Origin of the sequence: Pseudomonas poae RE*1-1-14 (assembly GCF_000336465.1) — a bacterium.
Classification (GTDB): Bacteria; Pseudomonadota; Gammaproteobacteria; order Pseudomonadales; family Pseudomonadaceae; genus Aquipseudomonas; species Aquipseudomonas poae.
On record NC_020209.1, the window covers coordinates 3,784,181 to 3,841,851 of the forward strand.

The 57,671-nt window shown below is 60.3% G+C and carries 41 protein-coding genes, 2 tRNA genes and 3 rRNA genes (2 of these 46 running past the window's edge); 20 read left to right on the forward strand and 26 right to left on the reverse strand.

Annotated elements, in window-relative coordinates; genetic code table 11:
* On the reverse strand, nt 1-176 hold the 5' end (the start) of the coding sequence (mdaB, locus tag H045_RS16535; RefSeq protein WP_003230897.1) for an NADPH:quinone oxidoreductase MdaB. 415 nt of this gene lie to the left of the window's left edge; the window shows 176 of its 591 coding nt (coding positions 1-176); its start codon is at nt 174-176; the stop codon falls past the left edge of the window.
* Between the two features lie 124 nt (nt 177-300).
* Nucleotides 301-1,065 carry a sulfite exporter TauE/SafE family protein gene (locus H045_RS16540; RefSeq protein WP_015372949.1) on the reverse strand — a complete coding sequence of 255 codons (765 nt, stop codon included), beginning with the start codon at nt 1,063-1,065 and terminating at the stop codon, nt 301-303.
* Between the two features lie 159 nt (nt 1,066-1,224).
* Between H045_RS16540 and H045_RS16545 the strand changes: the two genes are divergently transcribed.
* The 3 genes from H045_RS16545 (at nt 1,225) to H045_RS16555 (ending at nt 4,095) form a co-directional block, all read left to right on the forward strand.
* The gene (locus H045_RS16545) at nt 1,225-2,133 is read left to right on the forward strand and encodes a LysR substrate-binding domain-containing protein (RefSeq protein WP_015372950.1); all 909 of its coding nucleotides are present in this window, start codon (nt 1,225-1,227) and stop codon (nt 2,131-2,133) included.
* Between the two features lie 88 nt (nt 2,134-2,221).
* Nucleotides 2,222-3,622, forward strand: coding sequence for an amino acid permease (locus H045_RS16550; protein ID WP_003230903.1), 1,401 nt, complete (start codon nt 2,222-2,224; stop codon nt 3,620-3,622).
* Between the two features lie 128 nt (nt 3,623-3,750).
* Nucleotides 3,751-4,095: a cupin domain-containing protein gene (locus tag H045_RS16555; protein WP_003230905.1), complete on the forward strand. Its 345-nt coding sequence runs from the start codon at nt 3,751-3,753 to the stop codon at nt 4,093-4,095.
* 213 nt (nt 4,096-4,308) lie between these two features.
* Here H045_RS16555 and mmsB read toward each other — a convergent pair whose 3' ends face one another.
* Nucleotides 4,309-5,196, reverse strand: a complete 888-nt coding sequence (gene mmsB, locus H045_RS16560) for a 3-hydroxyisobutyrate dehydrogenase (protein WP_015372951.1) — start codon at nt 5,194-5,196, stop codon at nt 4,309-4,311.
* Nucleotides 5,197-5,211: 15 nt separating this feature from the next.
* Complete coding sequence (locus tag H045_RS16565) at nt 5,212-6,729, reverse strand: CoA-acylating methylmalonate-semialdehyde dehydrogenase (protein ID WP_015372952.1); 1,518 nt, start codon at nt 6,727-6,729, stop codon at nt 5,212-5,214.
* 130 nt (nt 6,730-6,859) lie between these two features.
* On the opposite strand from H045_RS16565, the gene H045_RS16570 reads away from it, so the two are divergent.
* Nucleotides 6,860-7,807, forward strand: coding sequence for a LysR family transcriptional regulator (locus tag H045_RS16570; protein WP_003230911.1), 948 nt, complete (start codon nt 6,860-6,862; stop codon nt 7,805-7,807).
* 102 nt (nt 7,808-7,909) lie between these two features.
* Here the strand turns inward: H045_RS16570 and recD are convergent, their stop codons facing one another.
* From recD to recC, 3 genes are read right to left on the reverse strand one after another with little or no spacing between them, the layout of a single operon-like run.
* Nucleotides 7,910-9,982 carry an exodeoxyribonuclease V subunit alpha gene (gene recD, locus H045_RS16575; protein ID WP_015372953.1) on the reverse strand — a complete coding sequence of 691 codons (2,073 nt, stop codon included), beginning with the start codon at nt 9,980-9,982 and terminating at the stop codon, nt 7,910-7,912.
* Complete coding sequence (gene recB / locus H045_RS16580; RefSeq protein ID WP_015372954.1) at nt 9,979-13,653, reverse strand: exodeoxyribonuclease V subunit beta; 3,675 nt, start codon at nt 13,651-13,653, stop codon at nt 9,979-9,981. The genes recD and recB overlap by 4 nt, the downstream gene beginning before the upstream one ends.
* Complete coding sequence (recC, locus tag H045_RS16585; protein WP_015372955.1) at nt 13,650-17,099, reverse strand: exodeoxyribonuclease V subunit gamma; 3,450 nt, start codon at nt 17,097-17,099, stop codon at nt 13,650-13,652. Before recC ends, recB begins: the two co-directional genes overlap by 4 nt.
* A gap of 213 nt (nt 17,100-17,312) precedes the next feature.
* Between recC and H045_RS16590 the strand changes: the two genes are divergently transcribed.
* Complete coding sequence (locus H045_RS16590; RefSeq protein ID WP_425262181.1) at nt 17,313-20,381, forward strand: autotransporter domain-containing protein; 3,069 nt, start codon at nt 17,313-17,315, stop codon at nt 20,379-20,381.
* 73 nt (nt 20,382-20,454) lie between these two features.
* On the opposite strand, the gene rrf is transcribed toward H045_RS16590, so the two are convergent.
* From rrf to mrcB, 14 genes are all read right to left on the reverse strand, one after another.
* Nucleotides 20,455-20,570: ribosomal RNA gene (gene rrf / locus H045_RS16595) — 5S ribosomal RNA — on the reverse strand.
* A 151-nt stretch (nt 20,571-20,721) separates the two neighbouring features.
* A 23S ribosomal RNA gene (locus tag H045_RS16600) occupies nt 20,722-23,613 on the reverse strand.
* Nucleotides 23,614-23,860: 247 nt separating this feature from the next.
* A tRNA-Ala gene (locus H045_RS16605) sits at nt 23,861-23,936 on the reverse strand.
* Between the two features lie 30 nt (nt 23,937-23,966).
* Nucleotides 23,967-24,043, reverse strand: a tRNA-Ile gene (locus tag H045_RS16610).
* An 82-nt stretch (nt 24,044-24,125) separates the two neighbouring features.
* Nucleotides 24,126-25,662 (reverse strand): 16S ribosomal RNA (locus H045_RS16615).
* Together the 16S, 23S and 5S rRNA genes with 2 tRNA genes alongside form the textbook arrangement of a ribosomal RNA operon.
* 544 nt (nt 25,663-26,206) lie before the next feature.
* Nucleotides 26,207-26,827, reverse strand: a complete 621-nt coding sequence (gene msrQ, locus H045_RS16620; RefSeq protein WP_003234981.1) for a protein-methionine-sulfoxide reductase heme-binding subunit MsrQ — start codon at nt 26,825-26,827, stop codon at nt 26,207-26,209.
* A complete protein-coding gene (msrP, locus tag H045_RS16625) occupies nt 26,827-27,840 on the reverse strand; it encodes a protein-methionine-sulfoxide reductase catalytic subunit MsrP (RefSeq protein ID WP_003234983.1) in 1,014 nt (337 codons plus the stop codon). The genes msrQ and msrP overlap by 1 nt, the downstream gene beginning before the upstream one ends.
* Nucleotides 27,841-27,903: 63 nt before the next feature.
* Nucleotides 27,904-28,761 carry a CDP-diacylglycerol--serine O-phosphatidyltransferase gene (pssA, locus tag H045_RS16630; protein WP_003234985.1) on the reverse strand — a complete coding sequence of 286 codons (858 nt, stop codon included), beginning with the start codon at nt 28,759-28,761 and terminating at the stop codon, nt 27,904-27,906.
* A 143-nt stretch (nt 28,762-28,904) separates the two neighbouring features.
* On the reverse strand, nt 28,905-29,921 hold the full coding sequence (ilvC, locus tag H045_RS16635; protein WP_003234988.1) for a ketol-acid reductoisomerase: 1,017 nt from the start codon (nt 29,919-29,921) through the stop codon (nt 28,905-28,907).
* A 46-nt stretch (nt 29,922-29,967) separates the two neighbouring features.
* Nucleotides 29,968-30,459: an acetolactate synthase small subunit gene (gene ilvN, locus H045_RS16640; protein ID WP_003176102.1), complete on the reverse strand. Its 492-nt coding sequence runs from the start codon at nt 30,457-30,459 to the stop codon at nt 29,968-29,970.
* A 2-nt stretch (nt 30,460-30,461) separates the two neighbouring features.
* Entirely contained in the window at nt 30,462-32,186 is a 1,725-nt protein-coding gene (locus H045_RS16645; RefSeq protein WP_015372957.1) for an acetolactate synthase 3 large subunit, read from the reverse strand.
* A gap of 431 nt (nt 32,187-32,617) precedes the next feature.
* The gene (locus tag H045_RS16650) at nt 32,618-32,947 is read right to left on the reverse strand and encodes a YqcC family protein (RefSeq protein WP_003234990.1); all 330 of its coding nucleotides are present in this window, start codon (nt 32,945-32,947) and stop codon (nt 32,618-32,620) included.
* Nucleotides 32,947-33,681, reverse strand: coding sequence for a tetratricopeptide repeat protein (locus H045_RS16655; protein ID WP_003234991.1), 735 nt, complete (start codon nt 33,679-33,681; stop codon nt 32,947-32,949). The genes H045_RS16650 and H045_RS16655 overlap by 1 nt, the downstream gene beginning before the upstream one ends.
* 17 nt (nt 33,682-33,698) lie before the next feature.
* Complete coding sequence (gene mrcB, locus H045_RS16660) at nt 33,699-36,023, reverse strand: penicillin-binding protein 1B (RefSeq protein WP_003234992.1); 2,325 nt, start codon at nt 36,021-36,023, stop codon at nt 33,699-33,701.
* 119 nt (nt 36,024-36,142) lie between these two features.
* Between mrcB and H045_RS16665 the strand changes: the two genes are divergently transcribed.
* From H045_RS16665 to H045_RS16675, 3 genes are all read left to right on the forward strand, one after another.
* Nucleotides 36,143-37,699, forward strand: coding sequence for a bifunctional aminoglycoside phosphotransferase/ATP-binding protein (locus H045_RS16665; RefSeq protein WP_015372958.1), 1,557 nt, complete (start codon nt 36,143-36,145; stop codon nt 37,697-37,699).
* Between the two features lie 92 nt (nt 37,700-37,791).
* On the forward strand, nt 37,792-38,136 hold the full coding sequence (locus H045_RS16670) for a pentapeptide repeat-containing protein (protein WP_003234994.1): 345 nt from the start codon (nt 37,792-37,794) through the stop codon (nt 38,134-38,136).
* 192 nt (nt 38,137-38,328) lie between these two features.
* Nucleotides 38,329-38,601, forward strand: coding sequence for a TfoX/Sxy family protein (locus tag H045_RS16675; RefSeq protein WP_003234995.1), 273 nt, complete (start codon nt 38,329-38,331; stop codon nt 38,599-38,601).
* Between the two features lie 226 nt (nt 38,602-38,827).
* Here the strand turns inward: H045_RS16675 and H045_RS16680 are convergent, their stop codons facing one another.
* From H045_RS16680 to H045_RS16690, 3 genes are read right to left on the reverse strand one after another with little or no spacing between them, the layout of a single operon-like run.
* Entirely contained in the window at nt 38,828-39,595 is a 768-nt protein-coding gene (locus tag H045_RS16680) for a heme ABC transporter ATP-binding protein (protein ID WP_003234996.1), read from the reverse strand.
* Complete coding sequence (locus H045_RS16685; RefSeq protein ID WP_015372959.1) at nt 39,595-40,632, reverse strand: FecCD family ABC transporter permease; 1,038 nt, start codon at nt 40,630-40,632, stop codon at nt 39,595-39,597. Before H045_RS16685 ends, H045_RS16680 begins: the two co-directional genes overlap by 1 nt.
* Nucleotides 40,629-41,507: a heme/hemin ABC transporter substrate-binding protein gene (locus H045_RS16690; protein WP_003234998.1), complete on the reverse strand. Its 879-nt coding sequence runs from the start codon at nt 41,505-41,507 to the stop codon at nt 40,629-40,631. The genes H045_RS16685 and H045_RS16690 overlap by 4 nt, the downstream gene beginning before the upstream one ends.
* A 156-nt stretch (nt 41,508-41,663) precedes the next feature.
* On the opposite strand from H045_RS16690, the gene H045_RS16695 reads away from it, so the two are divergent.
* A complete protein-coding gene (locus H045_RS16695) occupies nt 41,664-41,981 on the forward strand; it encodes a Rieske (2Fe-2S) protein (RefSeq protein WP_003234999.1) in 318 nt (105 codons plus the stop codon).
* Here H045_RS16695 and sfsA read toward each other — a convergent pair.
* Together sfsA and H045_RS16705 are read right to left on the reverse strand one after the other, a co-directional pair.
* On the reverse strand, nt 41,978-42,691 hold the full coding sequence (sfsA, locus tag H045_RS16700) for a DNA/RNA nuclease SfsA (RefSeq protein WP_003235000.1): 714 nt from the start codon (nt 42,689-42,691) through the stop codon (nt 41,978-41,980). The genes H045_RS16695 and sfsA overlap by 4 nt on opposite strands.
* The gene (locus H045_RS16705) at nt 42,691-43,863 is read right to left on the reverse strand and encodes a pyridoxal phosphate-dependent aminotransferase (RefSeq protein WP_003235001.1); all 1,173 of its coding nucleotides are present in this window, start codon (nt 43,861-43,863) and stop codon (nt 42,691-42,693) included. The genes sfsA and H045_RS16705 overlap by 1 nt, the downstream gene beginning before the upstream one ends.
* Before the next feature lie 318 nt (nt 43,864-44,181).
* On the opposite strand from H045_RS16705, the gene dksA reads away from it, so the two are divergent.
* The 11 genes from dksA to H045_RS16760 all read left to right on the forward strand — a co-directional run.
* Nucleotides 44,182-44,625 carry an RNA polymerase-binding protein DksA gene (dksA, locus tag H045_RS16710; RefSeq protein WP_003235002.1) on the forward strand — a complete coding sequence of 148 codons (444 nt, stop codon included), beginning with the start codon at nt 44,182-44,184 and terminating at the stop codon, nt 44,623-44,625.
* Between the two features lie 82 nt (nt 44,626-44,707).
* A complete protein-coding gene (gluQRS, locus tag H045_RS16715) occupies nt 44,708-45,595 on the forward strand; it encodes a tRNA glutamyl-Q(34) synthetase GluQRS (RefSeq protein WP_015372960.1) in 888 nt (295 codons plus the stop codon).
* A 62-nt stretch (nt 45,596-45,657) separates the two neighbouring features.
* On the forward strand, nt 45,658-45,834 hold the full coding sequence (locus H045_RS24935; protein ID WP_003176118.1) for a hypothetical protein: 177 nt from the start codon (nt 45,658-45,660) through the stop codon (nt 45,832-45,834).
* The gene (locus tag H045_RS16725; protein WP_167325118.1) at nt 45,818-48,772 is read left to right on the forward strand and encodes a sensor histidine kinase; all 2,955 of its coding nucleotides are present in this window, start codon (nt 45,818-45,820) and stop codon (nt 48,770-48,772) included. The genes H045_RS24935 and H045_RS16725 overlap by 17 nt, the downstream gene beginning before the upstream one ends.
* Before the next feature lie 22 nt (nt 48,773-48,794).
* Complete coding sequence (locus tag H045_RS16730) at nt 48,795-50,222, forward strand: sigma-54-dependent transcriptional regulator (RefSeq protein ID WP_003235006.1); 1,428 nt, start codon at nt 48,795-48,797, stop codon at nt 50,220-50,222.
* A 709-nt stretch (nt 50,223-50,931) separates the two neighbouring features.
* Complete coding sequence (locus tag H045_RS16735; protein ID WP_015372961.1) at nt 50,932-52,335, forward strand: polynucleotide adenylyltransferase PcnB; 1,404 nt, start codon at nt 50,932-50,934, stop codon at nt 52,333-52,335.
* 2 nt (nt 52,336-52,337) lie between these two features.
* Nucleotides 52,338-52,823, forward strand: coding sequence for a 2-amino-4-hydroxy-6-hydroxymethyldihydropteridine diphosphokinase (gene folK / locus H045_RS16740; RefSeq protein ID WP_003235009.1), 486 nt, complete (start codon nt 52,338-52,340; stop codon nt 52,821-52,823).
* A gap of 352 nt (nt 52,824-53,175) precedes the next feature.
* Complete coding sequence (panB, locus tag H045_RS16745; RefSeq protein ID WP_015372962.1) at nt 53,176-53,976, forward strand: 3-methyl-2-oxobutanoate hydroxymethyltransferase; 801 nt, start codon at nt 53,176-53,178, stop codon at nt 53,974-53,976.
* Complete coding sequence (gene panC / locus H045_RS16750; RefSeq protein ID WP_003235013.1) at nt 53,973-54,824, forward strand: pantoate--beta-alanine ligase; 852 nt, start codon at nt 53,973-53,975, stop codon at nt 54,822-54,824. The genes panB and panC overlap by 4 nt, the downstream gene beginning before the upstream one ends.
* A 223-nt stretch (nt 54,825-55,047) precedes the next feature.
* The gene (gene pgi / locus H045_RS16755; protein ID WP_003235015.1) at nt 55,048-56,712 is read left to right on the forward strand and encodes a glucose-6-phosphate isomerase; all 1,665 of its coding nucleotides are present in this window, start codon (nt 55,048-55,050) and stop codon (nt 56,710-56,712) included.
* Between the two features lie 93 nt (nt 56,713-56,805).
* Nucleotides 56,806-57,671, forward strand: the 5' portion of a protein-coding gene (locus H045_RS16760; RefSeq protein ID WP_015372963.1) for a class I SAM-dependent rRNA methyltransferase. The gene runs 151 nt beyond the window's last position; the window shows 866 of its 1,017 coding nt (coding positions 1-866); its start codon is at nt 56,806-56,808; the stop codon falls past the right edge of the window.

Below are 57,671 nucleotides of genomic sequence, written 5' to 3' on the forward strand. Positions count from 1 at the left end.
CAGAGGAACTTGGCCACTTCTTCGGCAACGTCATAGCCTTCGTCGATGTGGGTGACCTTGACGTCGAGGCCGCCACGGTCGAGCACGGCCACAGCGGCCTCATGCAGGGTGGCGTTGTAACGGCCATCGGAATGGGCGAATTTTTTACCACCGTTGAGCAAAAGTACTTTTTTCATGGAAGGGGATCCTGAGGGTTATCAATACAGGCCGTCAGGCTATCGCTATCACCCGCCCGGAATAAGCGGCGGCAGAGCAAAATACAGTTGACCGGAACGCACGAATAAACCTCTATTCTTGAATTCAGTCGCTGATCAACAGGTGCGCGCCCAGCAGGGCGATCCCGATGAAGAACACCCGTCTGAACAGCACCGCACTGATGCGCTGGCGCACCGCCTGCCCCAGCCACATCCCCAGCAGCGCGGGCACCAGCGCCAGCGACGAGGCGCTGATTTCGCCAGCGCCCAGGCTGCCGTGCCAGGCCAGTCCTGCGGCCAGCGCCAGGGTCGATACACTGAACGACAGACCCAGGGCCTGCACCAGTTGGTCGCGACTCAGGCCAAGTGCTTGCAGACAAGGCACCGCCGGAATAACGAAGACGCCGGTGGCCGAGGTGATGATGCCGGTGATCAACCCGCACAGCGGCGCCAGCCAGCGCTCGGTACGCGGCGTCATCCTGAACGTGGGCAGGCACAGACCGCTGAGTGCGTAAATCAACAACGCCGCGCCCAGTGCGCGCACCACCCATTGCTCGGCACCCATACCAAGCCACAGCGTGCCCAGCCCGGTGCCGATGAAGATCAGCAGCAGCATCAGCCACAGACGCTTGAGCAGCGCATTCAAATGGCCGCCGAACGCCAGTTGCCAGAGGTTGGTCACCATTGAAGGGATGATCAGCAATGCGGCAGCCTGTGCCGGAAACATAGCCAGACCGAGCAGGCCCATCGCAACGGTGGGCAGGCCGAGGCCGATAATGCCCTTGACCATGCCGGCCAGCAGGAAAGTACCAATCACCAGTGCCGTCAGCGCTGGGCCGAGGTGTTGGTAGAACGCGAGGAAGGTGGTCATGGGGCGATTATGGGGACTTCCGGCAGGATCGAAAATGCGGCATATACTGAGGCTGCCTCTTGTTTTGTGTGAGGCTGAGGGCCTTATCGGGAGCAAGCTTCAAATATGGGAGGGGGCTTGCTCCCAATAGCGTCAGCCCAGTCAACGGATACCCCAGCCATGCACTTTGACCTGATCGACCTGCGCCTCTACCTGCACATTCTCGACACCGGCAACATCACCGCTGGCGCCGCCCGCAGCCATCTGTCCCTGGCCGCCGCCAGTGCACGTATCCGCGCCATGGAAGCTTCGCTGGGCATTGCGTTTCTTGAGCGCGGCCGCCGTGGTGTCACGCCGACGCCCGCCGGCAAAGCCCTGGCCCGCCATGCACGACTGCTCCTGCAACAGGCTGACCACCTGCAACAGGACCTGGCGGCATACGCCAACGGCGTCAAAGGCCAGGTGCGCCTGTTGTGCAACACCACCGCTCTCAGCGAATACCTGCCGGAGCTGCTGGCGGCGTTTCTACGCGAACACCCCAACCTCGATATCGACCTGCAGGAGTTGCCGAGCCTGCGAATCACCCAGGCCCTGCGCCAGGGCACAGCGGACCTGGGCATCATCTCCGACGCGGTCGACACCCATGGCTTGCAAACCCTGCCCTTTCGCGATGACCCGCTGCTGCTGATCATGCCGCTGGATCATCCCTTGGCGGCCGCCCCGGTCAGCTTTATCGACAGCCTGCAATACACCCACGTCGGCCTGGCCACCCATAGCGCGCTGGCGATCTACCTGGAGGAACAGGCACTGCACGCAGGATTTCGTCTGCAAACCCGCATCCGCGCCGATGGCTTCGAGGGGCTGATGCGTATGGTTGCGGGTGGGGCAGGCATCGGGATCGTGCCGCAGGCAGCGCTGGTGCGCGGGCCGTCGCCGTGCGACTTCAAGGCTCAGCCACTGGCGGAAGAGTGGGCCCGTCGTCGGTTGCTGCTGTGTGCACACTCGTTCGAGCAATTGCCGGGTTATGCCAAGGCGCTGTGGGAAGCCTTGAGCAAGCCCCGCCCACATTTTGATCTTCATTCAACTTAAGGTTCTGTAATATCTGCCCCCTCAGCGTCCGGGGATGGGTTTTGTGTGCAACCCATCCTGCGGAACAACAAGTAGAAGGTAATGTTTAATGGCGGATGACACAGTTAACCCGGTGGGCCTCAAGCGTGGTCTGAAGAACCGGCACATTCAACTGATCGCCCTGGGCGGTGCGATTGGTACGGGACTGTTCCTCGGCTCGGCCGGGGTACTCAAGTCGGCGGGGCCGTCGATGATCCTGGGATACGCGATTGCCGGTTTCATCGCGTTCCTGATGATGCGCCAGCTCGGCGAGATGATCGTCGAAGAGCCGGTGGCCGGTTCCTTCAGCCACTTTGCCCATAAATACTGGGGCGGCTACGCGGGCTTTCTGTCGGGCTGGAACTACTGGGTACTCTACGTGCTGGTGGGCATGGCCGAACTGACGGCGGTGGGCAAGTACATCCAGTTCTGGTGGCCGCAGATTCCGACCTGGGTCAGTGCACTGGTGTTCTTCGCCGCCGTGAACCTGATCAACACCCTGAACGTGAAGATCTTCGGTGAGGCCGAGTTCTGGTTCGCGATCATCAAGGTGGTGGCGATCGTCGGCATGATCATGCTCGGCGGCTACCTGCTGCTCAGCGGCGGCGGCGGCCCGCAGGCGTCGGTCAGCAACCTGTGGAGCCACGGCGGGTTCTTCCCCAACGGCGGCATGGGGCTGTTGATGGCCATGGCGTTCATCCTGTTCTCGTTCGGTGGCCTGGAGCTGGTGGGCATCACCGCCGCCGAAGCCAGCGAGCCGCGCAAGGTGATCCCCAAGGCGATCAACCAGGTGGTCTACCGCATTCTGATTTTCTACGTGGGCGCGCTGACCGTGCTGTTATCGCTTTACCCGTGGGACCAATTGCTGCAGACCCTCGGTGCCTCCGGCGACGCCTACAGCGGCAGCCCGTTTGTGCAGATCTTCTCGCTGATCGGCAACGACACCGCCGCGCATATCCTCAACTTCGTGGTGCTGACCGCGGCGCTGTCGGTGTACAACAGCGGCGTGTACTGCAACAGCCGCATGCTGTTCGGCCTGGCCGAGCAGGGCGATGCGCCCAAGGCGCTGATGAAGCTCAACAAGCAGGGCGTGCCGTTGCGAGCACTGGCGGTTTCGGCGCTGGTGACGCTGCTCTGCGTGGTGGTCAACTACGTGGCCCCCAAGAGCGCGCTGGAACTGCTGTTTGCACTGGCGGTTGCCTCGCTGATGATCAACTGGGCGCTGATCAGCATCACCCACATCAAGTTCCGCAAGGCCATGGGCGAGCAAGGCGTGACGCCGTCGTTCAAGACCTTCTGGTTCCCGTTCAGCAACTACCTGTGCCTGGCGTTCATGGTGATGATCATCAGCGTGATGCTGGCGATTCCGGGAATTCGCGAGTCGGTGTACGCGATGCCGGTGTGGGTGGGGATCATCTACCTGGCCTATCGGTTTCGGACAAGAAACGCAAACGCTGCGCCAGCACACTGATTGATGTGGGAAGGGGCATCCCTTCCCACACCTCATGCGCTTACAGACATCCTGATGTCGAGTTCAGACCACTGACGCAACGCCCGAGGCCTTAGGGTGCATCCTCCATTCCCTGCCTCGGAGTCATCATGTCCAAGCCCATCACCGTACTGCGCGACACCCATCCCCTGCCGGTCCTGGACGCGTGCAAATGGGAGAAGCTTGAAGGCGACCCTCACACCGTCAACCTCAACGCCTACACCAGCGAAGACGGCAGCAAGATCATGGGCACCTGGATCTGCACGCCGGGCAAGTGGTACGTGGAGTACGTGAAGTGGGAATACTGCCATTTCCAGGAAGGCTATTGCGTGATCACGCCTGAGGGCATGGAGCCGATCCATTTGCGCGCCGGGGATATCTTTGTGGTGGAACCCGGAATGAAGGGCACGTGGGAAGTGGTGGAGACGGTGCGCAAGTATTTTGTGTTTGCCTGACGCGCGTTGTGGTTGTGACGAGCGGGCTTGCACAATGCCGTTCAGCTAAGCGCAGATTCCCTGTGGCGAGCAGGCTTGTCCTGCGTTGGGCTGCGCAGCAGCCCCAAAACCAGGCGCTGAGCCGTATCAGGTACACCGCGTTTTGCTGGATTTGGGGCGCTTCGCACCCCAACGCGGGGCAAGCCCGCTCTCCACAGAAGCACAAAAGCCCTGTTATTTGGGCTTGCGATAGCTGTTGATGATCGCCGAAAAGTCCTTGCCCCCTTCCCCACGCTGGCTCATCGATTGATACAACTGCTGGGCCACCGCGCCGAGGATCACGGGTTGCCTGGCCTGGCGCGCCGCTTCGGTGGCCAGGCCCAAGTCCTTGAGCATCAGGTCGGCGCCGAAGCCGCCGGTGTAACCGCGCGATGACGGCGCGGTTTCTATCACGCCCGGCCATGGGTTGTAGGTGTCCGAACTCCAGCAGCGCCCGGTGGAGCTGTTGATGATGCCGGCCAGCACCTGGGTGTCGATGCCAAGGGCGTCGCCCAGGGCCATGGCTTCGCTGACACCCACCATGCTGATGCCCAGCAACAGGTTATTGCAGATCTTGGCGATTTGCCCGGTGCCCACCTCACCGCAATGCACAATGTTGCGCCCCATCTGCGCCAGCACCGGTTGCAGGGTGGCAAACAGCTGCGGCGTGGCGCCCACCATAAAGGTGAGCGTCCCGGCCTGCGCCCCACCCGTGCCGCCGGACACGGGTGCATCCGCCATCACCACACCGTGTTCAGCGGCAGCCGCCGCCACGTCACGCGCGGTCTGCGGGTCGATGGTGCTGCAATCCACCGCCGGCACGCCTTGGCCGATACCGGCGAGTACGCCGTCCTCATTGAGCCACACGCTGCGCACATGGGCGGCGGCCGGGAGCATGGTGATTACCAGTTCGGCGCCTTGGGCGGCGGCGCGCGGCGAGTCGCTGACGGTGCCGCCCAATTCGGCGAGCTCCTTGAGCACGGCCTGGTTCAGGTCGAACAGGTTCAGCGCGTGGCCGGCCTTGATCAGGTTGCGGGCCATGGGTGCGCCCATGTTGCCCAGTCCGATAAATGCAATGTTCATGATCGTCTCCCCCACTCAGCGCAGGTTAATGGTGGTGTTGACGCCATCATTGACCGTGTCGTCGTCGAACCAGCGGCTGGTGACGGTTTTGGTCTGGGTGTAGAACTGCACCACTTGCTTGCCGTAGGGACCGAGGTCGCCCAGCTTGGAGCCGCGCGAGCCGGTAAAGCTGAAGAACGGCACCGGCACCGGAATCGGAATGTTGATGCCGACCTGGCCCACGTCGATTTCGCTCTGGAACTTGCGCGCCGCCGCGCCGCTCTGGGTGAACAGGCCGGTGCCGTTGCCGAAGGGGTTGGCGTTGACCAGCGTGATGGCCTCGTCCAGCGTGGCGACTTCCAGCACCACCAGCACCGGGCCGAAAATTTCCTGGGTGTAAATCTGCATGTCCGTGGTCACGCCCGAGAACAGGGTCGGCCCGACGAAGTTGCCTTGCTCGAAGCCCGGCACCTTGATATCGCGGCCATCCAGCTCCAACGTGGCGCCTTCCTTCACGCCGCTTTCGATCAACGCCAGGATGCGCGCCTTGGCCCGCTTGGAGATCACCGGGCCGACATCCGTGCCCGCTTCACTGCCGGCATTCACCTTGAGTTTCTGCGCCAGCGCCTTGAGGTCCGGCAGCCATTGCTTGGCCGCGCCCACCAGCACCACCACCGAGGTGGCCATGCAGCGTTGGCCCGCCGCGCCGAAACCGGCACCCACCAAGGCGTTGAGGGTGTGTTCACGGTTGGCATCCGGCAGCACCACCGCGTGGTTTTTTGCGCCCATCATCGACTGCACGCGCTTGCCGTGTTTGCCAGCCAAGTCGTAGACGTGGGTGCCGACGGCGGTCGAGCCGACGAAGGACACGGCCTTGATGTGTTCATGGGTGCACAGCGCATCCACCACGTCCTTGCCACCGTGCACCACGTTGAGCACGCCGGCCGGCACACCGGCTTCCAGCGCCAGCTCCACCAGCAGCATCGTGGACAGCGGGTCCTGCTCGGACGGTTTGAGCACGAAGGTATTCCCGCAGGCGATGGCCATCGGAAACATCCACAGCGGAATCATTGCGGGGAAGTTGAACGGCGTGATGCCGGCGCACACGCCGATGGGCTGGCGCAGGGTGTAGGTGTCGACACCGCCGGCAACGTTTTCAGCGAACTCGCCCATTTGCAGGGTGCCGATGGAACAGGCGTGCTCGACCACTTCCAGCCCCCGGAAAATATCGCCTTCGGCGTCAGCGATGGTTTTGCCCTGCTCGGCACTGAGGACAGCGGCGATGCGCCTGGACTGTTCGCGGATCAGGGCTTGCAGCTTGAGCATGATGCGCATGCGCGCGCCAATCGGGGTCAGTTTCCAGGTCTGAAAAGCGCGATGAGCAGCGTCGATGGCGGCGTTGACTTCGTCAGCGGTGGCAAACGGGACTTTGGCCAGCACCTCTTGCGTCGCCGGGTTGACGATGTCTTGCCATTCGGTGGTGCCGGATTCGACCCACTCGCCGTCGATCAGCAGCTTGACGCGTTGCACGGAAATGTCGGTAGAGGCGTTCATGTGGTCTCCAAATCTTATAGTTATGCAGAGACAAGGCGCGTGAATCGCCTTGGAGGTGAGGCGTTCGGACTGTTTTTGGAGTATAGATGTGCAAATCTCTAATAAGAACGCACATAAAAGCCGGTCCAATATGCAAAAAAACATCACCTCGCTGGGCTCCCTGAACTGGGATGACTTGAAGTTTTTCCTCGAAGTGGCTCGCACCCGCAAGGCCAGCGTTGCGGCCAAGCGCCTGGCGGTGGACTACACCACGGTGTCGCGGCGCATTGCTTCGCTGGAAGTGTCCCTCGGCACGCTGCTGTTCGAAAAATCCCGCACCAACGGCTTCGTGCTCACCGCCGAGGGCCAGCGTTTGCTCGGTTACGCCGAATCCATCGAAAGCACCCTGCATATGGCCTGCGAGCAGGTGTCCGGCTCCGGCGTGGCGCTGTCCGGGCATGTGCGCATGGGCTGCACCGAGGGCTTTGGCAGCTTTTTCATCACGCCGCAGTTGAGCCACTTCGTCGACACCTACCCCGCCATCTCGGTGGACATCCTGCCCCTGCCCCACTTCATCAGCCTGTCCAAGCGCGAAGCCGACATCGTCATCGCCCTGGAGCGCCCGGAACACGGGCCCTATGTGTGTTGCAAACTGTGCGATTACCAACTGCAGCTGTACGCAACCCAGGACTACCTCGACCAGCACCCGCCGATCCAGCGTCCGGCCGATCTGGCCGAGCATCCGTTTATCAGCTATGTGGATGATCTGGCGTTCAGTTCAGAGCTGCTGTACCTCGCCAATGTGGTGCCAGGCGCCAGCGCCAGCTTGCGCAGCACCAGCGTGATCGCGCAGTACGTGGCGGCGCAGCAGGGCCGGTCGATGGCGATATTGCCGTGCTTTCTCGCGGCGCAGGATCCGCGCTTGCTGCCGGTGCTGGGGGAGCAGATTGCGATCACGCGGCAGTTTTGGATGTACTGCCGGGAGGACTTGCGCAAGCTCAAACGGATCACCCTGTTGTGGGATTACATCCGTGAGGTGACGGAGCAGAACCGAGGGTTGTTGATGGGGGAAACGCGGGAGATGCGGTTTGCCGATTAAATGTGGACAGGAGGCTTGCTCGCGATAGCTGTGAGTCAGTGAACTATCAGTGCCTGACACTCCGCTATCGGGAGCAAGCCCCCTCCCACACTTGATTGCATTTCAGGTTGAGATGGCTTCCGTGTCCTGACCCAGTTCCAGCATCAATCCGCTCAGGCGCTTGACCTTGCGCCGCACCGCTTCTTCGAACACACCGCCACGCGGTTCGATCAGGCTGAACCAGCGTTTGGCGCGGGTGATGCCGGTGTAGATCAGCTCTTTGGTGAGCACAGGGTTCAATGCATCGGGCAGGATCAGCGCCGTGTGGGTGAACTCGGAGCCCTGGGACTTGTGCACGGTCATGGCGTACACGGTTTCCACGTCGTTCAGACGGCTGGGCAGCACAAAGCGTACGCCGCCCTGGCCATCGTTGCGTGGGAAGGCCACGCGCAATACCTGCGGGCCGCCGTCACTTTCCGGCAGTTTCAGAGCGATACCAATGTCGCCGTTCATCAAGCCAAGGCCGTAGTCGTTGCGCGTCATCAAGACCGGACGGCCTTCGTACCACTGCTCGTCGCCTTCGATCAGCTTCACTTTGCGCAAGGCGGCGGTGATGCGCAGGTTGAGGCCTTCCACACCCCACGGGCCCTTGCGCACGGCGCATAGCAGCTGAAAGGCATCGAAGGCTTGCAACAGTTGCTGCGCCCAGTGGGTCCAGGCGGGGTCGTCGCGTAGGGTGTCGAGCGGCGGGCGCGCAGACTGCAGCAGGTTCAGGTAGTAGCGATAGCCTTGGGCGCCGTCGCCCTGCCCGTCCAGCACCAGCCGCTCCAGAGCGTGGTCGTGCTCGCCCTTGAGGCTGACGCAGAACAGGTCGCTGTGGCTGCGCGCGGCCAACAATGCACGCGCCTGTTCGGCGTTTTGCTGGTTGACCCAGCGCGCCAGCTGGCCGATGCCGCTGCCTTCGCCGAAACGCCGCGAATAACGCAGCATCACCACTTGCTGCGCCAGCGGGTGGCTGGCGTCGAGGTCTTCCTGCAAGCCGCTGGCACTGAGGTCTTCGCCGCTGACCGCTTGCAGCCACTGGCGCGTCTGTGGGCTGTACCAGCCGGCCTCGGCGTCGCGGCACAGGTCGCCCAGCACGGCGCCGGCCTCCACCGAGGCCAGTTGGTCCTTGTCACCCAACAGCACCAGCCGCGCGTGGGACGGCAGTGCGTCGAGCAGGTTGGCCATCATTTCCAGGTCGATCATCGAGGCTTCGTCCACCACCAGCACATCCAACGGCAGCGGGTTGCCCAGGTGATGACGAAAGTGCCGAGTGCCAGGACGACTACCGAGCAAGCGGTGAACGGTGGTGACCTGGGTCGGGATCTTGTCCTTCACGCCCTGGGGCACGTTGAGCGACAGCACTTGCTGGCTGATGGATTCGGTCAGGCGCGCGGCGGCCTTGCCGGTGGGCGCGGCCAGGCGGATACGCAGCGGGCTGCCGGCCTCCACGGCGGGCGCCTGCAACAGCGCGAGCAGGCGCACCACGGTGGTGGTCTTGCCAGTGCCGGGGCCGCCGGTGACGATGCTGAACGCACCGCGTGTGGCCAGGGCACAGGCGAGTTTCTGCCAGTCGATCACGCCATCCGGCGGGGCTTGCTCGAACAGGCCATTCAAGCGCTGGGGCAAGTCGGCCGAGACGGTTTCTTGCGTGACCAGGCGCAGGCGCAACGCGGTATCGATGCGCCGCTCATAGGCCCAGTAGCGGCGCAGGTACAGGCGTTTGCCGGCCAATACCAACGGCCGGCTGTGGGCAGACTCGTGGTCATCGCCGGCCAATGCGACCAAAGGACTGGCCGCCAGGGCCTGGCACCAATGGGCACCGTCGAGGCCGCCGAGCAGTTGTGATGGCAGCAGCATGGCGCCGGTTTGCAGGTCGCCTTCGGGTGGCAACGACAGGGCGAAATCCGGTGCCTTGAGGGTTTCGAACAGGTCCAGGCACACATGGCCGTGACCCAACTGGTGACTGGTCAAGGCCGCGGCCAGCAACACGAGGGGGTCGGCGCGTGGGTCGAGCTCATTGAGGAAGCCAACGAAGGCCTTGTCCAGCGCACGCAGCCAGCCGCGCTCGACCCAACGGTCGAGCAGTTGCAGCAGGTCGGCGGCGCGGCTCAGGGGTGCCAGTTCCTCCAGCGGTAGCGGCGACAGGCTCATAACAGCACTCCTTGTTCCCAAGCGGGTTCAGCCTTGGGCGGTATCGATTTGCCCTGGAACAGCAGGTCCAGGCCCTCGATCAGCTCACGCGGTGGCCGGGTGAAATACGCGCCCTGGCTGGCGGCCTGGGTGCCCCGCAGGAACAGGTACAGGGCACCACCGACATGCCGGTCGTAATCGTAATCGGGCAAACGGGCCTTAAGCTGACGGTGCAAGGCCAGCAGGTAAAGGACGTATTGCAGGTCATACCGATGCTCCAGAATCGAGTGTTCCATGGCCTCGACGGTGTAGGCCGAATCGTCAGGGCCTAGCCAGTTGGATTTGTAGTCGGCCACGTAGTAGCGGCCCTCGTGTTCGAACGTGAGGTCGATAAAGCCTTTGAACATGCCATTGAGCAACACCGGTTCGGCAGCCACGCGGGACACGCCGTGGTGGGTGTGCTGACACACCAGCCTGTCGAGGGCGAGCACGTCGACCTTGTGGCTGGCGAACCAGAACTCCATCTCGATCTGGTAGTGCTGCAGGCCGCTGAGCGTGACCTGATCGTTGTCCAGGGGCAGCGGCGTTTGCAACAAGTGGCCCAACCAGGCGCTGAGGGTGACGATCCAGCCTTCCCAGTTGCGGCGGTTACAACGCGCACCAACGGCTTTTTCGAGCGCTTGCGGGGTTACGTCAAAGCCTTCTTCACCGGCCCACTCGAGTAAACCGTGAAGGAAGGTCCCTGGGTTGGGCCCCCGTGGGAAACGGTGAATATCGCCGCCGGACGCGGCCACCTCGCGTGGGGCGTCGGGGTCGAGACGTTCGTCATCGAACAGCTTCTGGGCCTGGGGGCTCTCTGGCGCCTCCAGGGGAGCGGCGCTCATGCTGTCGCCAATGCGCAGGGCACTGTAGGACGCGATCCACCAGTTTTCCGCCGCCTTGCGCGTGGGCAGCAACGGCGCCAGCAAGGTGGCCTGGTTGCGCGGCGGGTGGAAGACATTGTCCCGTGGGTCCGGTACCTCGGTGTAGTGCACCGCCGGGCAGTCTTGCGCCAGGTCCAGCAACCAGCGCGCCAGCCCGGCGGACTCGCCCAGCGCGGCCCCCGCACCGAGCAAATAGCCGAGCGCCGACAGGTGCAGCACCGAGCTGCTGGTGTTGCCGCGCTTGAGGTCGGCGATGCCCAGCCAGCAAGCATGTTTGGCGCGGGTGAGGGCCACGTAGAGCAGGCGCAGGTCTTCGGCCAGGCGCTCGTCGTCGGCCTGGGCGATCAGCTCGGCGGTGGGACTCAGGCTGACCTGGGATCGACCCTGTTCATCGTGGTAATGCAGCGGCAAGCGGCTGCCATCCACCGGTTTGGCCGAGCAGATGAACGGCAGGAACACCAGGTTATATTCCAGGCCCTTGGACTTGTGGATGGTCACCACCTTGACCAGTTGCTCGTCGCTTTCCAGGCGCAGGATCTGCTCTTCACCGGCCTGACCGGACAGCGCCAGGTGTTCGGCCAGGTGACGGATCAGGGCCTGCTCGCCATCGAGTTCCGAGGCGGCCTGTTGCAGCAACTCGCTCAGGTGCAACAGGTTGGTCAGCACTCGTTCGCCGTCGCTGCGCGCGATCAGGGTTTGCGGCAATTTGAAATCGTGCAGCAAGCGACGCAGCATCGGCAGAACGCCCTGATTGCGCCAGATCGCGCGGTAGCCACGAAACTGCATCACGCGGGTTTCCCACGCCAGTTCGTCCTGATTCAGACGCTCCAGTTCCGCCAGCGACAGGTTCAAGGTGACGCAGGCCAGGGCGGCGCGCAGGGGGCGCTCGACGTCAGGCTCGGCGCAGGCTTTGAGCCAGGCCAGCAGGTCGTGGGCTTCCTGGGCGGCGAACACTGAATCCTTATCGGACAGGTACACACTGCGCACGCCACGGGCGGCCAACTCGGCGCGCACGGCTTGGGCTTCCTTGCCGTCGCGCACCAGGATGGCGATGTCTGACGGCAGCACGCCGTCGAAGCGGCCATCCTGGTGCCGGAAACCTGCGGTGCCTTGCTGCCCGCCGTTGAGCAGCTCGACAATCTGTGTCGCGCAGACAGCGGCGAGATGCTTGCGATAGATGACGTTGGAAATCGGCTGATCGGTGGGCAGGTGCCAGAGGTTCAGCGCCGGCAGCGTCTGACCATCGACCTGCATCTGTTCCTTGCGACCCTGGGCCAGCACCGCGTGGAACGGCACCGGGTTGTCGCCGTTGGGCTCACGGAACAGAAACGCGCCACGGCCTGTTTCGGCACGCTGGAACACATGGTTTACCGCCTCGACCATGGCATGGCTGGAACGGAAGTTGGTGCCCAGCGTGTGGTGACGGCCGAGGGTGGATTTGCGCGCGCGCAGGTAGGTGTAGATGTCGGCGCCCCGGAACGCGTAGATCGCCTGCTTGGGGTCGCCGATCAGGAACAGGCCGCTGTCGAGGTGGTTTTCTTCGATGCGGTAGATGCTGTCGAAGATGCTGTACTGCACCGGGTCGGTGTCCTGGAATTCGTCGATCAGCGCCACGGGGAACTGTTCGCGAATCACACTGGCCAGGCGCTCGCCACCTTCGGCTTGCAGGGCAGCGTTGAGGCGGATGAGCATGTCGTCAAAGCCCATTTCGGCGCGACGGCGTTTTTCTTCTTCAAACCGTTTGCCGACCCATCCGGCGGCGTGTTGCAGCACGGCGGCATCGGGGCTCGGCAAGGCGTCAAGACGGGCTTTGAGGTCGGCCATGGCCTCGATGCCGGGGTGCTGCGGCGGCTCGCCTTTCCAGGCTTCAGCCATGCCGTCCGGAGTGAGCCGCGTGAAACCGGTGCCGATGTCCAGCTGTTCCAGGCTTTCGTCGGCGGCCCAGGCGCTGATTTTTTCGAACCACGGCTCGAAATAACGGGCCTGCATCTTGCGGCCATCAACCACTTTGGCGGCGACGGCTTGCAAGCAGATCTCACGCAATTCCGTTGCCCACTGTTTCCAGGGCGCCTTGAGGTGGATCAGCGCTTCACGGCGCTCCTGCAGGCAGGCGTTGATCAGCTCGGCGGGTTCGCGGGTGTCGTCGGCCGGCCGTTCGCTGCCGAACAGCGCGCGCACCCGTGGCATCAGGGCAGCCGGGCCGCCCCAGTGGGTGCGCACCCAGTTGAGCGCGTCGTCGTGCATGGGGTAGCAGAACAGCCGCCAGTAATCGCGCAGCACCTCGCCCAGCAGATCGCTGTGGTCGGTTTCCAGGGTCTGGGTGAACAGGCTGCCGCTGTCGAAGGCGTGTTCGCGCAGCATGCGCTGGCACCAGCTGTGGATGGTCGAGACCGCCGCTTCGTCCATCCATTGCGCGGCGATGTCCAGGCGATTGGCGCAGGCAGGCCATAGCTCGGGCGGGTATTCGTCGCGCAAGTCGGCGATCAGGGCGTCCGGTTGTTCGATCTCGGTACGGAAGAAACGCGCAGCTTCGGCCAGGCGGATGCGGATACGCTCACGCAGCTCCTTGGTGGCGGCGTCGGTGAAGGTCACCACGAGAATTTGCGGCGGCAGCAATTCGTGACCGAAACCGGACGTTTCGCCACCGTGGCCGAGCACCAGGCGCAGGTAAAGGGCCGAGATGGTGAAGGTCTTGCCGGTGCCGGCGCTGGCTTCGATCAGTTGGCTGCCCTTGAGCGGGAACGCCAGGGCCAGGGGTTTACGGGTCATGCGCCGGCCTCTTCGCCAGTGAGTGATCGCCAGGGCGCAGTGATCAGCGGGCGATACAGGGTTTCGGCCCAGCCTTCGAACTCTTCGCTGGCGGTGAGCGCGGCGTAGTCGGGGAATTGCCGGGTGAGCGCCGGCGTTTCACGACGCTCGCCGTCGGTGGTGATGCCATCGCCTTCGTAGGCTTTGCTGGCGGCCGCCTGCGCCTTGGCCGGGTCGGTTTGGCCCAGCCAGGCAAACGCGGTTTTAACGGCAACCGGCAGTGGCTTGCTCATGCCAGTGTGCCAGGCCAGCAGCAGGTCGTTGAGCAAGCCTTGCGCCGTGGCTTTTTCCAGCGGGGCCAGCAGCAAGGTGTCGTCGCTGGCGACCAGGCCGGTGCTCAATGGCAGGCCACAGGCGCAGGCCACCAGATGATTGACCCAGGGCCGAATCAGGCGGTGCCACTTGCGTGTCTTGAGCGAGCCAATGCTGTTGGGGATGGTGGTGACGCTCAGTAACCCGCCATCGCTGCGCCGATGCAGGCCGCTGATCCAGCCGTCCAGTTGAATGCCCTGGTAGTCGACGCTGATGGGTTCCGCGCCGGTATGGGGGGTGGGCCAGAGTGCCAGCAATTGCTGATAGCGCTGCAGCAAGTCGGGCAACGGTTCGATCAACTCGTTGCGCAGGCATTCGCCGAAACCGACCATGGGCAGCAGGCCGCTGCCTTGCAAGCGCAGGGCCTGGGCGTTGAGGGCCTGGTCGAGCTGATCGGGTCGGGTCAGGGCGGCGTTGAGCAAACTGTCGCTCAGGCTGTAGCGCTGCAGGGCGTCGAGCACGAAGGGTTCTTCGTCCGCCAGCGGGACTTCGGCAGCTTCGAAGAACACTTTCAGACGCTGGCTGAAGAAATGTTTGACTGGGTTGCGCAAAAAATCCTGCAATTGGCCAAGGCTCAGGGGTTCTTCCTGCTGATGCGGTGCGAGTGCGCCTGCGATGGGGATTGCATCGGTCGACTGGTGCAGCATCTGCCATTCGCGGGCGTAACTGAACAGCGCGTCGCCTTCGTGGAAGTAGCGGGCGCTGAACGGTTGGAGCGGATGTTCCTGGGTCATGGCCTCCAGCAATGGAGCATTCTGGATGTTGTGCCAGCCGCTGGCGATATGGTCGCGCAACTGGCCGATCAGCACCGAGGCCGGCCGGTCGCTGTTGTCGCGAATGCTGCGGCCGACCCAGCTGATATAGAGCTGGTCGCGGGCCGAGAGCAGGGCTTCGAGCAGCAGGTAGCGGTCGTCTTCGCGGCGTGAACGGTCGCCGGGGCGGTAGTCGCTGCCCATCAGGTCGAAATCCAGCGGCGGTTGCGCGCGCGGGTAGTCGCCATCGTTCATGCCGAGCAGGCAGACCAGCTTGAAGGGGATGGCGCGCATGGGCATCAGGGTGCAGAAATTGACGGCCCCGGCCAGGAAGCGCTGGGACAGCCGGCCTTGGTCCAGGCCAGCCAGCCAGGCTTCGCGCACCACGGTGAGCGGTAACTCGTCCTGCAGGCCGACGGACTCACAGGTTTCCAGCCAGGTTTCTCTCAGTTGTTCGAGTTGGCCGAGCAGGTAGTCGTCATGTTCGCTGCTGGCCAGGAAGAAGCGCTGCATCAGGCGCTGCAGGCGCTCGCCCCATACCCTCGGTGCCGCGGGCTGCGACAGAGCCTGATGGGCGTCATTGAGCGCGTCGAGCAGGGCCACCAGCGGGCCGATCAGGGCAGCATCGAGGCCGCCGATTTCGTCGTAGGGTTCAATGCCATCACAGGCCATGCCCGTGCCGACCGCGTAGCCGAGCAGCATGCGACGCAGGCCGAATCGCCAACTGTTCTGCTCCAGCGCTGGCGGCAGGCCCAGGCCAGCGCGCTGTTCGGCGTTCAAGCCCCAGCGGATACCGGCGCCTTCGATCCAGCGATGCAGGGTGGGCAGGTCGCGCTCTTTGATGGCGAACCGCTCGCGCAGGGCCGGCACGTCGAGCAGGTCGAGGATTTCACTGACGGGGAAGCGGCTGTCGGGCAGTTTGAGCAGGTGCTCGACCGCGATCAGCAATGGATCGCGGCCGCGCTGGCCCTGGTCGGTGAGGGTGAAGGGAATGAAGCGTGGATCGCTGCGTTCGAGTTGGCCGAACACCGCGCGAATATGCGGCGCGTAGCTGTCGACGTCGGGGACCATGACGATGATGTCCCGAGGGCGCAGCGTGGGATCGGCACTGAAGCGCTGGAGCAGTTGATCGTGGAGGATTTCGACTTCGCGTTGCGCGCTGTGGGCGATGTGGAAGCGGATGGAGGTATCGCGCTGCAAATCGACCGCGGGCCACTTTTCGCGGGTTTCATTCAAGGGGCGCAGTTCGAGGATGTCGTCCTGGAGCTGGTTGAGCAGCGTGGTGGGCTCGCTCTCGCTGAACAAGTCGATGCGACCGTCACGGAACGCGGCGCGGTAGCTGTTGGGGTCGTCGTAACTGTCCAACAGGCTGATGTAGTCGCGCCCCTGTTTACCCCAGGCGGCGAGCAGCGGATGTGCGTGCTGGTGCAGGGTTTGCGGGTCGAGGGTGACGGGCATGCCGGCCTTGCGCGCCTGGCGTTTGTACTCGTTGCGCAGCAGGTCCTTGTCGGCAACGATGTCGGACCAATGATGGCGGCAAGGGTTGTGCACGCAGAGCAGCACCTGGCTGAACCGGGCCAAGCCGGCGAGGGCTTCGAGCGCCTGGGCGGGCAGTGATGAAATGCCGAAGACGATCACTCGGGAGGGCAGGCCTTTGGGCGCGTGCTCCAGGGTATTGATGCGCTCGATAAAGCGCTGATGCACGCCGGCGCGGCTTTGGGCCATGCCCTCCTCTCCCACATCCAGCAGCAGTGCGCGCCATAATTCGGCTTGCCAGCAGTTGGCGGGATTGAGCGGTTTGGACTCGCCTCGACCATTGCGTAATTGATGACGGCCGGCGGCCCAGTCTTCCAGCCAATCGGCGCGGTAGACCTGATACTGGTCGAACAGGTCAGCCAGGCGCTCGGCAAGTTGATAGCGTTTGCGCAGGTCGGTGTCTGCGGTCAAAAAACGCTGCAGCGGCTCGAAGTGTGGTTGGTCGATCAGCTCCGGCAGCAGGCGCATCAGGCGCCAGGTCAGGGGGGCTTTATCGAGCAGGGATTTGGCCGGGATTTCGTCGCGGCCCAGCACCATGCGATAGAGCTGCCACATGAAGCTGCCGGGCAGCTGAACGTCGATGGCGGCGGCGATACCGCAGCCCCCCATGTCGTCATCCTGTGGATCTTCAGCCAGGGCCAGCTTGAGCCATTGGGCGATACCGTTGCTTTGCACCAGCGCGATTTCGTTTTCCAGGGGCGCCAAGGGGTAACGGCGCATCCAACTGACCACCAGGCTGCGCAGCTCATCCAGGCGGTTGCCGTGAACCACCATGAACCCAGCGCTGAGGGACGTCGCATCCGGCATAACGGCTTCCTTGGGAAAAGCACAATCGAGGGGTGCGACTTTAGCACTGTGGGCCGTTATTGGCGGGCTTGAGATGGTTTATGCCCGCTGAACCGCCACAAATGTGTCACTGCGCATACATGGGAGTGTAAAACCTGCTTGCTAGGGTCGGCGCCTTATCCAGATAGAGCGAAGGCGAAGGCTATGCGATCCAACACCCAGATTGCCCAGGTAATGGCGTCTTCATTACTCCTTTCATTGCTTGCCGTATCGGTTCAGGCAGCGAGCCGTGCGGGGGACAACAGCATCAACGGTGTCGACCTGCTCTCCGGATTCGGCACGCTGTGGACGACCGGCGCGACCTGGGACACCGGCACACCGACCGCGCTGGGTCAGGGATTGCTCAGGCGCAACCTGCAAATCGTGCTCGACCGCGCCAATGCCCGCACCCTCGCCCAGGAAACTGCTGCCTACTTCGATGATCGCCGTGACCAAAGTTACAGCGCCATCAGCGGGCTCGGTTCGTTGAGCACTGCCTACAAGGCAGGCGCCGGCGCCTTAACGACCATCACGCAATTCGACGACAGCAATAAAACCATCAGGTACGACGATAAAGGCAATGGCGCCGGCAGCTCGTCTTCGGCGCTGGGCAAGGTGGTCGATCTGGTCGGTGCGGTGCGCAACGACGCGTCTACCACGCCCACCAAATCCCACTATCTGTATCCGCGCCCCTGGCGGCAAAGCCTGGACGGCCAGAGCCTGGAGTTTGTTGTGCAGCCTTCGCTGCGCCCGGCCAAGAGCACGACGCCGGCGAGCGATTCGGGATTCCCCAGCGGCCATACCAACGCTGCGTATTTGTCTTCCTACGCACTGGCCTATGCGATTCCCGAACGTTTCAGCGAACTCATGCTGCGCGCCTCGGAAATCGGCGACAACCGTATTGAAGCGGGCATGCACTCGCCGTTTGACGTGATGGGTGGGCGCATCACCGCGACGTATTTTGCCATCGATAATCTGTCCAACCCGGCCAACGCTCAACTGCGCGCCGATGCGCGGGCACAGGCACTGAAGTACTTCACTGCCCAGTGCGGCGGTGATGTTAATAACTGCATGGCGACCATCGACCCAGCCACTGACCGTACATCCCAGCATGCTCAGGACAAGGCGCTGTATACGTCGCGCATGACTTACGGATTCGACCCTGTGGGCGCGACCAACCTGGCTCCGGTCGTGCCGGTTAACGCCGAAGTGCTGCTGGAAACGCGCTTTCCTTATCTGGACGCGAGCCAGCGCCGCGAGATTCTGGCGACTACTGAAATTACCTCAGGCTATGCGGTGATTGATCAGTCTGGCGGCTATGGTCGATTGAACCTGTACGCGGCGGGCGATGGTTTCGCAGCATTCAACACCAACGTCACGGTGAATATGGACGCCAGCCTCGGCGGCTATAACGCCGTTGACGCCTGGCGCAACGATATCAGTGGTAGTGGTGCGCTGATCAAGAACGGCAGCGGCAACTTGATGCTGACCGGCAATAACACTTACTTGGGTGGTACGGTCATCAACGGCGGGGTGCTGACCGGTCACGCCCAGTCCTTCGGCAGTGGAGCGATCACCGATAACGCAACGCTGGTGGTTGATCAGTCAACCAACGATACCCTGGCCAACACGCTGGTGGGCAACGGTGCGCTGATCAAGCGCGGTGCCGGGTCGCTGAACCTGACCGGCAACAGCAGCCTGTCGGGTGCAACGACTGTTCAGGCCGGTCGCCTGGCCGTTAATGGCAACCTGGGTAACTCGCTCGTCAGTGTGCAGCAAGGCGCAACGCTGGGTGGCAACGGCACCGTGGGTGGCATTAATGTCGCCCAGGGTGGCGTGGTGGCGCCGGGCAATTCGGTCGGGCAATTGAACGTCAATGGTGACGTCAATCTTGCTCAGGGTGCGATTTATCAGGTGGAGTCGGACGCTGCCGGCAATGCGGACCGCATCATCGCCAGCGGCCGTGCGAGCCTCAATAACAGCACCTTATCGCTGGTTGAAGGCGGTAACTGGCTGGCCGCGAGCCGTTACTCGATCCTCTCGGCAGCCGGCGGCGTAAGCGGTGCGTTTGCCGCTGTACAAACCAACTTCGCCTTCCTCACCCCAACGTTGAACTACACGGCTACCGATGTGGGCCTGACACTTGACCGTAATGCGCAAAGTTTCTCGAGCCTGGCGACCACTCAAAATGCCAGGGCTGTCGCGCAAGGGTTGGACAGTGCAGGGACAGGCAACGCGCTCTGGCGTCAGGTGGTACAGGATGACGCGCCGACGGCACAAGCTACATTCAAGGCGCTGTCCAATGAGCTGCATGCTTCAACGCAGACAGCGTTGATCGAAGACAGCCGGCTGGTGCGCAATGCCATGAATGACCGGTTGCAACAATCGCAGTCGGCGCAGGCATTCGGCAGTACGGCGCAAACATTGGTCGGTGATGCTTCGCGTGGCGTGGTGTGGACTCAAGCCATTGGCGCAACCGGGAAGACCGACAGTAGCCGTGACGTCTCCGGACTCGACACGCATACCAGCGGCCTGCTGCTTGGCGTTGATGTACCGCTCGATGATACGTGGCGCGTGGGCGCGCTGGCTGGTGTGAGCAACAGTAGTTTCAATCTGCGTCATGCGTCCGGCTCCACTGACAGCGACAACTATCACCTGGGCGTCTATGGGGGTGCCAAATGGGGCCAACTGGGGTTGCGCCTTGGCGCGGTGCGCACCTGGCACGACCTGACGGCCAAGCGCACGCTGGAATTGCCAGGCTCTTCCGAACACTTCAAAGAGGATTACAGGGCGGCGACCAACCAGGTCTTCGGCGAGTTGGGTTATTCCATCGAAATGGGTAACGCGCTGCTCGAACCCTTCGCCAACCTTGCGCACGTGCGACTGGACACCGATTCCTTCGATGAGAACAGCAACCTGATCACGCTGGAGAACAAGTCCCAGGACAATCACATCACCTTCAGTACGCTGGGCCTGCGTGCAGCCACTCATTTGAATGCTGGCAGCGTTGCGGTCAAGCCTAACGCCACGCTGGGTTGGCGTCGTGCCTATGGCGACGTGACGCCAGAGAGCCGTGCCGCCTTCAGCGGTGGCGGCACCTTCGAGTTGGCCGGCGCACCGATTGCCCGCAGTGCAGCAGTAATCGGCGTGGGCGTCGATCTGGGATTGAGCGATACCTTGAGCGTGGGCTTGAGCTATGACGGTCAGGTGAGCAGCAATGCATCAGATCAGGCATTGAATGCTCGGCTGACGTTGGCGTTCTAAGACTTAAGCGTGACTTTCCGATCGCCCAAAACAAAACCCCATCTGCTTTCGCAAATGGGGTTTCGGAATTTAATCTTGACGATGACCTACTCTCACATGGGGAAACCCCACACTACCATCGGCGATGCATCGTTTCACTGCTGAGTTCGGGATGGGATCAGGTGGTTCCAATGCTCTATGGTCGTCAAGAAATTCGGGTACTGAGTCGTGACCAGATGGCCTCGCTTCAGCAAATTGGGTATGTGACAGCTGTCGGTGCTTTGTGAGCGTCGAACTTTCGGTTCATCTCGTCTTCACACACCGCAATCTGGCCTTTCGACGCAAATTGCTTGGGTGTTATATGGTCAAGCCTCACGGGCAATTAGTATTGGTTAGCTCAACGCCTCACAGCGCTTACACACCCAACCTATCAACGTCGTAGTCTTCGACGGCCCTTCAGGGAACTCAAGGTTCCAGTGAGATCTCATCTTGAGGCTAGTTTCCCGCTTAGATGCTTTCAGCGGTTATCTATTCCGAACATAGCTACCCGGCAATGCCACTGGCGTGACAACCGGAACACCAGAGGTTCGTCCACTCCGGTCCTCTCGTACTAGGAGCAGCCCCTCTCAAATCTCAAACGTCCACGGCAGATAGGGACCGAACTGTCTCACGACGTTCTAAACCCAGCTCGCGTACCACTTTAAATGGCGAACAGCCATACCCTTGGGACCGGCTTCAGCCCCAGGATGTGATGAGCCGACATCGAGGTGCCAAACACCGCCGTCGATATGAACTCTTGGGCGGTATCAGCCTGTTATCCCCGGAGTACCTTTTATCCGTTGAGCGATGGCCCTTCCATACAGAACCACCGGATCACTAAGACCTACTTTCGTACCTGCTCGACGTGTCTGTCTCGCAGTCAAGCGCGCTTTTGCCTTTATACTCTACGACCGATTTCCGACCGGTCTGAGCGCACCTTCGTACTCCTCCGTTACTCTTTAGGAGGAGACCGCCCCAGTCAAACTACCCACCATACACTGTCCTCGATCCGGATAACGGACCTGAGTTAGAACCTCAAAGTTGCCAGGGTGGTATTTCAAGGTTGGCTCCACGCAGACTGGCGTCCACGCTTCAAAGCCTCCCACCTATCCTACACAAGCAAATTCAAAGTCCAGTGCAAAGCTATAGTAAAGGTTCACGGGGTCTTTCCGTCTAGCCGCGGATACACTGCATCTTCACAGCGATTTCAATTTCACTGAGTCTCGGGTGGAGACAGCGCCGCCATCGTTACGCCATTCGTGCAGGTCGGAACTTACCCGACAAGGAATTTCGCTACCTTAGGACCGTTATAGTTACGGCCGCCGTTTACCGGGGCTTCGATCAAGAGCTTCGCGTTAGCTAACCCCATCAATTAACCTTCCGGCACCGGGCAGGCGTCACACCCTATACGTCCACTTTCGTGTTTGCAGAGTGCTGTGTTTTTAATAAACAGTCGCAGCGGCCTGGTATCTTCGACCGGCATGAGCTTACGGAGCAAGTCCTTCACCCTCACCGGCGCACCTTCTCCCGAAGTTACGGTGCCATTTTGCCTAGTTCCTTCACCCGAGTTCTCTCAAGCGCCTTGGTATTCTCTACCCAACCACCTGTGTCGGTTTGGGGTACGGTTCCTGGTTACCTCAAGCTTAGAAGCTTTTCTTGGAAGCATGGCATCAACCACTTCGTGTTCTAAAAGAACACTCGTCATCAGCTCTCGGCCTTAAGATCCCGGATTTACCTAAGATCTCAGCCTACCACCTTAAACTTGGACAACCAACGCCAAGCTGGCCTAGCCTTCTCCGTCCCTCCATCGCAATAACCAGAAGTACAGGAATATTAACCTGTTTTCCATCGACTACGCTTTTCAGCCTCGCCTTAGGGACCGACTAACCCTGCGTCGATTAACGTTGCGCAGGAAACCTTGGTCTTTCGGCGTGGGTGTTTTTCACACCCATTGTCGTTACTCATGTCAGCATTCGCACTTCTGATACCTCCAGCAAGCTTCTCAACTCACCTTCACAGGCTTACAGAACGCTCCTCTACCGCATCACTTACGTGATACCCGTAGCTTCGGTGTATGGTTTGAGCCCCGTTACATCTTCCGCGCAGGCCGACTCGACTAGTGAGCTATTACGCTTTCTTTAAAGGGTGGCTGCTTCTAAGCCAACCTCCTAGCTGTCTAAGCCTTCCCACATCGTTTCCCACTTAACCATAACTTTGGGACCTTAGCTGACGGTCTGGGTTGTTTCCCTTTTCACGACGGACGTTAGCACCCGCCGTGTGTCTCCCATGCTCGGCACTTGTAGGTATTCGGAGTTTGCATCGGTTTGGTAAGTCGGGATGACCCCCTAGCCGAAACAGTGCTCTACCCCCTACAGTGATACATGAGGCGCTACCTAAATAGCTTTCGAGGAGAACCAGCTATCTCCGAGCTTGATTAGCCTTTCACTCCGATCCACAGGTCATCCGCTAACTTTTCAACGGTAGTCGGTTCGGTCCTCCAGTTAGTGTTACCCAACCTTCAACCTGCCCATGGATAGATCGCCCGGTTTCGGGTCTATTCCCAGCGACTAGACGCCCTATTAAGACTCGCTTTCGCTACGCCTCCCCTATTCGGTTAAGCTCGCCACTGAAAATAAGTCGCTGACCCATTATACAAAAGGTACGCAGTCACCCAACAAAGTGGGCTCCCACTGCTTGTACGCATACGGTTTCAGGATCTATTTCACTCCCCTCTCCGGGGTTCTTTTCGCCTTTCCCTCACGGTACTAGTTCACTATCGGTCAGTCAGTAGTATTTAGCCTTGGAGGATGGTCCCCCCATATTCAGACAAAGTTTCTCGTGCTCCGTCCTACTCGATTTCATGACTAAGAGATTTTCGCGTACAGGGCTATCACCCACTATGGCCGCACTTTCCAGAGCGTTCCGCTAATCTCAAAGCCACTTAAGGGCTAGTCCCCGTTCGCTCGCCACTACTAAGGGAATCTCGGTTGATTTCTTTTCCTCAGGGTACTTAGATGTTTCAGTTCCCCTGGTTCGCCTCTTACGCCTATGTATTCAGCGTAAGATAACCATCTTATGATGGCTGGGTTCCCCCATTCAGACATCTCCGGATCAAAGTCTGTTTGCCGACTCCCCGAAGCTTTTCGCAGGCTACCACGTCTTTCATCGCCTCTGACTGCCAAGGCATCCACCGTATGCGCTTCTTCACTTGACCATATAACCCCAAGCAATCTGGTTATACTGTGAAGACAACATTCGCCGAAAATTCGAATTTCTCAATTAAGAGAACTCACAAATTTTACCTTAGCCTGATCCGTTACCAGTGAAAGTAACGTTCAGTCTATCTTTCTATCACATACCCAAATTTTTAAAGAACGATCTAATCAAAGACTAGAAATCAACATTCACCATCATCACAATGGAATGCTCATTTCTAAGCTTTCATACAATAGAAGCAGTAGTGGTGGAGCCAAACGGGATCGAACCGTTGACCTCCTGCGTGCAAGGCAGGCGCTCTCCCAGCTGAGCTATGGCCCCGTATTTCTACAGGCGTTTCCCACACAAAATTGGTGGGTCTGGGCAGATTCGAACTGCCGACCTCACCCTTATCAGGGGTGCGCTCTAACCAACTGAGCTACAGACCCAATTTCGGGCTGCTTCTTATCGTCTTCTTCAATGAATCAAGCAATTCGTGTGGGAACTTATGGAGCAGCTGATGTCGTCGATTAAGGAGGTGATCCAGCCGCAGGTTCCCCTACGGCTACCTTGTTACGACTTCACCCCAGTCATGAATCACACCGTGGTAACCGTCCTCCCGAAGGTTAGACTAGCTACTTCTGGTGCAACCCACTCCCATGGTGTGACGGGCGGTGTGTACAAGGCCCGGGAACGTATTCACCGCGACATTCTGATTCGCGATTACTAGCGATTCCGACTTCACGCAGTCGAGTTGCAGACTGCGATCCGGACTACGATCGGTTTTATGGGATTAGCTCCACCTCGCGGCTTGGCAACCCTCTGTACCGACCATTGTAGCACGTGTGTAGCCCAGGCCGTAAGGGCCATGATGACTTGACGTCATCCCCACCTTCCTCCGGTTTGTCACCGGCAGTCTCCTTAGAGTGCCCACCATGACGTGCTGGTAACTAAGGACAAGGGTTGCGCTCGTTACGGGACTTAACCCAACATCTCACGACACGAGCTGACGACAGCCATGCAGCACCTGTCTCAATGTTCCCGAAGGCACCAATCTATCTCTAGAAAGTTCATTGGATGTCAAGGCCTGGTAAGGTTCTTCGCGTTGCTTCGAATTAAACCACATGCTCCACCGCTTGTGCGGGCCCCCGTCAATTCATTTGAGTTTTAACCTTGCGGCCGTACTCCCCAGGCGGTCAACTTAATGCGTTAGCTGCGCCACTAAAAGCTCAAGGCTTCCAACGGCTAGTTGACATCGTTTACGGCGTGGACTACCAGGGTATCTAATCCTGTTTGCTCCCCACGCTTTCGCACCTCAGTGTCAGTATTAGTCCAGGTGGTCGCCTTCGCCACTGGTGTTCCTTCCTATATCTACGCATTTCACCGCTACACAGGAAATTCCACCACCCTCTACCATACTCTAGTCAGTCAGTTTTGAATGCAGTTCCCAGGTTGAGCCCGGGGATTTCACATCCAACTTAACAAACCACCTACGCGCGCTTTACGCCCAGTAATTCCGATTAACGCTTGCACCCTCTGTATTACCGCGGCTGCTGGCACAGAGTTAGCCGGTGCTTATTCTGTCGGTAACGTCAAAACAATCACGTATTAGGTAACTGCCCTTCCTCCCAACTTAAAGTGCTTTACAATCCGAAGACCTTCTTCACACACGCGGCATGGCTGGATCAGGCTTTCGCCCATTGTCCAATATTCCCCACTGCTGCCTCCCGTAGGAGTCTGGACCGTGTCTCAGTTCCAGTGTGACTGATCATCCTCTCAGACCAGTTACGGATCGTCGCCTTGGTGAGCCATTACCCCACCAACTAGCTAATCCGACCTAGGCTCATCTGATAGCGCAAGGCCCGAAGGTCCCCTGCTTTCTCCCGTAGGACGTATGCGGTATTAGCGTCCGTTTCCGAACGTTATCCCCCACTACCAGGCAGATTCCTAGGCATTACTCACCCGTCCGCCGCTCTCAAGAGAAGCAAGCTTCTCTCTACCGCTCGACTTGCATGTGTTAGGCCTGCCGCCAGCGTTCAATCTGAGCCATGATCAAACTCTTCAGTTCAAACATCTTTGGGTTTTTAAGAAACCCTAAACTTGGCTCAGCAATCGTTGGTTATTCTTTGATTTCTCGCGGAGTAACTTGTGATGCTGATAATCTTGTTGACTATCAGTCTGACTCCACAAGCACCCACACGAATTGCTTGATTCAGTTGTTAAAGAGCGGTTGGTTAAGATCTTTCGTCTCAACCGAGGCGCGCATTCTACAGCAGCCTCATTTGCTGTCAAGTGATTATTTTCAGAAGCTTTCGAAGAATTCTTCAACAACTTCAACCACTTGCGCTTCCGATCTCTCGTCAGCGGGAGGCGAATTCTACAGCGTTACACGCTGCTGTCAACACCTATTTTTCTCAGCTTTCGATCGAGAAGATCGAAACGCTAATAGCGCCAAACAACACTGCACTATCAACTCCTTCTGGGCTTCGATGACCTGAAGCAACTCGCTGTCGAATTCTGCGTAACTACTTGTTTACCAAGGAGTTTTCCGTTTCGACTGCGCCGGAAGTGGGGCGAATTATAGACTTCCAGGATTTGCCGTCAAGCGCTAATTACACTTTTGTTGCAGAAACTGGCTTTTTCTCAATAAGCCGCGGAAGGCGGCGCATCACTGGAGGAATTCGCAGCACCAGAAGCACCGCCCCTATAGAAGCATAGATAGCCCACTCCTTCAGATCTGCGCGCGCGATCCATAACATGTGCAGCAACCCAAGCCCAAGAACCCCATACACCAGCCGGTGCAGTTTCTTCCAACGACTCCCCAGTCGACGCTGGCTATAGCGATTCGATGTCACCGCAAGCACCAGCAAACCCAGAAAGCCCAAGGCCCCTACAATAATGTAGGGCCGCTTGCGCAACTCAACACCCAATTGCGACCAATCCAACCCCAGCACGAACACGCAATAAGCTGCCAGATGAAGCACCACGTAAGCAAAACACCATAGACCCAATTGCCGCCGCACGGCTATCCACCCCGCCCAGCCGCTCAGTTTTTGCAGGGGCGTCATGCACAGGGTGATCAGCAACAGAATCAAGGTGCCCAGGCCAAGCCGATCAACCAGGACTTTGCCCGGGTCCGGACCGAGCGCAGAACTCCACGCCTCATATAGCCAGAATAATGGCCATATACCCGCAGCTATAAAGACGCTGATGCGCCAGATGGGATAGCGCATCAGTAGTTCTTCCGCAAATCCAGGCCGGTATAAAGAGAAGCGACCTCATCTGCGTAGCCGTTGAACATCTGGGTCTCCCGAACGTTAGGACTGAACAGACCGCTCGGCAGCCGCCGCTCCCGGGCCTGTGTCCAGCGTGGGTGGTCAACCGTAGGGTTCACGTTCGCATAAAAGCCATACTCATCGGCCGCGATACTCTGCCACGTTGTTTTAGGCTGCTCGCTCACCAGACTGATACGCACAATGGATTTCACGCTCTTGAATCCATACTTCCAAGGCACCACCAGGCGCAACGGCGCACCATTTTGATTGGGCAACTCACGCCCATACATGCCAACGGCGAGAATCGCCAGGGGGTTCATCGCCTCATCAAGGCGCAACCCCTCTACATAGGGCCAGTCGATCAGGCCGAAATTCGAGCGCTGCCCAGGCATGCTTTTTGGGTCTTGAAGGGTTTCAAAACGAATGTACTTGGCCTTGGACGTAGGCTCGACCTGCTTGAGCAAGGCCGAAATTGGAAAGCCAATCCACGGAATGACCATCGACCACGCCTCAACGCAGCGCAGACGGTAGATTCGTTCTTCCAGTTGGTAGGGTTTCATGAAGTCTTCCAGAGCATAGCGCCCCGGCTTGCCGACCTCACCATCGATCACCACGCTCCACGGCTCGGTCTTGAGTGAGCCCGCATTATTCGCCGGATCGCCCTTATCGGTACCGAATTCATAGAAATTGTTGTAGTGGGTCGCGTCCTTGAACGGTGTGATGGCTTCGTCTTTGACGGTCACCGCCTGCCATTTCGCATCTGGCAACTTGTCGGCAAACCAGCTCGGCGCCCTGCCCGGCTCGACATCGGCATAGCGCGCCGCGTCTTCGGCACTGGCCCAGCGCGGCAAGCTAGCTGCAGCCATACCGGCAAGTGCGCCGCCAAGTATGCTGCGGCGAGAGAGGTAAAAGGATTCAGGCGTGACATCCGATTCGTTGCAATCGGACGCTTTAGGCAGTTTTATTAACATGGCAACTCCGCAGCATTGGAGAACAGATACACCAATAGACTGCGGAGTATGGGGGAAATTACATTAAGACAACGTTTTGTCCCGACGCATATGCAGCAAATACTGAACCGGCCCGGAAGCGGCGTAGACCAGGAAGGCCAGCAGCAAGATGCGCGGCGGATCGCTGAACACCACAGCAAACACCAGCACCACTACCAGGATTGCCACGAAAGGCACCCGGCCCTTGAGGTCAAACTCCTTGAAGCTGTTGTACTTGATGTTGCTGACCATCAGCATGCCGGCAGCCGCAACCATCAGCGCCACCAGGAACGACATTTTCGAACCCTGGATGCCGTAGTCACTGAACGCCCACACAATGCCCGCGACCACACCGGCAGCCGCCGGGCTGGCGAGGCCGATGAAGTAGCGTTTATCGGCAGTGCCAACCTGCGTATTGAAGCGGGCCAGGCGCAACGCGGCACCTGCCACATAGATGAAGGCAACCATCCAGCCCACCTTGCCCATGTCACCCAGCGCCCAGGCAAATGCCAACAGTGCGGGCGCCACACCAAAGGCGACCATGTCAGACAGCGAGTCGTACTCGGCGCCGAAGGCGCTCTGGGTATTGGTCATTCGCGCTACACGGCCATCAAGACCGTCCAGCACCATGGCCACGAAAATGGCGATGGCAGCGAAACCGAAATACTTGCTGGCACTTGCCGCGTCACCCGCCGCCAACGCGCTCTGGGCGCTCATGGAATTGATGATGGAATAGAAGCCGGCAAACAGGTTCGCGGTGGTGAACAGGTTCGGCAGCAGATAGATGCCACGATGCCGGACCTTGCGGCCTTCAGCGTCATGCCCTTCCTCGACATGTTCATCGATGGGCAGCATGCTTTCGGCGTCGTAAGCCTGGTTTGGCTCTTCGGGACGTTCGCTCATGGACTTTACCTTGCAACGGTGTGAAAAAATTCGACAAACACTTGCGGCGAGTGTTCGCCCGCAAACGATGCAGCTTTATACCAGAACACGCCCCCAAACGAAAAAACGCGGCCTAGGCCGCGTTTTCCCTTGATGCGTACGACTTAGTTCTTGGCTTTGTCGACGATCTTGTTGGCACCGATCCACGGCATCATGGAGCGCAGTTGCTCGCCGATGACTTCGATACCGTGAGCGGCGTTGTTACGACGCTTGGCGGTCATCGAAGGGTAGCCGGTAGCACCTTCGCTGATGAACATTTTGGCGTATTCGCCGTCCTGAATACGTTTCAGAGCGTTGCGCATCGCCTGACGGGACTCGGCGTTGATCACTTCCGGGCCAGTCACGTACTCGCCGTATTCGGCGTTGTTGGAGATCGAGTAGTTCATGTTGGCGATACCGCCTTCGTACATGAGGTCAACGATCAGTTTCAGTTCGTGCAGGCATTCGAAGTAGGCCATTTCCGGCGCGTAGCCCGCTTCAACCAGAGTTTCGAAACCGGCTTTGACCAGCTCGACAGTACCGCCGCACAGCACGGCTTGTTCGCCGAACAGGTCGGTCTCGGTCTCGTCCTTGAAGGTGGTTTCGATGATGCCGGTACGACCACCACCCACGCCGGAAGCGTAGGACAGCGCAACGTTTTTGGCGTTGCCGGATGCGTCCTGGTAGATCGCGATCAGGTCAGGGATACCGCCGCCTTTGACGAACTCCGAACGCACGGTGTGGCCCGGTGCTTTCGGCGCGATCATGATCACGTCAAGGTCGGCACGTGGCACAACCTGATTGTAGTGAATCGCAAAGCCGTGGGAGAAGGCCAGGGTAGCGCCCTTCTTGATGTTCGGCTCGATCTCATTCTTGTACAGCGCGGACTGGAACTCGTCCGGGGTCAGGATCATGACCACGTCGGCAGCGGCCACGGCGGAAGCCACGTCGGTCACTTTCAAGCCGTGGGCTTCAGCCTTGGCGACGGTGGCCGAACCCTTGCGCAGGCCGACGGTTACGTCAACGCCGGAATCCTTGAGGTTGCAAGCTTGCGCGTGCCCCTGAGAACCGTAGCCGATGATGGCGACTTTCTTGCCCTGGATGATCGACAGGTCACAATCTTTATCGTAATAAACTTTCATGAGGTTCCTCTATATATCCAGGCCGTAAGGCCATTCGCTAATTGGGTTAGATGCTGAGTACTTTGTCGCCACGGGCGATCCCGGTGACGCCACTGCGTACGGTTTCCAGAATCGAGGCCGTCCCGATCGACTGGATGAAGCTGTCCAGCTTGTCGCTTGTACCCGTCAGTTGAACGGTATAAACGCTGGCGCTTACATCGACGATCTGCCCGCGATAAATGTCGGTGGTCCGCTTGATCTCGGCACGTTGGGCACCCGTGGCCTTGACCTTGACCAGCATCAGCTCGCGCTCGATGTGAGCACTTTCCGACAGGTCTACCAGCTTGACCACCTCGATCAGCTTGTTGAGGTTCTTGGTGATCTGCTCGATCACTTCATCGTGGCCCACGGTGGTCAACGTCAGGCGCGACAGCGTCGGGTCTTCGGTTGGCGCCACGGTCAGGCTTTCGATGTTGTAGTTGCGTTGCGAAAACAGGCCGACAACACGAGACAGAGCGCCGGGTTCGTTCTCCAGAAGCAGGGAGATGATGTGCCGCATGATTAAGTACGCTCCGTCTTGTTCAGCCACATGTCGCGCATGGAGCCGTCTTTGATCTGCATCGGATAGACGTGCTCGCTGGTGTCCACTTGAATATCGAGGAACACCAGGCGGTCCTTCATGGCGAACGCCTCTTCCATCTTCGGCTTCAAATCTTTCAGATCGGTGATGCGCATGCCGACGTGACCATAGGCTTCAACTAGCTTGACGAAATCTGGCAACGACTCCATGTAGGAATGAGAGTGACGGCTGCCGTAGCTCATGTCCTGCCACTGGCGAACCATGCCCAGCACGCCGTTGTTCAGGCAGACGATCTTCACCGGAAGACCGTACTGCAGGCACGTCGACAGTTCCTGAATGTTCATCTGGATGCTGCCCTCACCGGTGACGCAAGCAACGTCATCATCCGGGAAGCTAAGCTTCACACCCATGGCCGCAGGAAAACCAAAGCCCATGGTGCCCAGGCCGCCGGAGTTGATCCAGCGGTTGGGCTTGTCGAAGGTGTAGTACTGCGCCGCGAACATCTGGTGCTGGCCCACGTCGGAGGTCACAAAGGCATCGCCCTTGGTCACTTCGCACAGGGTTTCGATCACGGTTTGCGGCTTGATGATGCTGCCGTCGCCCTTGTTGTAAGGGAACAGGCCGCGATCACCGCGCCATTCGTCGATCTGCTTCCACCAACTGGCGACGAAGTCCTTGTTCGGCGTTTCGCCAATGTCCTTGAGCGCAGCGACCATTTCGGTCAATACGCTTTCCACCGGTCCTACGATCGGCACGTCGGCCTTGATGGTCTTGGAGATGGACGCCGGGTCGATATCGATATGAATGATCTTGGCATTCGGACAGAACTTGCTCGCGCCGTTGATCACTCGGTCATCGAACCGCGCGCCCACTGCCAGGATCACGTCGGCATGGTGCATGGCTTGGTTGGCCGTGTAGCTGCCGTGCATGCCAAGCATGCCGACGAACTGGCGGTCGGTGCCCGGGAATGCGCCGAGGCCCATCAGGGTATTGGTCACCGGCAGGTTGAGCAGCTTGGCCAGCTCGGTCAGCTGTGCGGAGCCGCCGCCCAGAATCACGCCACCACCGGAGTAAAGCACTGGGCGCTTGGCCGCCAGAAGCATTTCTGCCGCCTTGCGGATCTGCCCCGAGTGCCCACGCACGGCCGGACTGTACGAACGCAGCTTGGCTTTCTTCGGGAAGATGTATTCGAACTTTTCAGCCGGGTTGGTCATGTCTTTCGGAATATCGACCACCACAGGGCCCGGGCGACCGGACTGTGCGAGGTAGAACGCCTTCTTCATGATTTCCGGGATTTCCGACGCGTGCTTGATCATGAAGCTGTGTTTCACGATCGGCCGGGAAATACCGATCATGTCGGTTTCCTGGAATGCATCGGTGCCCACCATGGTGCTAGCCACCTGGCCGGAGATGATCACCATCGGAATGGAATCCATATACGCAGTCGCGATGCCAGTAATGGCATTGGTTGCGCCCGGGCCGGACGTTACCAGGACCACGCCGGCTTTACCGGTGGCACGGGCATAACCGTCAGCCATATGGGTTGCGGCCTGTTCGTGGCGAACCAGGATGTGGGTAACAGCCGGTTCCTTGAACAGTGCGTCATAAACATGAAGCAGAGCACCACCTGGGTACCCGTAGATATAGTCGACGCCTTCGTCACGCAAAAAGCGGACGAGCATCTCACCGCCAGATAAAAGCTCCACGTTGTTCACCTCTAAAACGCCAGAATACCGTCCGTTGAAAACCGACGGGTCTTAATAGGTTTACTTCTCAACAGAGCATGAGCGACGGTGGTCGCCGACTACGTCAGCACTGACTGAGCAAGTATTGGGATCGTCCCAAGTGTTGCGGGCTTTTCCCACCCAGCGCGAGGTAACGCGTTGCGGGTGTAACAGGTCGGCGCGGATATGCGCCTCATGATCTGCCGAGCGGGCCTGCTTTTGGCAGTCCCGATACAGCGGACTTTGGATTCTTCTGTTTCAGGCCGTTCAAGTCAAGCAATAATTGCGCTTTTTTCCAACTAAGCGCATGAGAACGCAGAAGAAAGGCGTTTGAGGAGGGATAAAACTCGCCTGAATGTCGTCAAGCGGTAGAAATGTGCGCAAGACTGCCGAAAAACCCGACAGCCAGGCAATTAACGAGCGTCGACGATCAATTGGTCGAACTTTTTCAGCGCATTGCGCAATCCGAGGCTTTCCCTTGGCCGATCGGCGTAAACCATCTCGGCCATCTCCAGGATCCCTGAAGCATTGGGCAATGGCAGATCCTGTTCAAGAATCTGCTTCATGCGTACCAGGAAAATCCACTGCAGCCACTGATGAAAGTCCAGGGTGTCGACTGAGAAAGGCTCGACACTGCTGAGCGCCTCCATGCTGGGGGATTGCTCATCCCACCAGCCCTGCACGCGCAATTCGCGCTCAATCAGCAATAGCTGTTCGGCAATTGCTGGAAAACGCTCATCCATCAGAGGCTGACCTTGGCTTTCTGGCGAGCCTGGGCAGCGCCAGCGGCATCGCCTTGGGCGGCACGTGCATCACCGATCAAGGCCCAGAGGCTGGCTTGCAGGTCGGGGCGACCATTGGCCAGGCTCAGGCCACGGCGAGCGAACTGCTCGGCTTGCGGCGCATCACCCTGGGCCATGCGCACTTGCGCCAGGCGATACAGCACTTGCGGCTCACGCGGCGCCACACGCTGGGCGCGCTCAAGGCTTGAGGACGCGCCGTTCAAATCGCCACCGGCCTGCTGTTGCTGGGCGGTGGTGAGCAAGGCCAATACCGGACCATCCAGTTGCTCGTCAGCAGACAGGCCGCCGCCAGCGGAGGACGACGGAACACCACTGGGCGTCGACGGCATGCTGTACGACCCTTGATTGATCGGCGCGGCCTGTACCGGCGCTGTGTCGATCGGTGCGGAGCTGCTCGGGCCGGGCGTCCACGGCTCGGCATTGATCGGCGCCGCAGTGGCTGCGCCGCTGCCCGGCACCATCACCACCACACCCGAATCCTGCGGCATTGCCTGAGGTTTGGCCTGCGCCGGACGGTTGGTCACCGTCTGGCGGAACCCGCCATTGGCCGAGATGCGGTCATTGCTGGAAGCGTTGCTGCTCGCATCCACCACGGGAATCGAGCCGCGCTGCACGCTGGAGCAACCGCCCAGCAAGGCCAGGACGGTAATAGCTGGAATCCACAACTTGTTCACTTGAAACCCTCGTTTGCTTAATGCATCCAGCCCTTGACCCAATCCATCACCGAATCCGCATCCGCAGGCGCACTGCCACCGCATGCCGGACCGGGTGGTGGCTCACTGCCGCGAATATACGGCATCTGTACTGCGCCCGGACAATTGGCATCGGAACCTTGCCCACTGTGCGGATCGATCCAGGCCTGAACGATGTTGTCCGGCTGCGGCATATTCAGCGGCAGCGGGTCGGCCTTGCGCATGAAACTGGTCCACACCTGCAACGCGCCGGTCGCGCCGGTGAATGGCGTTTTTCCGTTATCGTCACGGCCCAGCCACACCACCGCCAGCACATCCTGGCCGAAGCCGGCGAACCAACTGTCGCGCGAATCGTTACTGGTACCGGTCTTGCCCGCCAGTGTCAGGTTCGATGGCAGGACTTTATAGACCGAGCTACCGGTGCCTTCACGCATCACGCGCTGCATGGCGTTCTGGATCAGGTAGATGGAGCCTGCATCGAAGCGTTGCTGAATCTGGAACGGGTAACGCTTGAGCGGCTCACCGTCGGCCGTCAGTACGCTGCGAATCCCGCGCATTGGCGTATTGAAACCGCCGTTGGCGAGGGTCTGGTACATGGTTGCGACTTCCATCGGCGTCATCGCACCCGCACCCAGCAGGATCGACGGGAACGCCGGGAATTCACGGGTGATGCCCAGCCGCGCGAGCGTTTTGAGCACGCTCGGCACGCCCACTTCCAGACCCAGCCGCGAGGTGGAGATATTGTAGGAGTGCGCGAGCCCCTGATAGAGGAACACCGTGCCATGGGAGCGTCGGTCGAAGTTCTGCGGCGTCCACACCTGACCGTCAGCCCCTTTGACCGATAACGGGTCATCGGAGAGCCAACTGGTAAGGGTGTATTTGCTCGGTTTTTCCAATGCCGTGAGGTAGACCGCCGGCTTGACCAGCGAGCCAATCGGTCGCACCGCGTCCAGCGCGCGGTTGAAGCCAGCAAAACTGGCCTGACGGCTGCCGATCATGGCCTGGACTTCACCGGTTTCCGGGTTGGTCACGACCATCGCTGCTTCCACTTCATCGGAGCCTTTACGCCCGGTAAGGCGCTTGAAAGTGTCGTTGACGGACGCTTCGGCTTTCATCTGCAGAATCGGATCAAAACTGGTGAAGATGCGCAGACCCTCTTCGGTCAAGTCTTCGTCGCGGTAGTCTTCACGCAACTGGCGTTTGACCAGGTCGATAAAGCCGGGGAAGGAACTGTCCGCCAGCTTGCCGCGAGTCGTGACGCCCAAGGGCATCTTCTTGGCTGCGGCGACCTGTTCAGCGGTGGCGACGCCCTGCTGTTCCAGCACATCCAATACCAGGTTACGACGCTCCAGCGCGCGCTCCGGGTTGCGACGGGGATTGTAATAGGAAGGGCCCTTGACCATGCCCACCAGCAAGGCGACTTGATGCAGTTTCAATTCGGACAGCGGTTGGCCAAAGAAGAACTGACTGGCCAGGCCGAACCCGTGCACTGCGCGCTGGCCATCCTGGCCGACAAATACCTCGTTGAGGTATGCCTCGAGAATCTCCTGCTTGCTGTAGTGCAGCTCCAGCAGCATGGCCATCATGGCTTCGGTGAGCTTGCGGGTCAGACTGCGCTCACTGGTGAGGTAGAAGTTCTTGACCAATTGTTGCGTAAGCGTACTGCCGCCCTGGGTCATTTTGCCGCCGGACGTGTTGATCCAGATGGCACGCGCAATTGACTTCGGTGAAACGCCCCAGTGGCTGTAGAAATCGCGATCTTCTACGGCGACCAGGGTTTCCAACAGGTACGGAGGCACTTGATCGAGCTTGATGAGGATGCGGTCTTCCAGGTTTTTAGGATAAATCCCACCGATCATCAGCGGTTCAAGGCGCACCACCGGCAGCTTCGAGCCATTGAGCGACGACAGCTCGGCCACATAATCACCGGAAAAGCGCACGCGAACCGGCTGGGCTTTTTCCAGCCCTTCATAGAACTGGAAGCCGCGCGTGTTCAGGTCGACAGTATTGCCGCTGACGGCCGCAGAGCCCGGGCCGTTACTCACAGGCTCGCGGCGATAGCCCAAGGCATCGAGTTCAGTGAGGAAGTCGTCCTTGCTCAGCTTCTGGCCGGTGAACAACTCCAGCGGGCGGGCGTAAACCTTGGCCGGAATGGTCCAGCGCTTGCCAGAGAATTTCTCCTGGACCACCGCATCGAGGTACACCGCGAAGCCGGCGAGCACGACCAGGCCCACGAGGCCGAGCTTGAGCGCCCAGCCGAGCCATGGGCGCAGGCCACGGGAGGGAGGTTTTTTACGGGAACGGGGAGATCGGGATCGAGTCATGGCGGCGGATTATACGCACTTTATTTGATGATCAACATGAGCCGGACAGCGGTTTGCACGACCGTCCGTAGCGGCCATAATGCCCGCCATGAATTTTTCCAGACTCTGAAGGATCGCCCGTGAGCCAGTCCCTGATCGCTGCCCTGCAAAACCCGGCGTTGTATCCGCACCCGGTTGAAGCGTTCCACGTCATTGAGACCCATATTTCGTGGGTCATCCTCACCGGTCCCTACGCTTATAAACTGAAGAAACCGATGAACTTCGGCTTCCTGGATTTCACCGACCTGGAAAAACGTGGTCACTTCTGCAATGAAGAACTGCGCCTCAACCAGCGCCTGACCAAAGATTTGTATCTTGAGGTGTTGCCGATTACCGGCACTGCCGAATCCCCAAGGGTGGGCGGCGACGGACCGGTGATCGAATATGCGCTAAAAATGCGCCAGTTCCCTCAAAGCCAGATGCTCAGCACCCTGCAGGCCAATGGCGAACTGACCAGTGCACACATCGACGAGATGGCCAGGCAAATCGCGCACTTTCACCTCACTGCACCCAAAGTCCCACAGGAACACCCTGCTGGTACGCCGGACGAAGTGATGGCGCCAGTGCGGCAGAACTTCGAACAGATTCTTCCTTTCCTCAGCGACAAGGCAGACCTGATCCAGCTCGAAGCGCTGCAAGCCTGGGCAGAAAGCAGCTTTGACCGCCTCAAGCCACTGCTGGCCCAGCGCAAGGCCGAGGGTTTTACCCGCGAGTGTCACGGTGATATCCACTTGGGCAACGCCACCGTGATTGATGGCCAGGTGGTGATTTTCGACTGCATCGAGTTCAACGAGCCGTTTCGTTTCACCGACGTGTACGCCGACACCGGCTTCCTCGCCATGGACCTGGAGGACCGTGGGCTCAAGTCCCTGGCACGGCGCTTCATCAGCCAGTACCTGGAGCTGACGGGCGACTATCAGGGACTGGAAGTGCTGAACTTCTACAAGGCCTATCGCGCGCTGGTACGCGCCAAGGTCGCGCTGTTCAGCATGCCGAGCGAAGCAAGCCCGGTGCAACGCGCCACCACGCTGCGCCAGTACCGCAATTACGCCAACCTGGCGGAAAGCTACAGCACCATTCCGTCGCGCTTTCTGGCGATCACCCACGGTGTGTCGGCAGTGGGCAAGAGCACCGTCAGCATGCGTCTGGTCGAAGCACTGGGCGCCGTGCGCCTGCGTTCGGACGTTGAGCGCAAGCGCCTGTTCGGTGAGCAGCAGGTTGAAAACGCGCCACAGGCGGGCATCTACGCTGCCGATGCCAGCACGAAAACCTACGCGCGCCTGAACGAAATCGCCGACACCGTGCTGCGCGCCGGCTTTCCGGTGGTGCTCGACGCAACCTTTCTGAAACGCGAGCAACGCGAAGCCGCCGCCAAGGTCGCCGAAGCAACAGGCGCGCCGTTCCTGATTCTCGATTGCAACGCACCACAAGCCGTTATCGCCAGCTGGTTGGCGCAGCGTCAGGCAGACAACAACGATCCTTCCGACGCCACGCTTGCGGTTATCGACGAACAGCACGCCAATCGAGATCCCTTGACAACCGAGGAGCTGATCCTCAGCCAACGTGTCCAGACCAATGAAAGCGGCACGTTGGATGCGCTGGTGGCGCATATCCGGCAGCGCTTGCCGGGCCTGTAAGAAAAGTTTCTTGGTCGTGTCGTCGGCTTCGTCGCACGACCACGAAATAGTGGCACTATAATGGCCTACAACCTCCAGCCGGTATTGCCATCATGAGTCAGCCGAAGCTTCTCGATACCCCGCTCTACTCGCTTTTGCATAAAGACGATATTCGCGGCTTCAATCAGGAGCGCCCCAAGGATGGCGTGATCGACATGCGCGGTGGCGACTTCCGTGGGCTGGACCTGCGCGAGCTGGATACCACCGGCGTGGATTTCACCGACGCGTATTTCCGCTCAGCCGATTTGCGTGGCCTGGATCTGCGCGATTGCCCGCTGGAGGGCGCAAGCCTGGCCCACGCGCAGATCTCCGGGACTTATTTCCCGCCGCAATTGACTGCCGATGAGATCCTCATGTCGGTCAACTTCGGAACGCGCCTGCGCTATCACACCAAGTAACCCAAGCCCCCTGGTCCGGCTGCGTATAACGCGTGGCACGGACCCTGCCGTCAACATTTTCGCGCCATTCTTATAAGCGTTTGGCCGTTTTTTCGTAAAGAATCACGCTTTTCCTACTGAGCGCTACACTCCTTTTCAGGCCTGCCTGGTCACGATACCCACCGCACCATTCGGCCGTCGCAAGGAGGCTTGATGAACGATGAGCTGCAACTCCTGAAAAATCTTGGCAAGACGTCGGCGCAGTGGCTGCATGCGGTGGGCATCCACAGTGCGTCCGACCTGCGCCGCCTGGGCGCGGTCGATGCGTACCGCGCCGTGCGCACACGCGGTTTCCGTGCCTCGAAAGTACTGTTGTATGCCATTGAGGGAGCGTTGATGAATGTTCACTGGAACGACATTCCTGCTGAACGCAAGGAAGCGTTGAACCGCCAGCTGGACGCAATTGCCGCTCGCCAGAAGAATTGATTTGCGGGGCTTTTTCGAACAAGCGTTTGAGGAAAACATAACGGCGTTCAAAAACAGCTGTTGACTCTCAAATGAGAATCGTTATGATTATCACAACTGGTCGCGAGATCAGCCGATAACTGAAAGACCATTGGTTCGGACTCTCAGATTATCTCCTCATCAGGCTAATCACGGTTATTTGACCCGGCTCTTGCCGGGTCTTTTTTTGCCCGTAAAAAAGTACGCGTCAGCGCGCAATGATTAACGGGTGCCCACGTTCCGGGTGCGGCTGCACCAATACATCAAGACCAAATACGGCTTTGAGCGGCCCGGGCTGCAACACTTGCAGCGGTGTGTTCAACGCATGAGGCCGCCCGTCTTCGAGCAGCAGAATCCGGTCGCAATAGCGTGCGGCCAGATTCAGGTCATGCAGAATCACCAGCACCGCAGCGCCTCGGTCGGCAAAGGTGCGTATCGCCTGCAAGACCGTGTGCTGATGCAGTGGATCAAGCATCGACGTCGGCTCGTCCAACAGCAATGTCTGCCCCGTTTCACCCGGCCATAACTGCGCCAACACCCGCGCAAGATGCACACGCTGACGCTCGCCGCCGGACAGCGAAAGATAGCTGCGGCCAATCAAGTGCCCGACATCCGCCGCCTGCAACGCGGCCTCAATGATTTCATCATCACGCACCCGTCCGGTTTGATGGGGCAGGCGCCCCATGCCAACCACCTCTTCGACACGAAAGGCAAAATCCAGGGTCGATGACTGGGGCAGCACGGCCAGGCGCTGTGCGCGTTGCGCGCCGCTCCAGTGTTTCAACTCCTGCTGGTCCAGCCACACCTTGCCCTGGTCGGGCTGCAACTCACCGCACAACGCGCCGAGCAAGGTGCTTTTGCCGGCACCATTGGGGCCCAGCACGCCGATTACCTCGCCCGACAACAGCGCCAGCGTGACATCCGCCAAGACAATTTTGCCACCCCGGCGAACCTGCAGCGCCTCTACTCGCAGCATCAGGCGCGCCCTCGCAACAATAAATAGAGAAAAAACGGCGCGCCGATAAACGCCGTCACAATCCCAATCGGCAATTCAGCCGGCGCCAGCGCCAGCCGCGCAACAAGATCGGCGAACAACAGCAGGCTCGCACCGGCCAATACCGAGGCGGGCAGCAACACCCGATGATCGGGGCCGGCCAGCAATCGCACCAAATGGGGCACCACCAACCCGACAAACCCGATCATCCCCGCCGCCGCCACCGCAGCGCCTACGCCGAGCGCCGTGCAGAACACCAATTCACGCTTGAGCCCTTCGACATCAATGCCCAGGTGCCCAGCCTCGGATTCACCCAACAACAGCGCATTCAACGCTTTCGCTCGGCGCGGCAACCACAGCGCCACCCCCGCGCTCACCAGCAGCAACGGCCACAACCGAGAATAACTGGCGCCGTTCAGGCTCCCCAGATTCCAGAAGGTCAAGGTGCGCAAGGTGGCGTCGTCCGCCAGATAAGTGAACAGGCCCACGGCAGAACCGGCCAGCGCCGTCAGAGCGATGCCGGCCAGCAACATGATCGCCACATTGGTCTGACCGTTTCGCCGACCCAGGCGGTAAACCAGCGCCGTCACGCCCAGACCGCCGATAAATGCGCACAACGACAACAGATAAGGGCCGACTGCATCCGGTAGGCCGCCAAACAACGAACCGCCGACAATCGCGACCGCCGCCCCCAACGCGGCACCGCTGGACACCCCCACCAACCCGGGATCGGCCAGCGGGTTGCGAAACAGCCCCTGCATCGCCACGCCCGACAGCGCCAGCACGCCACCGACCGCCAGGCCCAGCAAGGTGCGCGGCAAACGGATCTGCCCGAGGATCAGTTGCGCCTGCTCCAACCCTTGAGGGTCAATCGGCAATCCCATCAAACGCAAAGCGGCCCTGGCCGTATCCAGCAACGGCAGGCTGACAGGGCCAAGGGCCAACGAAAGCCAGATCGCCAGGACACATAACAATGCCAAGCCAATAAACAGCGTTTTGGGTCTGACCAGCGTGGTCATGGGGCGGATTCAGCCTGAGACGGATAAAACTCGACAGACAGTTTCATCAGAGTTTGTGGCAGACGTGGTCCGAGCCCACCCACCAACAGCGTCGGGTCCAGCTCAAACACCCAGCCATTTTTGGCGGCAGGCGTAGCGGCCAGGATCGGATTTTCCTTGAACAACGCCGTACGCGCCGCGTCGCCGGTCAGCGCCCGATCAGCAAACACCAGTACATCCGGGCTCAAACCCGCCAGCGACTCGGTCGAGAACGGTTTGTAACCGGTGTGGGTCGCCAGGTTATGACCGCCCGCCTGTTGCAACAGCCAGTCTGCCGCCGTGTCCTTGCCGGCGATCAGCGGCTTGCCCCCTGCGTGACCGAGCAGCAGCAACACACCCGGTGCCTTTTGCATGGCCTGCGCCTTGGCGATCGCGCTTTTCTGCTGATTCAGCGCCTGCTCGTATCCGGTAAACAATTGGCGAGCCTTGGCCTCATTGCCCAGCAATTTCCCCAGGTGCTCAAGGTTGCCCTTGAGTGTCGGCAAATCCGGCTGTGCGGAGAACATCTCCACCTGGACACCCGCACCCCGAACCTGCGCCAATACCGGCGGCGGGCCCATTTCTTCGGTACCGATCAATACCTGCGGGCGCAAGCTCAGAATGCCTTCAGCCGACAATTGCCGCTGATAACCGATACTGGGTAGCGCTTTGACTGACTCGGGATGCTGACTGGTCGTATCCACGCCCACAAGCTTCGACTCGCCGCCCAGGGCGGCCACCCATTCGGTCAGCGCACCGCCGGCACTCACCCAGCGTTGTGGCGGTTGCGAGGCGTGCGCCCCAGGGTTGACCAGCAGTCCGACAACAAGCGCAATAGCGCTGGTACATAGGCGCATAACAGGGTTTCCTTCAAGGGGCAAAGCCGCTCCAGCACGCAATGATGTGACAGATAATTGCTGCCGGGCATCGTACTGAGCGCAAGATCAACTGACGGATGAAGCCGGCATTTGATAATTGTTTGCATTTACACGTCAAGGCACTTGAGGATTGAAATGAAGTTCGTCTGCCCCTCCCATACCCTCGCGCCCGACAGCAGCCTCGGTTTTGAAATAGACGGTTGCAAGCTGTTGGCCGTGCGCCGCGATGGCATCGCCTACTTCTACATCAACCGCTGCCCTCATCGCGGCATCCCGCTGGAATGGCAGCCTGATCGCTTCCTCGACGAGAGCGCCAGCCTGATCCAGTGCGCCACGCACGGTGCGCTGTTCCTCATCGAAAGTGGTGAGTGCATCGCCGGGCCTTGCGCAGGTCAAAGCCTCACGGCCCTGCCCGTCCGCGAAGACGAACACGGCCTGTGGGTGCAATTCTAGTCGCCGAGCAACACCTGGAGCTTGCGGTCCACTACGATTTCTTCGTGGGTCACGCGCACACCATAGGCCAGCACCTCGACACCCGCCGCCTTGGCCTCACGCAAAGCGTCAGCGTAGCCGGCGTCAATCTCCACGGCAGGGCGCACCGCTTCGATCCCGGAAAGATTCACGCAATACAGCTGTACCGCACGCACCCCGCTGCGAGCCAGGTGCGCCAGTTCGCGCAAATGTTTCGCGCCACGCTGGGTCACCGCGTCGGGAAACGCCGCCACCGCCGAGCCGTCGAACCCCAAGGTGACACTTTTGACTTCGACATACGCCGCCCCCTCCGGGTACTCAAGGCGAAAATCGATCCGGCTTTTCTCCTGGCCGTAAGGCACCTCTCGCTTCAGCGCAGTAAAGCCGTTGAGCTCGCTGATCACTCCGGCGCGCAGCGCTTCCTCGACCAATTGGTTGGCCCGCGCCGTATTCACGCACGCCAGCCGGCCCTGTGGTGTCTCGGCGATTTCCCAAGTGCCGGGCAACTTGCGCTTGGGGTCATCGGAGCGACTGAACCAGACTTGCCCGCCCTCGACCATGCAATTGAGCATCGAACCGGTGTTCGGACAGTGAATAGTGAGTAACTCGCCGGTAACGGTTTCGATATCGGTAAGAAAACGCTTGTAGCGGCGAATCAGTCGCGCTTCTTCAAGGGGAGGATAAAAGCGCATCAGCCTTGCCAGCTCCGCAAGCCACGGGCGATGCGCTCCACCGCCTCCTGCAGGCGATCAAGGTTCTGCGTGTAGGCAAAACGCACGTGATGACCGGCCTGGTAGCGGCCAAAGTCCAGCCCGGGCGTAAATGCCACGTGTTCGGTCTCCAGGAAATGTCGGCAGAACGCGAAGGCATCGCCGCCGAATGCGCTGATATCGGCATACAAATAGAACGCCCCCTCCGGTTCCACCGCAATACCAAAACCAAGCTCACGCAGCGCCGGCAGCAGGAAGTCACGGCGGCGGCCGAACTCGGCGCGGCGCGCTTCCAGAATGCTCAGGGTTTGCGGCGTAAAGCAGGCGAGCGCGGCATGCTGGGCCATGCTCGGCGCACTGATGTAGAGGTTTTGCGCCAGTTTCTCCAAATCCGCCACCGCATCGGGCGGCGCCACCAGCCAACCGAGGCGCCAGCCGGTCATCCCGAAATACTTGGAAAAACTATTCAGGACAAACGCCTCATCATCGACTTCCAGCACGCTGGCGGCATCGATGCCGTAGGTCAGGCCGTGATAGATCTCATCCACCACCAGATGCCCGTTGCGCGCCTTGATTGCCTTGGACAGACCGGCCAGTTCGTCCCGCGTGAGCAGGGTGCCGGTCGGGTTTGCCGGCGATGCGACGAGGGCGCCCACGCTGTCCTGGTCCCAGTGCTTGGCCACCAACTCGGCGGTCAGTTGATAACGCACGTCCGGGCCGACCGGCACCAGTTGGGCTGCACCTTCCACCAGGCGCAGAAAGTGTCGATTGCAGGGGTAGCCGGGGTCGGCCAACAGCCAGTGCTTGCCAGGATCGACCAGCAGGCTGCTGGCCAATAACAGGGCGCCGGAGCCACCGGGTGTAATCAGAATGCGCTCAGGATCTACGTTCAATCCGTAGCGCTGCTGATAAAACCCGCTGATTGCCTCACGCAACTCGGGCAACCCACGGGCAGCGGTATAGCGTGTCTTGCCATTGGCCAGCGCGGCCTGGCCGGCCTGAATGATAGGCTCGGCGGTGGTGAAATCCGGCTCGCCGATTTCCAGGTGAATCACATCCAGACCGGCCGCCTGCAGCTCATTGGCTCGTGCCAGCAACGCCATGACATGAAACGGTTCGATGGCGCGGCTGCGCGCACTGTAGGGCTGGGCCATTAGCCTTCCTTAAAGCGTGAGAACAAAGTCAGGATTCTACCGAACCCTTGCGTTAATACATGCTCTATCGCCTGTTCGGCCGCCCCACATGGGCCAGCACGTGCCAGCAAAACGACTAAAATCAACCTTCGAGGCGCTCCACGCCTAACCATGGCGGGCTGCAGCGGTTGGCAGCCCTGTCGAGATGCCTCGACAACCGGGAGTGGCGCACCCCGAATCTATCTGGTAAGTTCGCCCGCTTGCAGCCGCAGGGCCGGCAGGTGTCGGTGACGTTGCAATCCTGCGCAATGGATTAGAAGAGTGAGAGGCGGTCTATTCATGTCCACCCAAGCAAAGCAACAGCAGACTCAAGGCCTCGGCGGCTTCGACCCTTATGTGGAAAAAAAGGGCGAGGAGTACATGGGCGAGCCCATGCGCGAGCACTTCACCAAGATCCTGAACAAGTGGAAACAGGACTTGATGCAGGAGGTTGATCGTACCGTTGACCACATGAAGGACGAAGCAGCCAACTTCCCTGACCCGGCCGACCGTGCCAGCCAGGAAGAAGAGTTCGCTCTGGAGCTGCGCGCCCGTGATCGCGAGCGCAAGCTGATCAAAAAGATCGACAAAACGTTGCAACTGATCAAGGACGAGGAATACGGCTGGTGCGAATCCTGCGGCGTCGAGATCGGTATTCGCCGCCTGGAAGCCCGCCCAACCGCAGACCTGTGCGTAGACTGCAAGACCTTGGCTGAAATCAAGGAAAAACAGGTCGGCAAGTAATTCCTGCCGAACTGAAACGAATGGGGCGTGCAAACGCCCCATTTGTGTATCTGGCGTTCCTGTTTCCAGTAGTATCCGGCCCATGACAGCCTCTACCTATATAGGGCGTTTCGCCCCCACGCCCAGCGGCCACCTGCATTTCGGCTCCCTGTTCGCCGCCCTTGCCTCCTACCTCGACGCCCGCGCCAACCACGGCCGCTGGCTGATGCGCATGGAAGACCTCGACCCTCCCCGCGAAGAACCCGGCGCCCAGGCCGCCATCCTGCATGCGCTGGAAAGCTATGGCTTCGAATGGGATGACGATCTGGTCCGACAAAGCGAACGGCACGACGCCTACGCCAAGGTGCTGAACGACCTGTTCAACCATGGCCTGGCTTACGCGTGCACCTGCTCACGCAAACAGCTGGAACCCTACAACGGGATTTACCCCGGTTTGTGCCGCAACGCCGGTCACGACCAGCAGGATGCAGCGATCCGCCTGCGCGTGCCGGAGCTTGCCTACCATTTTACTGATCGCGTTCAGGGTGAATTCCGACAGCACCTGGGTCGCGAGGCTGGCGATTTCGTCATCCGCCGCCGCGACGGTCTGTACGCCTACCAATTGGCCGTGGTACTCGACGATGCCTGGCAGGGTGTGACCGACATCGTGCGCGGCGCCGACCTGCTCGACTCCACGCCGCGCCAGCTGTACCTGCAGGAGCTGCTGGGCCTGCGCCAGCCGCGCTACCTGCACGTGCCGCTGATCGTGCAGCCGGACGGCAACAAGCTGGGTAAATCCTACCGTTCACCGCCACTGACTCAGGACCAGGCCACGCCGCTGCTGCTGCGCGCCTTGCGCGCCCTCGGCCAGCAACCTGGTGACGAACTGCTTCACGCCAGCCCACGGGAACTGCTGGACTGGGGCATCCGGCACTGGGATCCGCTACAGATTCCGCGCACGCTTACCCTGGCCGAAGCGCAATTGAGTTGAAGGCGCTTGCAGCCGGCCCGGCATCCGTTACCATCGCGGCAGTTTTTTAATCAGAGGCCAACATGTACATCTATCGATTGGTCCTGCTGCTGGTCGTCGGGATCTACCTGTTTTCCCCCGCCATCATGGATTGGTGGATCGACGCCACCGGCGCCTGGTATCGCCCTTATCTGCTGTGGCTGATCCTGATCGTCGTGACTTTCATCCTGCAGAGCCAAAAAGATGCCGATGAGCTTTAGCCTCACCCAGATGCTGTTGATCAGCGCCGCCTACCTGGCCGCGCTGTTCGCCGTCGCCTGGATCAGTGAGCGCGGCATGATCCCGCGGGCGATCATTCGCCATCCGTTGACCTACACCTTGTCCTTGGGCGTGTATGCCAGCGCCTGGGCGTTCTACGGCACCGTGGGCCTGGCCTACCAGTATGGCTACGGGTTTCTCTCCAGCTACCTCGGGGTGTCCGGCGCCTTTTTGCTGGCGCCGGTGCTGCTGTACCCGATCCTGAAAATCACCCGTACTTACCAGTTGTCGTCCCTGGCCGACCTCTTCGCCTTCCGTTTTCGCAGCACCTGGGCCGGTGCGCTCACCACCATTTTCATGCTGATCGGCGTACTGCCCTTGCTGGCCCTGCAGATCCAGGCGGTGGCCGACTCCATCAGCATCCTCACCCGCGAGCCGGTGCAGCACCGCGTGGCCCTGGCCTTTTGTGCACTGATCACGCTGTTCACGATTTTCTTCGGCTCACGGCATATCGCAACCCGCGAGAAACACGAAGGCCTGGTGTTTGCAATTGCCTTCGAATCGGTGATCAAGCTGATCGCCATTGGCGGCGTCGGCCTGTATGCGCTCTACGGCGTGTTCGACGGCCCGCAGCAACTGGAACTGTGGCTGCTGCAAAACCAGACCGCCCTCGCCGCCCTGCACACGCCGCTGCAGGAAGGCCCCTGGCGCACGCTGCTGCTGGTGTTCTTCGCCTCGGCGATCGTGATGCCGCACATGTACCACATGACGTTCACCGAAAACCTCAACCCGCGCTCGCTGGTCAGCGCCAGCTGGGGCCTGCCGCTGTTTTTGCTGCTGATGAGCCTGGCGGTGCCGTTGATCCTGTGGGCCGGGCTCAAGCTTGGGGCCACTACCAATCCGGAGTATTTCACCCTCGGCATCGGCATCGCCGCCAACAGTCCGGCCCTGGCCTTGCTGGCGTACGTCGGCGGTCTGTCGGCGGCCAGCGGGCTGATCATCGTCACTACCCTGGCGCTGTCGGGCATGGCGCTCAACCATCTGGTGCTGCCGCTTTATCAGCCGCCGGCCGAAGGCAATATCTACCGCTGGCTCAAATGGACGCGCCGCGCGCTGATTGTCGCGATCATCATGGCTGGCTACGGCTTTTACCTGATGCTGGGTGCCGGCCAGGACCTGGCCAATCTGGGCATCGTCGCCTTCGTCGCCACCCTACAGTTTTTGCCGGGTGTGTTGTCGGTGTTGTACTGGCCGACCGCCAACCGTCGCGGTTTTATCGCCGGGCTGCTGGCGGGCATTCTCGTGTGGGTGATGACCATGCTGCTGCCGCTGGTTGGCAACCTGCAGGGTTTCTATATCCCGCTGTTGAACATGATCTACGTGCTCGACGACACCAGCTGGCACATGGCGGCAATTGCCTCGCTGGCGGCCAACGTGCTGATGTTCACGCTGATCTCGCTGTTCACCAACGCCAGCCCCGAAGAAACCAGTGCCGCCGAAGCCTGCGCGGTGGACAACGTACGCCGTCCGCAACGCCGCGAACTGCACGCGGCCTCGCCTCAGGAGTTCGCCACCCAACTGGCCAAGCCGCTGGGCGCCAAGGCCGCGCAAAAGGAAGTCGAACAGGCGCTGCGTGACCTGTACCTGCCATTCGACGAACGCCGCCCCTACGCCTTGCGCCGCCTGCGCGACCGTATCGAAGCCAACCTGTCCGGCCTGATGGGCCCCAGCGTGTCCCAGGACATGGTGGAAACCTTCCTGCCCTACAAGGCCGGCGGCGAAAACTATGTGACCGAAGACATCCACTTCATCGAAAGCCGGCTGGAGGACTACCACTCGCGCCTCACAGGCCTTGCCGCCGAACTCGACGCCCTGCGCCGCTATCACCGCCAGACCTTGCAGGAGTTGCCGATGGGCGTGTGCTCCCTGGCCAAGGATCAGGAGATCCTGATGTGGAACAAGGCCATGGAAGAACTCACCGGTATAGCCGCGCAGCGGGTGGTGGGCTCACGCCTTAATACCCTCGGCGATCCGTGGAAGGAATTGTTACAGGGTTTTATCAACCTGCCCGACGAGCACTTGCACAAACAGCACCTGGCCCTGGACGGCCAGACACGCTGGCTCAACCTGCACAAGGCCGCCATCGACGAGCCCCTGGCCCCCGGCAACAGCGGCCTGGTGCTGCTGGTGGAAGACCTGACCGACACCCAGATGCTCGAAGACAAGCTGGTGCACTCCGAGCGCCTGGCCAGCATTGGTCGCCTGGCCGCCGGCGTGGCCCACGAGATCGGCAACCCGATTACCGGTATCGCGTGTCTGGCGCAAAACCTGCGCGAAGAGCGCGAGGAAGACGGCGAAATCACTGAGATCAGCGGGCAGATCCTTGAGCAGACCAAGCGCGTGTCACGCATCGTGCAATCGCTGATGAGCTTTGCCCACGCGGGCGCCCATCAGAATCAGGACGAGGCGGTGTGCCTGGCAGAAGTCGCCCAGGATGCCATTGGGCTGCTGGCCTTGAACCGGCGCAATTTCGAGGTACAGTTCTTCAACCTGTGCGACCCGGAACACTGGGTCGACGGCGACTCACAACGCCTGGCCCAGGTGCTGATCAACCTGCTGTCCAACTCCCGCGATGCAACGCCCGCCGGCGGCGCGGTGCGGGTCAAGACCGAGGCTTTCGAGCACACGGTCGACCTGATCGTGGAAGATGAAGGCAGCGGCATTCCACAGAACATCATGGACCGATTGTTCGAACCTTTCTTCACCACCAAGGATCCCGGTGAAGGCACCGGTCTGGGCCTTGCGCTGGTCTATTCCATCGTTGAAGAGCATTATGGACAAATCACCATCGACAGCCCGGCTGACCTTGAAAGCCAACGCGGCACCCGTATACGGGTGACCTTGCCGCGTCATGTCGAAGCGACGTCCGCTGTGAACTGAGACCGTCGAGAGAATTGAATCAATGCCGCACATTTTGATCGTCGAAGACGAAACCATCATCCGCTCTGCCTTGCGTCGCCTGCTTGAGCGCAATCAGTACCAGGTCAGCGAAGCCGGCTCGGTGCAGGAAGCGCAGGAGCGATTCAGCATTCCCACGTTCGACCTGATTGTCAGCGACCTGCGCCTGCCCGGCGCACCGGGCACCGAGCTGATCAAGCTGGGCCAGGGCACCCCGGTGCTGATCATGACCAGCTATGCCAGCCTGCGTTCGGCCGTGGACTCCATGAAGATGGGCGCGGTGGACTACATCGCCAAACCGTTCGACCACGACGAGATGCTCCAGGCCGTGGCGCGCATCCTGCGTGACCGTCAGTCGTCCGGCGGCACACCGGCCGAACCGCGCCCGACCGGCAAAACCGCCGAAAAACCGGGCGTCGACAACAGCAATGGCGAGATCGGCATCATCGGTTCCTGCCCGCCCATGCAGGATCTGTACAGCAAAATCCGCAAAGTGGCGCCCACCGACTCCAACGTGTTGATCCAGGGCGAGTCCGGCACCGGTAAGGAACTGGTGGCGCGTGCGCTGCACAATCTCTCCCGGCGCGCAAAGGCGCCAATGATCTCGGTGAACTGCGCGGCAATCCCCGAATCCCTGATCGAGTCCGAGCTGTTCGGCCACGAAAAAGGCGCGTTCACTGGCGCCAGCGCCGGGCGTGCGGGGCTGGTGGAAGCGGCGGATGGCGGCACCCTGTTCCTTGACGAGATTGGCGAACTGCCACTGGAAGCGCAGGCGCGGTTACTGCGGGTATTGCAGGAAGGCGAGATTCGACGCGTCGGCTCGGTGCAGTCGCAGAAGGTCGATGTGCGCCTGATCGCCGCGACCCACCGGGATCTCAAGAGCCTGGCCAAGATCGGCCAGTTCCGTGAAGACCTGTATTACCGCTTGCACGTGATCGCCCTCAAGCTGCCCGCCCTGCGTGAGCGTGGCGCCGACGTCAATGAGATCGCCAGTGCGTTCCTGCTGCGCCAGAGCGCGCGCATCAACCGTACCGACCTGAAGTTTGCTCCGGACGCCGAGCAGGCGATTCGGCACTACTCGTGGCCAGGTAACGTGCGCGAACTGGAAAACGCAGTGGAGCGCGCGGTCATCCTGTCGGAGAGCCCGGAGATTTCCGCCGAGCTGCTGGGTATCGATATCGAACTCAGTGATCTGGAGGATGACGACTTCATCGGCCTGGCGCCGCAACCGGGCGGCAGCAACACCAGTCATGAGCCGACCGAAGACCTGTCACTGGAAGATTACTTTCAGCATTTCGTGCTGGAGCACCAGGATCACATGACCGAGACCGAACTGGCGCGCAAGCTGGGTGTGAGCCGCAAATGCCTGTGGGAACGGCGCCAGCGCCTGGGCATTCCGCGGCGCAAGACCGGCGTTGCCAGCGAGAGTTGAGGGGGCGCCCTCACAGGTAACACCCTCAGATGTGAAAAAACTGTTACCGCGGATATTTCGCGTAACAAAAGCCGGGGCTTACGGTAACGAAGCCCCGGCTTTTTTTCGTCGGCAAAAAACCCGAAACCGTCTCAACCCCCTGCTTTTGCTGGGCGTCGCTAAAGTTGGCACGCACCCTGCTATATGCTTAGTACAAAAACAATAACAAGCTCTGAACAAGACAATAAAAATAAGACGAATCGACTCACGCATAACAAAAACAACACGGCGGAGGCGCAGCTAACTGATTCTTTTGGAGAGGCGTTGCATTTGGGGCTTGCCCCGCAACCAGGCCGAGAACAACAAAAACTGCCCTAAGGCAGAGCCTGAACTGGTTGGATCGTAGATCAGCAACACAGCGACCAAAGCAATCCGTTTGCTCTTGGCTCCCGATTGGGAGTGTCATGAAGGTGAAGCTTCCTGACGAGGGCGATCAATAAAAACAAGAAGCCCGACACTAATAATAAAAATAGAGTACGCAACTACTTCTGGGGGAGCTTCGGCTCCCCTTGTAGTTTCTGCGTTTTACCCCTCCCGGCAGTCGTTTGAAGCTTTCAGAGCAACGCTTGCAGCTTGTTCCTACACCATCCCCTGACTAAATGCTAGAATCCCGGCCCATCATGCGGTCATTCCTCGTTATGGCCGAACATTCCTTCAAACAGTGCATCCCATGCTGAAGAAGTTGTTCCAGTCATTCCGTTCTCCCGTGCGTCGTACGCAACACATTCGCAGCACGCCTGAAGTGCTTAACAGCAATCAGCATTCATTGCAGCGCGCTCAGTTCAGCCGCTACGCGGTGAACATCGTCGAACGCTTGCAGAACGCCGGCTACCAGGCCTATCTGGTGGGCGGCTGCGTACGTGACATGCTGCTCAATATCACGCCCAAGGATTTCGACGTCGCCACCAGTGCCACGCCCGAACAGGTGCGTGCCGAGTTTCGCAATGCGCGCATCATCGGTCGCCGCTTCAAGCTCGTGCACATTCACTTCGGTCGCGAAATCATCGAAGTCGCGACCTTCCGTGCCGGTCATCCGCAAAACGATGAAGAGGAAGACACCAACCAGTCTTCCCGCAACGAAAGTGGGCGCATCCTGCGCGATAACGTTTACGGCACTCTGGAAGAAGACGCGCAGCGCCGCGACTTCACCATCAATGCGCTGTATTACGATCCGGTCAGCGAGCGCATCCTCGATTACGCCAATGGCGTGCCCGATATTCGCAACAACCTGATCCGCCTGATCGGTGAACCGACGCAGCGCTACCAGGAAGACCCGGTACGTATGCTGCGGGCCGTGCGCTTTGCCGCCAAGCTGAATTTCGGCATCGAGAAACACACCGCCGCACCGATTCGCGAACTGGCCCCGATGCTGCGCGAAATCCCCTCGGCGCGGTTGTTCGAAGAAGTGCTCAAGCTGTTTCTCTCGGGTTATGCGGCTGACACCTTTGAAATGCTCGTCGACCTGCAGCTGTTCGATCCTCTGTTTCCGGCCAGCGCCGAAGCCCTGGAATACAACCCGACGTACACCCACACCCTGATCAGCGAAGCGTTGACCAACACTGACCTGCGCATCAAGCAGAACAAACCGGTCACCCCGGCGTTCCTGTTTGCCGCGCTGCTATGGCCTGCCTTGCCCAAACGCGTGTTGCGCCTGCAGGATCGCGGCATGCCGCCGATTCCGGCGATGCAGGAAGCCGCTCACGAGCTGATCACCGAGCAATGCCAGCGCATCGCCATCCCGAAACGTTTCACCATTCCCATCCGCGAGATCTGGGACATGCAGGAGCGCCTGCCACGCCGCAGTGGCAAACGCGCCGACATGCTGCTGGACAACCCGCGCTTCCGTGCCGGCTACGATTTCCTGCTGCTGCGTGAAAGCGCCGGTGAGCAGACCGACGGCCTGGGCGAATGGTGGACCGATTACCAGGACGCCAACGACAGTGGGCGCCGCGACATGATTCGTGACCTGGGCAGCAAAGGCGACGGCGAAGGCGCTGCGCCCAAAAAGCGTCGGCGCAGTAGCAACAAGCGCAAACGCAGCGGCACCGATGCCTCGGGCGCCGCAGGCGAGTAAACGTGGAACGTATCTACATCGGCATGGGCAGCAACCTGGCTGCCCCGGATCAGCAATTGCGCAGCGCCATCGAGGCGCTGGCGCAGTTGCCAGGCACCACCGTGGTCGGTGTCTCCGCCTTCTATCAAAGTGACTCCCTGCTCCCGGGCCAACCGCGCTACACCAACGCGGTCGCCGCCCTGAACAGCAGCCTTGCGCCCCTTGAACTGCTGGATGCGTTGCAAGCCATCGAGAACGATCAGGGCCGCGAGCGCCTTGAGCGTTGGGGGCCGCGCACACTCGACCTGGACATCCTGTTGTTTGGCGATCGTGTTATCGACGAGCCTCGTCTGAAGGTGCCGCATTACCACATGCACCTGCGGGCATTTGTGCTCTATCCACTGGCCGAATTGGCGCCGGCAAATTTCCATTTACCGGACGGCCAGCCTTTAAGCCACTTGCTGGCAACTTGCCCGTTCGAAGGCCTGGAACGTATTCCCCAGAACTGACGCCGTCAATGTGGGAGCTGGCTTGCCTGCGAAGGTATCGACCCGTTCTAACTGAAAGACCGAGGTGCCTGTATGGCAGGCAAGTCTGCTCCCACCTTTGATCGTCATCGCCTTCAACCTGCTGAATCGGGTCAGTAACAGCGGTAACAACGCCCTCGTAACAATGCGGTAACACATCCAATTGACTTCCCGTGTCCTCCTCACGACTATAGGCGTCCCCCTGCCGCCAACCCGGCGCTGAAGGGCGCAATCCAGGCCTTATAAGCACTGCTCTCAAGACGGTGCGCCTGTATAAACGAAGACTCACGCGCGTTACTCGCTGTTTCCAAGCGCCTGAACGAGGACCCTTTCGATGCCAGACATTACCCTGACCACCTTGCAGAGCCTCAAGCTCAAAGGTGAAAAAATCACCATGCTGACCTGCTATGACGCCACCTTCGCCAACGCCTGCTGCCAGGCGGGCGTCGACGTGTTGCTGGTAGGTGACTCCCTGGGCATGGTTCTTCAAGGGAATGACAGCACGCTCCCCGTCACCACCGACGAACTCGCCTACCACACCGCCAGCGTCAAACGCGGTAACGACGGCGCATTCATCATCGCTGACCTGCCGTTCATGGACTACGCCACCGTCGGACAGACGTTCCTCAACGCCGGCAAATTGATGCGCGCCGGTGCGCACATGGTCAAGGTGGAAGGTGCGCTGTGGCTCGCCGAGTCGATCCGCCTGCTGGCCGAGCGCGGCGTACCGGTGTGCGCCCACATGGGCCTCACACCGCAGTCGGTGAACCTCCTCGGCGGTTACAAGGTGCAAGGTCGCAACGAAGCCCAGGCGCGCCAGATGCTGGCTGATGCCATCGCCCTGGAACAAGCCGGGGTTGCCATGATTCTGCTCGAATGCGTGCCCAGCGAACTGGCCGCGGAAATCACCCAGGCCGTCAGCGTGCCGGTCATCGGTATCGGCGCGGGCTGTGCCACCGACGGTCAGGTGCTGGTATTGCACGACATGCTGGGCCTCTCGATCACCGGTCGCGTGCCCAAGTTCGTGAAGAACTTCATGGCCGGCCAGGACAGCATCCACGCAGCCTTGAGCGCGTACGTCGCCGCCGTCAAAGGCGTGACCTTCCCCGCCGCCGAACACGGATTTTCTGCATGAACACCGTAAAAACCCTGCGTGAACTGCGCGCGGCCGTGACCCACGCCCGCAGCGCTGGCAAGCGCATCGGCTTCGTGCCAACCATGGGCAACCTGCACGACGGTCATGCCACCCTGGTGACCAAAGCCGCGCAGCAGGCCGACTTCGTGGTCGCCAGTATCTTCGTCAACCCGCTGCAATTCGGCGCCAACGAAGACTTGGACAAGTACCCGCGCACCCTCGCCGCCGACCAGGAGAGACTCTTGCAGGCCGGCTGCAACCTGCTGTTTGCACCCACCGTTGAGGAGATGTACCCCGAAGGCATGAGCGGCCAGACCCGCGTCAGCGTCCCGCACGTGTCTGAAGGCCTGTGCGGCGCCAGCCGTCCCGGGCACTTCGAAGGCGTGGCCACGGTGGTCAGCAAGCTGTTCAACATGGTGCAGCCGGACATCGCCGTGTTTGGCCAGAAGGACTACCAGCAGTTGGCGGTAATCCGCGCCATGGTGCATGACCTGAACATGCCGATCCAGATCATCGGCGAGCCCACCGTGCGCGCCGAAGACGGCCTGGCGCTGTCCTCGCGCAACGGTTTTCTCTCCGAGCAGGAGCGCGCAATCGCACCGGTGCTGTATCGCAGCCTCAGCCATATCGCTGCCGCCATCAAGGCCGGCGACCATGATTTCGCCAGCCTACGTGCCGAACAGGTACGGCAGATCGAAGCCGCCGGGTTGCGCCTGGATTACCTCGAAGTGCGCCAGGGCGTGCACCTGCGCCCCGCCACCGCGCAGGACCAGGACATCGTGATCCTGGTCGCGGCGTTTCTGGGCAGCACCCGGCTGATCGATAACCTGCACCTGAACCTCAACTGACCCGCCCAGGCAGCCCGCCTGTTGCCCTGATCGCCGGGTCGGTATAAAAAAGTACCGGCCGCGGCGCAGACAAAGCCAAGACATATCGACACGCTAGGTTTAATGTAATCGCCCGGCGCTAAGGTCAGCGCTGTCCGCAACCCAATTGTTGCGACAAGACTGGACGTTCCGGGCTTTGAAGTGTCCTAAAGGCAGTCCCCGTAATAAAAGGAAACCCGCAGCGATGGCGTACTACCGCACTCCTCATGACGTTACCGCGCTGCCCGCCTGGCAAGCGCTCACTCAACATCGCCAAGCCATGCAGGATTTCAGCATGCGCGAAGCCTTTAATGCCGATCCGCAGCGCTTTTCCCAGTTCACCCTGAGCAGCTGCGGGCTTTTCCTCGATTACTCGAAGAACCTGATCACCAGCCAGACCCGTGACCTGCTGGTGGGGTTGGCCGATGAAGTGGGCCTCAAGGATGCGATCGACGCGCTGTATGCCGGCGAACCGGTCAACTCCTCCGAAGGCCGCCCTGCCCTGCACACCGCCCTGCGCCGCCCGGTGGGCGACAAGCTGTCGGTCAACGGCGTGAATATCATGCCGGACGTGCACAAGGTGCTGAACCAGATCACTGACCTGGTCGGCCGCATTCACGACGGCCTGTGGCGTGGCTACACCGAAAAGCCGATCACCGACGTGGTGAACATCGGTATCGGTGGTTCGTTTCTCGGCCCGGAACTGGTCTCCGAGGCGCTGTTGTCCTACGCCCATAAAGGCGTGCGCTGCCACTACCTGGCGAACATCGATGGCAGCGAGTTCCACGAGCTGACCATGAAGCTGCGCGCCGAGACCACGCTGTTTATCGTCTCGTCGAAATCCTTCAACACCTTGGAAACCCTGAAAAACGCCCAGGCCGCCCGCGCCTGGTACCTGGCCCAGGGCGGCTCGGAAGCCGAGCTGTACCGCCACTTCATCGCGGTGTCGAGCAACAACGCGGCGGCGGTGGCCTTTGGTATCCGCGAAGAAAACATCTTCCCGATGTGGGACTGGGTCGGCGGTCGTTATTCGCTGTGGTCGGCCATTGGTTTGCCCATCGCCCTGGCCATCGGTATGTCCAACTTCAAGGAGCTGCTGTCGGGTGCCTACACCATGGACCAGCACTTCCTGACCGCACCGTTCGAACAGAACATGCCTGTGCTGCTGGGCCTGCTGGGCGTGTGGTACGGCAACTTCTGGGGCGCGCAGAGCCATGCGATCCTGCCGTACGACCACTACCTGCGCAACATCACCAAACACCTGCAGCAGTTGGACATGGAATCCAACGGCAAGAGCGTGCGCCAGGACGGCACGCCCGTGGCCACCGACACCGGCCCGGTCATCTGGGGTGGCGTGGGCTGCAACGGCCAGCATGCGTACCATCAGTTGTTGCACCAGGGTACCCAACTGATTCCGGCCGATTTCATTGTGCCGATCGTCAGCTTCAACCCGGTGTCCGACCACCATCAGTGGCTCTACGCCAACTGCCTGTCGCAAAGCCAGGCGCTGATGCTCGGCAAGACCCGCAGCGAAGCCGAAGCGGAGCTGCGCGACAAAGGCATCGCAGAAGACGAAGTGCAGAAGCTGGCCCCGCACAAGGTGATCCCGGGCAACCGTCCGAGCAACACCATCGTGGTCGAACGCATCAGCCCACGTCGTCTGGGCGCACTGGTGGCAATGTATGAGCACAAAGTGTTCGTGCAGAGCGTGATCTGGGGCATCAACGCTTTCGACCAATGGGGCGTGGAGCTGGGCAAGGAGCTGGGCAAGGGCGTCTACAACCGCCTGACCGGCGCCGAAGAAACCTCAGCCGAAGATGCTTCCACCCAAGGCCTGATCAACTACTTCCGCGGTCGTCATCGCGGCTGATACCTGTCTCAACGCGACCCCGGCCTGCTCTGGCCGGGGTTAGCTGTTAAACTCCCCGCCCCTGTTTTCCTCATTTACAGCAAGGCGCGCTCCATGTCCCCCCTGAACCAGGCGCTGCGCGCCGCCCTCGATTATCGCCAAGACCTGATCAACGAACTGCACGCCCAGGGCACCGACTGCTATCGGCTGTTCCACGGCAGCCAGGAAGGCGCCGGCGGCCTGACCATCGACCGCTATGGCCCGCAATTGCTGGTGCAAAGCTTTCATCAGTCGCTGGACACCGCAGACCTGCTGGACCTGCACCAACAGATCAATCAGTTCATGGGCCTGGAATTGCTGCTGGTGTACAACGACCGTTCCCGGGGCAACTCGCGCATCGACCGTGAAGACACGGTGTACCGCGCAGAGCCGGCGGCATTGGAAGACCTGATCGGCCACGAATGGGGCCTCAATTACCGCGTACGCGGGCGCCATGCCGGGCAGGACCCGCTGTTGTTCCTGGACCTGCGCAACACCCGTGGCTGGGTCAAGGCGCACAGCGCCGGCAAAAGCGTGCTGAACCTGTTCGCCTACACCTGCGGCGTTGGTTTGAGCGCGGCTGCCGGTGGTGCGCGCGAGGTGTGCAACCTGGACTTTGCCGAGGGCAACCTCGCTGTCGGTCGGGAGAACGGCCTGTTGAACCCGCAATTGCCGACCATGGAGTTCGTGCAGTCCGATTACTTTCCGGCGATTCGCCAACTGGCCGGCCTGCCGATCACCCAGCGTCGCGGCCATACACTGCCCGCTTATCCGCGCCTGGAGCAACGCCAGTACGACCTGGTGTTGCTCGATCCGCCCGCGTGGGCCAAGAGTGCGTTCGGCACGGTCGATCTGCTGCGTGACTACCAGAGCCTGCTCAAGCCAGCGCTGCTGGCAACCGCCGACAATGGCGTGCTGATCTGCTGCAATAATCTGGCAAA

Bases quoted from the DNA above. Each gene is read 5' to 3' on its own strand.
- H045_RS16735 (WP_015372961.1), top strand. From the start codon at position 50,932: ATGCTGAAGAAGTTGTTCCAGTCATTCCGTTCTCCCGTGCGTCGTACG.
- recD (WP_015372953.1), bottom strand. From the start codon at position 9,982: ATGAGCCTGTCGCCGCTACCGCTGGAGGAACTGGCACCCCTGAGCCGC.
- H045_RS16675 (WP_003234995.1), top strand. From the start codon at position 38,329: ATGAACGATGAGCTGCAACTCCTGAAAAATCTTGGCAAGACGTCGGCG.
- H045_RS16570 (WP_003230911.1), top strand. From the start codon at position 6,860: ATGCAAAAAAACATCACCTCGCTGGGCTCCCTGAACTGGGATGACTTG.
- H045_RS16730 (WP_003235006.1), top strand. From the start codon at position 48,795: ATGCCGCACATTTTGATCGTCGAAGACGAAACCATCATCCGCTCTGCC.
- recB (WP_015372954.1), bottom strand. From the start codon at position 13,653: ATGACCCGTAAACCCCTGGCCCTGGCGTTCCCGCTCAAGGGCAGCCAA.
- H045_RS16555 (WP_003230905.1), top strand. From the start codon at position 3,751: ATGTCCAAGCCCATCACCGTACTGCGCGACACCCATCCCCTGCCGGTC.
- pssA (WP_003234985.1), bottom strand. From the start codon at position 28,761: ATGAGCGAACGTCCCGAAGAGCCAAACCAGGCTTACGACGCCGAAAGC.
- gluQRS (WP_015372960.1), top strand. From the start codon at position 44,708: ATGACAGCCTCTACCTATATAGGGCGTTTCGCCCCCACGCCCAGCGGC.
- sfsA (WP_003235000.1), bottom strand. From the start codon at position 42,691: ATGCGCTTTTATCCTCCCCTTGAAGAAGCGCGACTGATTCGCCGCTAC.
- pgi (WP_003235015.1), top strand. From the start codon at position 55,048: ATGGCGTACTACCGCACTCCTCATGACGTTACCGCGCTGCCCGCCTGG.
- H045_RS24935 (WP_003176118.1), top strand. From the start codon at position 45,658: ATGTACATCTATCGATTGGTCCTGCTGCTGGTCGTCGGGATCTACCTG.
- recC (WP_015372955.1), bottom strand. From the start codon at position 17,099: ATGCCGGATGCGACGTCCCTCAGCGCTGGGTTCATGGTGGTTCACGGC.
- H045_RS16685 (WP_015372959.1), bottom strand. From the start codon at position 40,632: ATGACCACGCTGGTCAGACCCAAAACGCTGTTTATTGGCTTGGCATTG.
- H045_RS16540 (WP_015372949.1), bottom strand. From the start codon at position 1,065: ATGACCACCTTCCTCGCGTTCTACCAACACCTCGGCCCAGCGCTGACG.
- H045_RS16680 (WP_003234996.1), bottom strand. From the start codon at position 39,595: ATGCTGCGAGTAGAGGCGCTGCAGGTTCGCCGGGGTGGCAAAATTGTC.
- ilvN (WP_003176102.1), bottom strand. From the start codon at position 30,459: ATGCGGCACATCATCTCCCTGCTTCTGGAGAACGAACCCGGCGCTCTG.
- H045_RS16670 (WP_003234994.1), top strand. From the start codon at position 37,792: ATGAGTCAGCCGAAGCTTCTCGATACCCCGCTCTACTCGCTTTTGCAT.
- H045_RS16650 (WP_003234990.1), bottom strand. From the start codon at position 32,947: ATGGATGAGCGTTTTCCAGCAATTGCCGAACAGCTATTGCTGATTGAG.
- panB (WP_015372962.1), top strand. From the start codon at position 53,176: ATGCCAGACATTACCCTGACCACCTTGCAGAGCCTCAAGCTCAAAGGT.
- mmsB (WP_015372951.1), bottom strand. From the start codon at position 5,196: ATGAACATTGCATTTATCGGACTGGGCAACATGGGCGCACCCATGGCC.
- H045_RS16690 (WP_003234998.1), bottom strand. From the start codon at position 41,507: ATGCGCCTATGTACCAGCGCTATTGCGCTTGTTGTCGGACTGCTGGTC.
- H045_RS16695 (WP_003234999.1), top strand. From the start codon at position 41,664: ATGAAGTTCGTCTGCCCCTCCCATACCCTCGCGCCCGACAGCAGCCTC.
- ilvC (WP_003234988.1), bottom strand. From the start codon at position 29,921: ATGAAAGTTTATTACGATAAAGATTGTGACCTGTCGATCATCCAGGGC.
- H045_RS16725 (WP_167325118.1), top strand. From the start codon at position 45,818: ATGCCGATGAGCTTTAGCCTCACCCAGATGCTGTTGATCAGCGCCGCC.
- msrP (WP_003234983.1), bottom strand. From the start codon at position 27,840: ATGTTAATAAAACTGCCTAAAGCGTCCGATTGCAACGAATCGGATGTC.
- H045_RS16705 (WP_003235001.1), bottom strand. From the start codon at position 43,863: ATGGCCCAGCCCTACAGTGCGCGCAGCCGCGCCATCGAACCGTTTCAT.
- H045_RS16590 (WP_425262181.1), top strand. From the start codon at position 17,313: ATGGCGTCTTCATTACTCCTTTCATTGCTTGCCGTATCGGTTCAGGCA.
- dksA (WP_003235002.1), top strand. From the start codon at position 44,182: ATGTCCACCCAAGCAAAGCAACAGCAGACTCAAGGCCTCGGCGGCTTC.
- msrQ (WP_003234981.1), bottom strand. From the start codon at position 26,827: ATGCGCTATCCCATCTGGCGCATCAGCGTCTTTATAGCTGCGGGTATA.
- mrcB (WP_003234992.1), bottom strand. From the start codon at position 36,023: ATGACTCGATCCCGATCTCCCCGTTCCCGTAAAAAACCTCCCTCCCGT.
- H045_RS16565 (WP_015372952.1), bottom strand. From the start codon at position 6,729: ATGAACGCCTCTACCGACATTTCCGTGCAACGCGTCAAGCTGCTGATC.
- panC (WP_003235013.1), top strand. From the start codon at position 53,973: ATGAACACCGTAAAAACCCTGCGTGAACTGCGCGCGGCCGTGACCCAC.
- H045_RS16545 (WP_015372950.1), top strand. From the start codon at position 1,225: ATGCACTTTGACCTGATCGACCTGCGCCTCTACCTGCACATTCTCGAC.
- H045_RS16550 (WP_003230903.1), top strand. From the start codon at position 2,222: ATGGCGGATGACACAGTTAACCCGGTGGGCCTCAAGCGTGGTCTGAAG.